The following is a 56,668-nucleotide window of genomic DNA, read 5'->3' as shown; positions in this document are numbered from 1 at the left end:
TTCATTTCGATGGTGCGCATGCCCTGGCCTTCGCAGATCGGGCAGCGGCCGTCGCCGGTGTTGAACGAGAAGCGCGCCGCCGTCCAGCCGCGCATGCGCGCTTCGCGGGTATCGGCGAACTGCTTGCGAACGTCGTCCCAGAAGCCCACATAGGTGGCCGGGCACGAGCGCGGCGTCTTGCCGATGGGCGTCTGGTCCACTTCGAGGACGCGGTCGATGGCTTCCCAGCCCTTGATGCTCTCGCAGCCCGCCCAGCCCGGTGCCTTGCCCTTCGAGACGGCCTGCGTCAGGTTGTCCAGCAGCACTTCGCGCGCCAGCGTCGATTTGCCCGAGCCGGAAACGCCGGTCACCACGCTCAGGCGCCCGACCGGAATCTTCGCGTCCACGCTGCGCAGATTGTGCAGGCGCGCGCCCTTGATCTCGATCATGGGCGTGTCGGCCTCCACCGCCCGGCGGCCCTGCAGCGGATGCGTCAGCGGCTTGGCCAGGTAGCGTCCGGTGACGGATTCGGGCGCCTCGATCAGGTCCTGCGCCGTGCCTTGCGCCACCACGCGGCCGCCGCGGATGCCCGCGCCCGGGCCGATGTCGATGATGTGCGAGGCGCGCCGGATGGTGTCGTCGTCGTGCTCCACCACCACCAGCGTATTGCCGTTGCCTTCCAGGCGCGCCAGCGCGTCCAGCAGGATGCGGTTGTCGCGCGGATGCAGGCCGATGGTGGGCTCGTCCAGCACGTAGCACACGCCCTGGAGGTTGGAGCCCAGTTGCGCGGCCAGGCGGATGCGCTGCGCCTCGCCGCCGGAAAGCGTGGGCGCGGCGCGGTCCAGCGCCAGGTAGTTCAGGCCCACTTCCTGCATGAAGTTCAGGCGGCCGCGGATTTCCGCGAGGATGTCGCGGGCGATCTCGCCTTCGCGCCCGCGCGCCACCAGACCGGTGAAGAAGGTGTGCGCGTCCGACACGGGCAGTGAGGCCAGCTCCGCGATCGACTTGTCGCGCCAGCGCACGGCCCGGGCCACGCGGTTCAGGCGCTCGCCGTCGCAGACGGTGCAGACCTTGGCCTCGCCTTCGTACCAGGCGTTCCAGGCGGTTTCCTCGCCGGTCTGTTCTTCGTCGAAGCCTTGCAGTTGCAGGCCCGTGCCGAAGCAGCCCGTGCACCAGCCGTGCTTGGAGTTGTACGAGAACAGGCGCGGATCGGGTTCGGGGAAGCTGGTGCCGCAGGACGGGCAGGCGCGCTTGACCGAGAAATGCTGTTGCTGCAATTCGCTGTTCAGCGCTTCATGCAGCTTGTTCACGGGCCAGACGATGGACATGACGCCCTGGCCGTTCTCCAGCGCGCTCTTGACCGCCGCGCGCAGGCCGGCTTCGTTGGCCGGGTCCACGACCACGTCGGCCACGGGCAGTTCGATCGTGTGTTCCTTGTAGCGGTCCAGGCGCGGCCAGGGCGCGACCGGGATGAACTCGCCGTCCACGCGCAGGTGCGTGTGGCCCTTGGATCCGGCCCACTTGGCCAGGTCCGTGTAGTAGCCCTTGCGCGCGGTGACCAGCGGCGACAGCAGGCCGATGTGCTCGCCCTTGTGCTCGCGCAGCAGCCGCGCCACGATCTGGTCCGCGTTCTGGGGTTCGACCGCCACGTTGCAGTCGGGGCAGTACTGCGTGCCCAGTTTGACGTACAGCAGCCGCAGGAAATGGTGGATTTCCGTCATCGTAGCCACGGTGGACTTGCGGCCCCCGCGGCTGGTGCGCTGCTCGATGGCCACGGTGGGCGGGATGCCGAAAATGGCGTCCACGTCCGGCTTGCCGGCCGGCTGCACGATGGCGCGCGCGTACGCGTTGAGCGATTCCAGGTAGCGGCGCTGGCCCTCGTTGAACAGAATGTCGAAGGCCAGCGTGGACTTGCCCGAGCCGGACACGCCGGTGATGACGGTGAACTTGTCGCGCGGGATTTCCACGCTGACGTTCTTCAGGTTGTGCTCGCGGGCGTTGCGGATCTCGATCGCCATGTTGTCCTGGCGGCGCGCGCGCACCAGGGATTGCAGCGGCGTGCCCATGCCGGCCCCGTAGGCCGCGCCGGGTTCGGCGATGCGGGCGGTCAGGCCGGCCTGTTCGACTTCCTGCGCGTCGGCGTCGCTGGTGACGACCACGTCCGCGGGCAGGATGCTGACTTCGTAGTCGCGCAGCGCGGCGCCCGTGTGCGATTGCGGGTTGTCCATCAGGTCCTGCGGCGTGCCCACGCCGATGACCTGGCCGCCGGCGTCGCCGCCTTCGGGGCCCAGGTCGATCAGCCAGTCGGCCGCGCGGATGACGTCCAGGTTGTGTTCGATGACCAGCAGCGTGTGGCCGGCGGCCAGCAGCTTGCGGAAGGCGCGCATCAGGCGCGCCACGTCGTCGAAGTGCAGGCCGGTGGTGGGTTCGTCGAAGAGGAACAGGCTGCCCTTCTTGGCGACCTTGGCGGTGGAAATGCCGCTGCGCGCCGCCTCGGCCAGGTGGCCCGCCAGCTTCAGCCGCTGCGCCTCGCCGCCCGACAGGGTCGGCACGGGCTGGCCCAGGCGCACGTATTCCAGGCCCACGTCGGCCAGCGGCGCCAGGCCGGTCTGCACGTCGCGCAGGCCCTTGAAGAAGTCCAGAGCCTCGCTGACGGTCATTTCCAGCACTTCGTCGATGGACGCGCTCTTGCCCAGGTGCTCGACGCGCACTTCCAGCACTTCGGGGCGGAAGCGCTTGCCATCGCAATCGGGGCAGCGCAGGTACACGTCCGACAGGAACTGCATTTCCACGTGTTCGAAGCCGGTGCCGCCGCAGGTCGGGCAGCGGCCGTCGCCGCCGTTGAAGCTGAACGTGCCCGCCGTATAGGCGCGCTCGCGCGCCAGCGGCGCCTGGGAGAACAGTTTGCGGATGGCGTCGAACGCGCCCACGTAGCTGGCCGGGTTGGAGCGGGCCGTCTTGCCGATGGGCGTCTGGTCCACCATGACGACGTCCGCGATCTGCTCCGCGCCCAGCAGGCGCTCGAACGGGCCGGGCGCTTCCGACGGCCGGCCTTTCTGTTTCAGCAGGGCGGGGTACAGCACGTCCTGCACCAGGGTGGACTTGCCCGATCCGGACACGCCGGTCACGCAGACCAGCCGGCCCAGCGGCAGTTCGACGGAAACGCCCTTCAGGTTGTGGGCGGTGACGCCTTCGAGCAGCAGGCGCGGCGTGTTCGCCGCCACGGGCATGGGCCGCGGCGCTTCCACGCGCTGGCGCCCGCCGAGGTAGTCGCCGGTCAGGGTATGCGCCGCCCGCAGTTGCGCGGGCGTGCCGTCGAACACGATGCGGCCGCCGCGTTCGCCGGGGCCGGGGCCGATGTCGATGATGCGGTCCGCGGCCACCATGACTTGCGGATCGTGCTCCACCACCACCAGCGTGTTGCCGGCGTTGCGCAGCCGGTGCATGACTTCGACGACCCGGTGCATGTCGCGCGGGTGCAGGCCGATGGAGGGCTCGTCCAGCACGAACAGCGTGTTCACCAGCGAGGTGCCCAGAGCCGTGGTCAGGTTGATGCGCTGCACTTCGCCGCCCGACAGCGTGCGGCTCTGGCGGTCCAGCGTCAGGTAGCCCAGGCCCACATCGCACAGGAACTTGAGGCGCGCGCGGACCTCGGTCATGAGCAGGTCGGTGGCGGCGTCCAGCGCGCCGGAGAAGGACAGCGTGTCGAAGAACAGCCGCACCCGTTCGATGGGCAGCAGCATCACGTCATGGATGGACAGGCCGCCCAGGCCGTTCAGTTGTTCGCGGGTCCAGTTGGCGCCCACGGGCATGAAGCGCTTGTAGGGGCCGTCTTCCGGCGGCAGCACGGTGTCGGCCTCTTCCTTGGTGCCCAGGCGCCACAGCAGCGCGTCGGGCTTGAGCCGCGCGCCGTTGCAGGTGGGGCAGGGCGTGTAGCTGCGGTACTTCGACAGCAGCACGCGCACGTGCATCTTGTAGGACTTGGTTTCCAGCCAGTCGAAGAAGCGCTGCACGCCGTACCACTGATGCTTCCAGGCATCGCTGCCGCCCTTCCAGTCGGGCGTGCCGTAGAGCACCCAGCGCTTGTGCTCTTCGCTCATCTTCTTCCAGGGCACGCCCAGCGGAACGCCGGCCTTCGGCGCGTACTTCTGCAGTTCGTCCTGGCATTCCTTGTAGGACGGGGTCGTCCACGGCTTGATGGCGCCTTCCAGCAGGGTCTTGTTCTCGTCGGGGATGACCAGCCCGAAGTCGATGCCGATCACGCGGCCGAAGCCGCGGCAGGCTTCGCACGCGCCCAGCGGCGAATTGAACGAGAAGCTGCTGGGCAGCGGGTCGGTGTATTCGATGTCGCAGTCGGCGCAATGCAGGCGGTCGCTGTACTTCCAGACGTGGGCGTTGCCGCCCTCGGCGTCTACCGCGTAGACGGCCAGGTGGCCGGCGCCCATGCGCAGCGCGGTATCCAGCGCTTCCATGATGCGCTCGCGTTCGGTGCCGGCGAAGCGGAAGCGGTCCTGGACCACGTGCAGGATGCGGCGGGATTCGGCGGCGGCCTTCGCGCCCTTGGCTTTCTTGGCGCCCTTGGCCGGCGCTGCGGCGCGGACCGCCGCGTTCTCTTCGGCGTGCACGCGCGTGTAGCCCTGCTGTTCCAGGAAGCCGCGGACTTCTTCTTCGGTGAAGTTGGCGGGCACGGCGATCGGGAACGTCACGACCAGGCGCGGATCGCCGGCGGCCGCGGCGCGTTCGGCCAGCGAATGACAGACCGAGTCCGGCGTATCGCGCCGCACCACCTTGCCGCAGCCGCGGCAGTACAGCTTGGCGCCGCGCGCGAACAGCAGTTTCAGGTGGTCGTTCAGTTCGGTCATCGTGCCGACCGTGCTGCGCGAGCTGCGCACCGGATTGGTCTGGTCGATGGCGATGGCGGGCAGGATGCCTTCGATGCGGTCCACCTGCGGCTTGTCCATGCGGTCCAGGAACTGGCGCGCATAGGGCGAGAAGGTTTCCACGTACCGGCGCTGCCCCTCGGCGTACAGGGTGTCGAAAGCCAGGGAACTCTTGCCGGACCCCGATACGCCGGTCACGACGACCAGTTCGCCGGTGGCGATGGTCAAGTCCAGGTTCTTGAGATTGTTCTGGCGGGCGCCAACGATGCGAATGTGAGAGCTCATGGACGGTATCGTAGCCTGAGGGAAGAGGCCTGCCCGAGCGACGACCCGTCGCTGGTTCCGAGCGCGGCGATATGGAATAATTGCCTATATTGTGAGGCTTGTGTCCATAATATGGACAAAAAGCAGGCTCACTAGCTGTACAAATAAACAGTATCGCAGATTCGTCCGAAATTCGCGCTGTCCGGCTTGCTCTTTCCGCTTGCCGCCGCGCGGCGGGGCGGCATCCGCTGGAGACTCCTTTGCTGGAAACCAAGGTCGCGGGCGCCGCGGCGTTCGCCAAGTTCATGACGGTGCTGCAGGCGGTGGCCGACGCGCCGCAGCCGCCCACCGCCGCGGCGCTGGCGCGAAGCTGCGGCTACCCCCGGCCCACCGTCTACCGGATCGTCGCGGCGCTGGCGGAGCAGGGCATGGTGGCCGAAACGGGCGGCGCCTACCGGCTGGGGCCCAGGCTGATGTCGCTGGCCAGCCGGGCGTGGTCGCAGTTCGACCTGCGCGCCGCGCTGGCGCCCGAATTGCAGGCCCTGCGCGACGAAACCGGCGAAACCGTGCACCTGGCGGTTCCTGCCGGACGCGAGATGACCTACATTGACAAGCTGGAAAGCCCGGGCCCGGTGCGCATGGCATCGCGCGTGGGGGCGTCCGTGGCGCTGCATTCCAGCGCGGTCGGCAAGGCGTACCTGGCGGCGCTGGACGAGGCCTCGCGCGAACGCCTGCTGCGCGGCCTGCCGCTGGCCGCCCGCATGCCCGGCACGGTGACCAGCCTGCCCGCGCTGCGCGCCCAGTTGGAGGAAACCGCGGCGCGCGGATACGCCACGGACAACGAGGAAAACGAAGCCGGCATCGTCTGCTACGGCGTGGCGCTGTGCGACGCGGCCGGTCGGCCCGTCGCGGGCGTCAGCGTCAGCACTTTGCTGTTCCGGCGGCGCGGCGATCCGCAAGCCGCCTATATCGAACCCTTGCTGCGGCTGCGCGATGCCGCCGCGGCCAAACTTGCCGTGCTGCCGGCCTCCCCCGGCGGCGCCTGACAGCCAGCCCCAAGGAATCCCATGACCGCTCCCCTTGCCTCCAAGCTTGCCGCCCTGATGGCCGCCCGGGTCGTTCCCGTGTTGCGGTACACGGACGCGGCCACCGCCGCGTATGCGGCCGAAGTCGCCGTCGCCGCCGGCTGCGCCACGCTGGAACTGACCTGGACCATTCCCGGCGTCACCGACCTGCTGCGGGCCTTGCGCGACAAGCATGGCGGCGCGCTGCTGCTGGGCGTGGGAACGGTGCTGGACGAGCAGCAGGCGCGCGAGGCGCTGGTCGCGGGCGCCGACTTCCTCGTGTCGCCCGCCCTGGCCACCGACATCGTCGACATGGCGCATGCGGCCGACGCGCTGTGCCTGCTGGGCGCCTTCACGCCCACCGAAGTGCTGGCGGCGCGGCGCGCCGGCGCGGACGTCGTGAAGATTTTCCCGGCGGACACGGGCGGCCCCAAGCACCTGGCCGCGCTCAAGTCCGTCTACCCGGACACGCTCTTGTGCCCCACGGGCGGCGTCACCCAGGAAAACATGGGCGCGTACTTCGCCGCCGGCGCGGCGTTGGTGGGCATCGGCAGCAACCTCTACGACAAGGCGGCCTTCGCCGCCCGCGACACCGCCGCGCTGGTGGCCCAGATCGTCCGCACCCGGGAGGCCGCCCATGGCTGATTTCGACATCGTCGCGCTGGGCGAGCCGCTGGTCGAGCTGAACCAGACGCACCAGGAGCAGCGGCAGTACTTGCAGGGCTTCGGCGGCGATACCTCCAACGCCGTCATCGCCGCGGCGCGCCAGGGCGCAAGCTGCGCCTACCTGACGCGGGTGGGCGACGACGCCTTCGGCAGGCAGTTCCTGGATCTCTGGCGGGCGGAGGGCGTGGACGTCTCGGGCGTGGAGGTGGACCGGGAGGCGCACACCGGCCTGTACTTCGTGCAGCACGGCCCGGACGGGCACGCCTTCAGCTACCTGCGCCGCGGCTCCGCCGCCAGCCTGATGACGCCCGCCAGCCTGGAATCCGGCCTGATCGAGCGGGCCCGCTTCCTGCACGTGTCGGGCATCAGCCTGGCGATCAGCACCAGCGCCTGCGACACCGTCTTCGCCGCCATGGAGCGCGCGCGGGGAGCCGGCGCGCAGGTCAGCCTGGATTCGAACCTGCGCCTGCGGCTGTGGCCGGTGGACCGCGCCCGCGCCATCCTGCGCGAAACCATGCGCATGGCCGATCTTTTCCTGCCCAGCATGGACGACATGCAGCACCTGACCGGCAACGACGATCCGGAACGCACGCTGGACTGGATCCGCGACGGCGGCGCTGAGGGCGTGGTGGTGCTCAAGCTGGGCAAGGACGGCTCCATTATCGACGACGGCGGCAAGCGCACTCCGATGCCCGCCCTGCGCGTGCAGGCCGTGGACGCGACCGGCGCGGGCGACTGCTTCGCCGGCAGCCTGCTGGCGCGCCGCTGCCAGGGCGACGCCTGGGAAGACGCGGTGCGCTATGCCAACGCGGCGGCGGCGCTTTCGACGCTGGGCTACGGGGCGGTCGATCCCTTGCCGCGCGCGGAACAGGTCCGGGAGCGTCTGAAGGAACTCTCCGCCTGACCATCCGGGGGCGCGCCAAGGCGGCCGTCTTGACCTGTCCCGTATTTTTTGCGCCCAGGGGCGGCGCCGGATTTTCCAGCCATTGGCGCGCGCCGCGAATTTCAGGCTAAAATGCCAAGTTACCCGAATTTTCCGCCAGCCCAGTATCCGGTTGTGCGGGTCTCGTTTTTCCGCACAATTTACGCATTTCATCAGGAGAATAAACATGGCCGAACGCAAACGCGTGCGTCGCAACACCCTGGAACGCCGTTGCCTGGGCAAGGCTTTCAAGCGCTTGTTCGTCAAGTCGCCCAAGGGCGTGTTCAAGATGCTGGAAAAGATCAAGCGCGTCTAATGGACGCGCCGGGCTGAAAGCAGGTTTCAGCCCAGGTCGGGAAAACCCGCGCGGCGCGAGCCTCGCGGGTTTTTTGTTTTTGGGGCAGCACAGTGCCTGGGCAAGTGTCTGACACCCATCGAGGCCGCGTTGGTATGGAGGGGTGTCTTATGGGGTGTCAGACACCGGATCCGGGACGGCCACCAGATCCGGGACGGTCAGTGTCTGACACCCTTGGCGCGCTCGTCGATACGCATCGGCGCCGCATAGGGGTGTCTGACACCCGTCGAGGCCGCGTTGGTATGGGCGGGCGTCTCATGGGGTGTCAGACACCGAATCCGGGACGGCCACCTGATCCGGATCCGATCTGGGGCACCTGCCAGCGGGGAAATCAGGCGTCCTGCGCCGGGCCGAGCTTGGGCAGGATGAAATCCATGAAGGCCCGGGTCTTGGCCGGCTGGATGGTGGACGGATACACCACATAGAGCGAGATCGGGTCCACGGACCAGCCGGGCAGCACCCGCTTGAGCGAATTGCGCTTGATGATGGGATCCAGGGCCTGGCAGTGCGGCATGCGCGTAATCGCCAGGTCGAGGCCCGCCAGGGTGCCCGCGATGCTCATGTTGTTGGCCGCGAGATGGCCGGCGACCGGCACGCGTTCGCTGACCCCGTCCTGGTGCAGCGTCCAGTACGAGTGCGCTTCGTCGATGGTGGTCCGCAGGCACTGGTGCTGCGCCAGGTCGCCCGGCGTCCTGGGTTCGCCGTGGCGCGCCAGGTAGCGGTCGGACGCATACAGGTAATTGTCCAGGGACACCAGCTCCTGCACCACGCCGCCGCTGTGCGAAACGCCGTTGCCGGCGTCGACGGCGGTGAGCGAGCGGTCCGAATCGCGGCCGAAGCGCAGCACCACGTCGAACGGGGTGCCCTGCGCGTCGGACGCCGTCATCATGCTCAGGTCGAACTCGCACTCCACTTCGGGGTAGCGTTCGGTGAAGTCGTTGATGGTCTCGGGCAGCAGCCACATCGCCAGGCTGTAGGGCATGGACACCCGCAGGTTGCCCGAGGGGCCGCCGGACAGCATCTGTAGCTGTTCGTGCGCCAGGCGGGCCTCGTCGATCAGGCCCTGGCAGCGGCTCATGTAGGCCGCGCCGGCTTCGGTCAGGTCCAGCCGGCGCGTGTTGCGGTTGATCAGCCGCAGGCCGATGGCGCGTTCCAGCTCGTTGATGCGGCGCGACAACGTCGACGTGGGCATGTTCAGCGCGCGCGCCGCCAGGCTGAAGCTCTTGCGCTTGGCAACCTCCACGAACAAGGCGATGTCATTGAGCTGGACAGTCGAAGCTTCCATAGGCATTCCGGATTTGGCCGCCCGAGTTTACGCCACTCGGGTGCGCCGCCCAAAACCCGCGCCGCCCGCGCAGGCCGGGAATGCATCCGGTTCTGTCAGATTTGATTGCAAATTCGAATGCCCCGGCATCGGTTCGCGCAGGCATATCCCCTACACTGCATGCGAATACATAAAGACCAAGACCGCAGCGGTTGCATGAGGAATCGCAAAGGGGCACAGTGGGCATGACCGACACGCCAATTTTCTTTACCGTTCTCACGCCCACCTACAACCGGGCGGGCACGCTGCACCGGGTATACGAATCGCTTTCCCGGCAAACTTTCCGGGGTTTCGAATGGGTGGTGGTGGACGACGGCTCCACCGACAATACCCACGAATCCATCCTGGACTGGCAGGCGCGCGCCGATTTTCCGATCCGCTATTTCTGGCAGAACAACCAGCACAAGAAAACGGCGTTCAACCGCGGCGTGCGCGAAGCGCGCGGCAAGCTGATCGTCGGGCTCGACAGCGACGACGAAATGCCGCCGGACGCGCTGGCCATTTTCAAGGAAGCCTGGGAAAGCATCCCGCCGGCGCGCCGCGAATCGTACGTCGCCGTCACGGGCCTGTGCGCGCGTCCCGACGGCAGCATCGTGGGCGACCGCTATCCGCAGGACGTATTCGACAGCACGGCGGTGGACGTCTACTTCCGCTACCGCATCAAGGGCGAGAAGTTCGGCTGTATGCGCACCGACATCCTCAGGACCTACCCCTTTCCCGAGGACGTGGCGGGCTTCGTGCCCGAAAGCCTGGTGTGGTGGGCGATCGCGCGCGCCGGCTACCTGAGCCGCTTCATCAACCGCGTCGTGCGCACCTACCACGACACGCCGGGCAGCCTGAGCCAGGGCGCGGTGTCCGCCGCCAACAACGCCCAGGGCCTGTACCTGCTGGCCTGGGACATGTTGCAGCACCATTTGGAGTTCTTCCGCTACCGCCCTCGCGAATTCATGATGGCCGCCGCGCGCTACACGCGCTTCCGCCTGCACCTGAAGCATTCCGGCGTGCCGACGGCGGTCCAGGCCTACCGCCTGACCCACCCCATCGCCAAGTTCATGGTCGCCGCGATGTGGCCGCTGGGCTATGCGCTGTATCGTAGGGACCGGAGGCGGGGAGTCGCCTGACCTTCCCCACCCTCTGCGTGTCTGACACCCGTACGAGACAGTCGAACGTACTCAAGACAGTCTTCCCGGGTGTCTGACACCAGCCGTATCTTCTTCTTGGTGTCAGACACCCGGAAACACCCGTTGGCGTTGAAGGGCGTCTCGTACGGGTGTCTGACACCTAACCCGGCGAGGGCGTCTCGTACGGGTGTCAGACACCTGAGCCGAGCCCCCTAAGCCGGCGCCGCACCCGCCTGTCCCGCCCCGTGCCCCAACCCCAGATACACCTCCACCACGCGCGGATCCTCCGCCACTTGCGCGGCGGGGCCTTCCAGCGTGACCGTTCCCGTTTCCAGCACGTAGGCGTAATCGGCCACCTGAAGCGCGGCGCGGGCGTTCTGTTCGATCAGCAGGATGGACACGCCCATTTCCCGCAGGCGCGCCACGATGCGGAACACTTCGCGCACGATGCGCGGCGCCAGGCCCAGGCTGGGTTCGTCCAGCATCAGCAGCCGGGGCTTGGCCATCAGCGCGCGGCCCACCGCCAGCATCTGGCGTTCGCCGCCCGACAGCGTGCCGGCAAGCTGCGCACGGCGCTCCTTCAGGCGGGGGAACAGGTCGTAGACTTCGGCCAGCGTCTGGTCCTGGTCGCGCAGCCCGTTGCGGTAGCGGTGGAACGCGCCCAGCATCAGGTTGTCCTCGACGGTCATCTCGGAGAAAAGCTCGCGCTTCTCGGGCACCAGGTTCATGCCGGCGGCCACCATTTCCTCGATCTCGGCATGCTCCTGCCGCCGGCCTCCGAAGCCGATCTCGCCGGTGGACGGCAGCACGCCCATGATGGCCGACAGCAGCGTCGTCTTGCCCGCGCCGTTGGGGCCGATCACGGTGACGATCTGGCCTTCGCCGACCGCCAGGCTGACGCCAGAGACGGCTTCGACCTTGTCGTAGGCCACGCGCAGGTCGCGCACTTCCAGCAGTTTCGCGCTCATCATTCCACTCCGCCCAGATAGGCTTCAAGCACCGCGGGGTTGTGCTGGATCTCGGCGGGCAGGCCTTCGGCGATCTTTTCGCCGAAGTCCATGACCACGACGCGGTCCACCAGGCCCATCACGAAGTCCATGTCGTGTTCGACCAGCAGGATGGCCATGCCTTCGGCGCGCAGCTTCTTCAGCAGGTCGGCCAGTTCGCGCTTTTCCTGGTAGCGCAGGCCGGCCGCGGGTTCGTCGAGCAGCAGGATGCACGGGTCGGACGCCAGCGCGCGCGCGATCTCCAGGATGCGCTGCTGGCCCAGGGCGAGGGAGCCGGCCTCGTCGTGCAGATGCCTGCCCAGGCCGACGCGCTCGACCTGGCGGGCCGCCTCGGCCAGCAGGCGCGCCTCTTCCGCGCGGTCCAGCCGCCAGGCGGCCGGCATCACGCCGCGGTGGCCGCGCAGGTGCGCGCCGATGGCCACGTTCTCCAGCACGCTCATGCGGCCCAGCAGGCGCACGTGCTGGAAGGTGCGCGACAGGCCGAGCCGCGCGATCCTGCGCGCGCCCGCGCCGGCCACCGACTGGCCCAGCAGCGTGACCTGGCCGGAGGTGGGCGTGTCCACGCCGGATATCTGGTTGAACATGGTGCTCTTGCCCGCGCCGTTGGGGCCGATGAGAGCGAGGATCTCGCCCGCCCGGATCTCCAGGTTCATGGCGTTGTTGGCGACCAGGCCGCCGAACTTGCGCGTCACGTCCACGGCCTTGAGCACCACCTCGCCGCGCGGCGGCATGGGCTTGCGCGGCAGCGGCTCGGCATCCATGTCCAGCTTGCGCACCTGCTTCTTCAGCGGAACGCAGCGGGTCAGCACGGGCCACAGGCCGCTGCGGGCGCGGTGCAGCAGCAGCACCATGCCGAAGCCGAACACGATCACTTCGAAGTTGCCCGTCTGGCCCAGCAGCCTGGGCATCCAGTCCTGCAGCCATTGCTTGAGGACGGTGAACACGCCCGCGCCGACCAGCGCGCCCCAGACCTGTCCCGCTCCGCCGATGACGGTCATGAACAGGTATTCGATGCCCATCTGCAAACCGAAGGGGTTGGGGTTCACGAAGCGCTGCATGTGCGCGTACAGCCAGCCGGAGGCGCAGGCCTGCAGCGCCGCGATGATGAAGATCACCATGCGCGAACGGGCCGTGTCCACGCCCATGGATTCCGCCATGACGCGGCCGCCCTTGAGCGCGCGGATGGCCCGGCCTTCGCGCGAATCCAGCAGATTCTGCGTCGACCACACGGCCGTCAGCAGGAAGGCCCAGATCAGGTAGTAGATGCTGCCGCCCTGGGTCAGCGGCCAGCCGAACAGGTCGATGGGAGGAATGTCCGGAATGCCGGTGTGGCCGCCCAGGCCCTCGACGGAGCCGAAGACGAAGTACAGCGACAGGCCCCAGGCGATGGTGCCCAGCGGCAGGAAGTGGCCGGACAGCTTCAGGGTGATCGCGCCCAGCAGATAGGCGATCGCCAGCGTCAGCGCCAGCCCGGCCAGCAGGGTCAGCCAGGGCGACGCGCCCAGCCACGCCAGCCAGGACGGCAGGCTGTCCGCGCGGGTGGTGAGCAGCGCCGTCGTATAGGCGCCCACGCCCACGAAGGCGGCCTGCCCGAAGCTCGTCAGGCCGCCCACGCCGGTCAGCAGCACCAGGCCCAGCGCCACCATGGCGTACAGGCCGATGTAGTTCAGCAGCGTTACGTAGAAGGGCGGCAAGGCCAGGGGGGCCAGCGCCAGCAGCGCCAGGAATGCGTAGAGGAGGTGGCGCGGATTCATTCGTCTTCTTCCTCGACGTGGTGGCTTTTCAGTGAACGCCAGAGCAGTACGGGGATGATCAGCGTGAACACGATGATTTCTTTATAGGCGCTGGCCCAGAACGAGGAAAAGGCTTCGATCAGGCCGACCAGGACGGCGCCGGCCGCGGCCAGCGGATAGCTCACCAGGCCGCCGATGATGGCGCCCACGAAGCCCTTCAGGCTGACCATGAAGCCGGAGTCGAAGTACATGGTGGTGATGGGCGCGATGAGAATGCCCGACACCGTGCCGATCAGCGCGGCCAGGAAGAACGTGGCCTTGCCGGCGAAGACGGGGGAGATGCCCATCAGCCGGGCGCCCAGGCGGTTGAAGGCGGCGGCGCGCAGCGCCTTGCCGTACATGGAGCGCTCGAAGAACTGGTAGAGCACGATGATGAGCAGCGCGGACACGGCGACCACCCACAGCGCCTGGCTGTTCACGTTGAGCGGACCCAGCGTGAGGCTGGCCTCGCTGAACGGCGCGCTGCGGGCGCCCTCCGCGCCGAAGGCGAGCAGCCCCAGGCCGACCAGCGCCAGGTGCACCGCGATGGACACGATCAGCAGCACCAGGGTCGAGGCGGAGGCGATGGGCTGGTAGAACAGGCGGTACAACTGCGGCCCCATCGGCACGACCAGCAGCAGCGTCAGCAGCGCCTGCGCCGCCATCGGCAACTGGGCCACCGGCAGGCGGTAGAACAGCGCCGCCAGGATCAGCGGATACGCCAGCTTGGCCGCCATGCGCCAGAGGCCGCGGCTGCGGCCGGGCCGCTTGCGGCGCGCCATCAGGTCGGCGGCGGCCTCGGCCACCGCGAAGGCGAACAGCAGCCACACCAGCAGCACCGGCCTGCCGGCCTGGAGCGCGGCCATGGTAAGTGCGCCGAACGCGACGAACTCGCCTTGCGGGATGAACAGCACGCGGGTGACGGTAAAGACCAGCAGGATGGACAAGGCCAGCAGCGCGTAGATGGCGCCGTTGGTGATGCCGTCCTGCCCAAGAATCAGGGCAATCTGAGCATTCATGCAGAATTCCGGATAGAACAGACAAACATGGCAAACACCTCATCTCCGAATGAGCGCCGCCCCATCGGGATGCCGCGGATCCGGCTCTGCCGGTCCGCAGGCATGCCCCCCTGGGGGGGAAGCGCGCAGCGCTTCGGGGGGGGCTTTATTTGACCAGTGTCCAGTTGCCGTCCTTCACCGTGATGAGTTCGCGGCCGCGGTCGTCGAAGCCGCTGTGGTCGGCGGCCGTCATGTTGTAGACGCCCTGCGTGCCCACCAGCTCCTTGGTCTGTTCCAGCGCGTCGCGCAGCGCGTTGCGGAACTCCTTGGTGCCCGGCTTGCCGGCCTTCTCGGCCAGCGGCACGGCCTTCTCCAGCAGCAGCCCGGCGTCGTAGACGTTGGCGCCGAAAGTGGCCGGCTTGGAGCCGTTGAGCTTTTCGTAGGCGGCGATGTAGTCGGACGCGACCTTCTTGGACGGATTGCTGTCCGGCATTTCCGGCAGCACCAGCATCAGGCTGGCGGCCAGCACCGTGCCTTCGACCTTCTTGCCGCCCAGTTTCAGGAAGTCGGGCAGGGCCGCGCCGTGGGTCTGGTAGAACTTGCCCTTGTAGCCCTGGTCGAACAGCGTCGTTTGCGGCAGCACGCTGGCGGCGCCGGGGGCGGCGACCAGCACGGCTTCCGGCTTGGCGGCCAGGATCTTCAGGGCCTGGCCCGTGACCGAGCTGTCGAAGCGCAGATAGCGTTCGTTGGCGGTGATTTTGATGCCCTTCTCGGCGGCCAGGCCGGAGAAGACCTTGTACCAGTTCTCGCCGTAGGGATCGTTCAGGCCGATGAAGCCGACCGTCTTGATGCCGGACTTGGCCATGTGGTCGATCAGCGCGCGGGCGATGATGTCGTCGTTCTGGGTGGTCTTGAACACCCACTTCTTCTGGTCGTTCATGGGCAGCACGACGGCGGCCGTGCCCACCGGCGCCAGCATCGGCACGCCGGCCTCGGCCGCGAACTGGATCACGCCCATGGCGTTGGGCGAACCCGACGGGCCGATCAGCGCGTCCACGTTCTGCTCCGAGATCAGTTTCTTGAAGGCCGTGACCGAGTTGGTGGAATCGCTGGCGTCGTCCAGCGAGATGTATTCCACGGTCAGGTCGCCGATCTTCTTCGGCAGGAGCGGCACGGTGTTCTTCTGCGGGATGCCGACCAGCGCCGTGGGGCCGGTGGACGAGGTGACGACGCCGACTTTGACTTGCGCCAGGGCGGGCAGGGCGAACAGCGCGGCTACCGCGGCGGCGGCCAGGGGGAGTTTCTTCGACAGCATGGCAAAACCTCCGGATAGGGAGCAGGGTGGGGGTGCGGCTGGAACACGGAGAAAACAGGAACTGCTGGAATTACTTGTTGCTTAAACTTTCTCTGGGCAGGCTCAGCACTGTAGACCTGGCGGCAGTGCTTACCTATCCGTCAAAACCCGAAGCGCGGCCTCGGGACGCGGGCTCAGATGGTGATGGAACTGACGCTCGCGCCGCCGCAGACGAACAGCGTCTGTCCGGTGACGAAGCTGTTGGCCGGATCCGAAAAGAACATGACCGCGCGCGCCACGTCGTCCGAACGGCCCAGGCGCTTGACCGGGATGCCCGCGGCCAGTTGCTTCTCGCGTTCGCTGCCGGGCTCGATCACTTCGTAGAACATGTCCGTCTGGATCGGGCCCGGCGCCACCACGTTGACGGTGATGCCGTGCGGCGCAAGTTCCAGCGACCAGGTGCGCGCCATGCCCACCATGCCGGCCTTGGTGGCCGAATAGGCGGTGCGCGTGGGCAGGCCCAGCGCGCCGCGCGACGACATCAGCACGATGCGGCCGAACCGGCGTTCCTGCATGCCCGGCAGGGCGGCCTGCACCAGGCTGATGGCCGCGCCCAGGTGGATCTGCGTCAGGCCGTGCAGTTCTTCCTGCGTGACCTGCGGCAGCAGATTGGGCCAGATGACGCCGGCGTTGTGGATCACGTGGCTGATGGGAAACTCCGCCGCGGCCTCGGCGCCCGCCTGCGCGGTGGCCTCGGCGTCCAGCAGGTCCACCTGGATGTTGTGCAGGCGCGGATGGCTGAAGTCGGCGGCGCGGCGCGCCATCGAGATCACTTCGTAGCCGGCGTCCAGCATGCTGCGGCAGATTTCGGCGCCGATGCCGGCGCTGCCGCCGGTCACGAGGGCGACGTGGGTTTGCGTCATGGTTTCCCCTGTTTGTCGTTGTTCAGGCCTTGGGCGCCAGCGCGAGCACGCGCAGGGGGCTGCCCGAGCCGCTGCGGATCTTGAGCGGCGCCGAGAAGATCACGGCGCCCGTGGGCGGCAACTGGTCCAGATTGGTCAGGCATTGCAGGCCGTAGCGGTTGTTGCCGTGCATGTAGTAATGGCAGGGGTAGGGCGGATCCAGGTGCTGCGCCTGGCCCGCGTCGGTGCCGACCGATTCGGTGCCGAAGCCGTGGACGTCGCGCTCCTTGACCAGCCAGGGCACCACCTCGGCGTCCGGGCCGGGCGAGTGCGCGCCGTCTTCCTGCATGTTCAGGTACTCGGCGGGCTTGGCGCGCTTGGACCAGTCGGTGCGCATCAGCACCCAGGAACGGGCGGGGATGCGGCCGTGGCGCTCTTCCCATTTCCGCACGAAGTCGATGGTCAGCAGGAAGTCCGGGTTGTCGCGCGCTTCGGCCGAGCAGTCGATGACGCAGGCGCCGGCGATGAACGCGTCGATCGGGATGGTGTCGACGGTGTTGTCGGGCTGGTCCTTGCCCGTGATCCAGTGGGCCGGCGCGTCGAAGTGGGTGCCGGTGTGCTCGGAACACGAGAAGTTGTTCCAGTACCAGCCGGGGCCGCGCTCGTCGTAGCGCGAGATTTCCTCGATGCGGAACGGCCAGGCCTGGCCGAACTCCGGCGGCAGCACGATGGTGGGGAATTCCGGCGTCAGCGTCTCGGTCAGGTCCACCAGGCGGATGCGTCCCGACACCAGCTCGGTCATGAATTGGGCAAGAATGTTCTGGCTCATGCTGTCGTTCCTCGTTGTTCGTTAAGGTCGCGTTGGCGTGGTACGGAAGGTGTCTGACACCCTCGGGAGAGGGATGTCCGCCTGCCGCGGCGTATCAAGGGTGTCAGACACCTGGGGCGCGATTCCGCTTGCCGCGGCGTATCAAGGGTGTCAGACACCTGGGAACTAGGGATGTCAAATACCGGCGCCCAGCTCCCGTTCCAGTCCCTTCGGGTTTTCCGCCAGGCGCGCGCGGAATTCCTGCGCCACGTCGCCCACGTAGACATCTTCGGTGCCGTCCTTCAAGGCGCGCACGATGGCGGCGGCGATCGCGGCCGGCGCCACGCGCGGCGGCGGGGTGCGTTGTTCCCATTCATGGTCGACCGGGCCAGGAAACACGTTCACCACCCGCACGCCCGCGCCGCGCAGCTCGGCGCGCAGGCATTGCGCCAGGGACAGCGCGGCCGCCTTCGAGGCCGACCACATGCCGCGCGACGGCAGGTTCATGTGGGCGTAGATGGACAGCACGTTGACCCAGGCCGCGGCGCTGTTCACGCCATCCGCGGCGCGGCCGCACAGCGCCGGCCCGAAGCATTGCGCCAGGCGCATCAGGCCCAGCACGTTCACGTCCATGGCGTCGCGCGCCGTGTTCACGTCCTTGCGGTTCAACAGGCCGCCTTCGCGCTCCTGGTCGGCGGTGTTCACCAGGATCTCGACCTTGCCGCCGATCGAGGCCGCGACCCGCTCGACCGAGTCGGTGTCGGTCACGTCCAGGTTCACCGCCTCTACCCGCGGATCGGCCGCCAGCGCGTCGAACGCGGCGTCGCGCCGCCAGGCCTGGGGATCGCCCAGGAACACCTTGGGGCTGCCCGCGTCGAGCAGGGCGCGCGCCACCGCCAGGCCGACCGCCGACTTGCCGTCGGTGACGAGCGCGCGCCGGAACTTCGGGTCGCAGGAGGTTTCGCGCAAGGTTTTGTCGTCTTCCATGTTCGGGGTATTCCTTTCGGGCAGGGCGATCATCACGGCCTGGCCGCTGCGGTCCAGCTTCAGCGCCAGCCGCACGCGGGCGCCGTCGGCGCAGTCCTGGTGAACGTGGGCCACGACGCTGGGGCCGGCGTCCATGCGCACCGTGCCCACGCGCCACGGCAGGCGTTCGCGGAAGTACAGATCGTTGCTGTGATGCAGGGTGGTGCTGACCAGCAGCACGCCGTTCGGGTCGGCCGGGCGCCAGGGCAGGCGTTCGGACAGGCAGTGGCCGCAGACTTCGCGCGGCGGATACTGCACCGCGCCGCAGTCGGCGCAGGTCTGCAGATCGAAGCGCCCCTCGGCGGCGGCGGCGGTCAGTCCCAGCGCGCCGCGGCTGCGCGAACCGGGCGGCAGGGTGGGCTGGCGGGTGCGGGCGACGGGATTCTTGCGGGGTGGCTTGGCCAGGGGTTCGGTCATGCGTCGCTCCTTGCCAGGATGGCCGCGGCGGTGCACAGCCCGCGGTCGTAATTGATCATGCCGAAGCCGCTGACCATGCCGACGCGGGCATCGGCCACCTGCGTGCCCCCCGCCGTGCCGGTCAATTGGCGCAGCGCCTCGACCAGCCCCAGGTAGCCGCCGGCCGCGCCCGCCTGGCCGACCGACAACTGGCCGCCGTTGGTGTTGAACGGGAAGCTTCCGTCCACGGTGAACGTATTGGCGCGCACGAAATCGGGCGCCGCGCCTTTCGCGCAGAAGCCCAGGTCTTCCATCTGCATCAGGTTGATGACGGGGTAGTCGTCGTAGGCCTGCAGGAAGTCCATGTCGGCGGGCCGGGCGCCGGCCAGGCCGTACAGCTCGTCCACGTCCATGGTCCAGCCGCCGCGCGTCTGGATGGGATCTTCGGTCCAGGCGTTGTGGCGCTCGATGGTGGACAGGATGCGGGCGTAGGGCAGATTCAGCGCGCGCGCGCGGTCTTCGCCCATGACCAGGAAGGCGTCGGCGCCCGCGCAGGGCATCACGCAGTCGAACAGGTGGATCGGGTCGGTGATGACGCGGGCGTCCAGGTACTGGGCCAGTGTCAGCGGCTTTTTCATCAGCGCGTGCGGATACCGCAGGGCGTTGTCGCGCTGCGCCACGCAGAGCTTGCCGAAGTCCTCGCGCGTGGCGCCGGTGGCGCGCATGTAGTTCGCGGTCAGGAGCGCGAAGCTGGCGTTGGGGCCGCCCGCGCCGTACGGATAAACCGCGTCCTGCGCGAAGCGCGAGAACTGGCTGACCGTGTTGCGGAACGAGTCCACGTGGTTGGTGTCGCCCGCGATGCAGGCCACGATGTCCGCGTCCCCGGCCTGCACGGCGCGGGCGGCGCGGCGCAGGGCCGCCACGCCGCTGGCGCCGCCCATGGGGATGTGGTCCAGCCAGCGCGGGCTCATGCCCAGGTGCTGCACCAGGCCGACGGCGGTGTCGGGCGCCAGGGTGAAACTGGACACGCACAGCCCGTCCACCTCGGTCTTGGCGATGCCCGCCTGGCGGATCAGCGCGCCCAGCGCCCGGCCCAGCCACCAGTGTGCGGCGTGCGTGGAATAGCGTTCGTACGGGATGGTGACGGGCAGGGCCGCCACCACGCCGTCATAGCCTCGGCGGCTCATCGCGCGGGCTCCTGGCGTTTCTTCATGTGGCCGGTATCCACGCAGCGGGCGGTGCCGGGCAGCGTGGGCGCCAGCGCCTTCATTTCGCCGCGCTGGATCTTGTTGGTGGTGGTGAGCGGCAGGCTGTCCACGAAGGCCACGTAGCCGGGGGCCTTGTAGTAGGCCAGTTGTTCCAGGCTCCATTGCACGATGCTGCGCGCGGCCTCGGCCATCTCGGCGTCGGTGGCCGGCAGCCGTTCAGGCACCACGCAGGCCAGCACCTCGTCGCCGCGGACGGGGTCGGGCACGGCGGCCACCGCCACCGCCTTCACCCGCGGGTGCTGCATCAGCACGCTTTCCACTTCGACCGCCGAGATGTTCTCGCCGCTTCGGCGGATCACGTTCTTCTTGCGGTCCACGAAGCGCAGCGCGCCGTCGGCTTCGCGGCGCACGATGTCGCCGGTATGGAACCAGCCGCCTTCCCAGGCCTGCGCGGTGGCCTCCTCGTCCTTGAGGTAGCCGGCGAAGAAGCCGTAGCGCGGGTCGTCGCCGGCATGGCGCACCAGCAGTTCGCCCGGCTCGCCGGCGGCGGCCTCCGCGCCCGCGTCGGTGACGATGCGCACCAGCACGTCGTCCTCTTCGCGCCCGAAGCAACTGCTGCCGATGTGGCGGGGTTCCTGGTTGGCGATGACGACGGCGCCCGCGCCGGTCTCGGTCATGGCCCAGGCTTCCAGCAGCGGGAAGCCGAAGCGCGCTTCGAAGGGCTGGTGCAGCTTGCGGTCCACGCCCGCGCCGAAGCCGAAGCGGATGGCGGGCTGGAGGTCCTGCGCCGACGGCTCGGCCTTCATCAGGATGGCGGGCATGACGCCCAGGTAGTGCAGCACCGTGGCGCCGGAGTCGCGCACGCTGTCCCACCAGGTCCTGGGGTGGAAGCGGTCCAGCGGGATCAGGCAGCCGCCCGTCAGCACCATGGCCATGGCCGAGTAGGCCATGGCGTTCATGTGGACCAGCGGCAGCGGCGTCAGCATGCGTTCCTGGCCGGGGCGCAGGGCGGCCAGGCCGCCGATGCGCGCGTACCAGCCGCCCGCGTGCAGGAAATAGCGGTTGGGCAGGATGCAGCCCTTGGGCCGGCCCGTGGTGCCGGACGTATAGAGCAGCGCGCATTCGGTCAGTTCGCCGGGCTCGGTCCCCGCCAGCGGCGCGGCGAAGGGCGCCGGCGGAGGCGCGTCGTCCGGGCCCATCACGCGCAGTTCCCGGCCGGCGCGTCCGGCCGCCGCGAGCAGATCGCCATGGCGTTCGGGCAGGGCCACCGCCAGCGCGATCTCGGAGTGTCCCGTCAGGTATTCGAGTTCAGCCGCCCGCAGGTCGGGATTGATCGGCACCACGGACACGCCCAGCGCGTTCAGCGCGAACCAGTGCAGGAAGAAAGCGGGGCGGTTCTCCAGCAGCAGCCCGGCGCGGTGGCCGTGCCCATAGCCGGCCCGGGCGTAGGCGGCGCGCAGCGTTTCGATGGCGGCGGCGGCCTGGGCGTAGCCCAGTTCGCCGGCGGCGATGCCGTAGGCCTGCGCCGTTTCCCGCAGGATGCAGAGAAACGGCTGGGCGCCGTGGCGGGCCGCGGTGTCGCGGAATGCCTGATGGACCGTGGTGCTCACAAGCCGCTCCTACATGAACAGTTGGATGTTGCCGAAGGCCGCGTCGCAGTTGACGAGGTCGACGCGCTTGAGGCGGATGCGCAACACGCCGTCCTGCTCCACCAGGTGATGCGTGGTCCAGCCGGCGTACAGCGTTTGCGCGTCCAGCCGGGTCTCGACGTAATGGAAGGCGGTGCGCACCACGTGGCGTCCTTCGGCGGGCGCGGCTTCGGGATGATCGCGCTCGACGGAGGGCGCCTGCAGCAGGTGGTGGCAGCGGCTCTTGGGCTGCTGCGAGAACGTGCGCTGGCCGGCCAGCCGCTCCACGCGCACGCGCAGCAGCAGCTTGTCCTCGTACATCAGCGAAGCATGCAGCCTGGGATCGGCCTGGCCATGGGCCAGCGGCATCCAGTAGTGGCCGTCGTCGGTGTACAGGTTGAGCCATTCCTCGAAGCGCAGTTCGTCCAGCATGCGCGCTTCGGCATAGACAAAATCGATCAGGTCGCGGTCGCTTGCGCTCATACCGACTCCGGTCCGGTCATGTAGCGGCCCCATGCGCGGTATTGATTGCGCATCTGCCATTCATTGGTGCCATTGGTGGTGGCGTTCTTCTGGCCGATTTCGTCGGGCGAGTACAGCCGCCCCACGTTCACCCAGTCCCTAGCGCGCGATTGCAGGCCGTCCTGCGCGCGCTCATACATTTCCAGGTCGTCATGGCCGACCACGGAGGTGGGGGCGTTGATGAGGCGGTTGTACATGAGCGTGCGCTCCAGCAGCAGGTCGGGCGCGCCCACCAGGCGGAAGGTCCAGGACTCCACCAGGGTGCGGTCGGCGGCGATAGGCTTGAAGATGCGCAGGGTCTGGATCGGCCCCTTGACCATGATGTTGGGGAAGTACACGGTGTTGTGGCGCACGTCGCCCAGAATCTGCTTGGCGCGTTCCTCGCCGTAGGCCGACACCATGGCGTCCCAGTAGCCGGGCACGCCGGAATAGGAGGCGTGGATGGAGTCGGCCACGCCCGTGTGGCCATGGCCGTTTTCCCACACGCGGATGCCCATGTTCTCGAAGAACTCGTACGGGGAGATGAACGGCGCGAACAGCTCCACGGCCATGGGCTTGGGCGTGCCGTCCGGCGCCTGCTCCCAGACCTTCACGGCCGTGCCCGCCGACGATTCGTGCGCCACCATCGGGTGGCAGGTGTCGGTCTGGTTGTCGACCAGCATCTTCCAGTTGCAGCGGTGCATGTAGCGCAGCACGCCGCCCGCCACTTCCAGCCGGCCCTCGGGCGAGCGGTCCACCATGTTGTCCAGCGTGGACAGCGATTCGCCGAAGAACTCCTCGAAGGACTGGCCTTCCGGGTTCAGCCGGCAGAACACGAAGCCGCGGTGGTTCTTCACGTCCTTCACGGCCGCCATGCCCTGGCTGGCTTCGCAGTTCTCCAGGCCGGTGTTCTCGTAGCCTTTTTTCAGCGGGATCGACAGCAGGCTGCCGTCGGTCTTGAAGGTCCAGGCGTGGTAGGGGCAGCGGAAGAACTTGCCGGTGTTGCCGCAGGCGTCGCCCGCCACCATCGTGCCCTTGTGCGGGCAGCGGTTGTGCAGCACGCGCACGCTCTTGTCGCTGTGGCGCACCATCACCACCGGCTGGTTGCCGACGGTGGTGGTGATGTAGTCGCCCGGATTGGGCACCTGGCTGTCGTGGCCGACGTAGACCCAGGTGTTGGCGTACAGGCGTTCCATTTCCAGGTCGAACAGCTCCTGGTCGATGAACAGGTCCTTGTGCACCTCGGTCTCGCGCAACAGGGCGCGGATGGCGTCGGGATTGTCGCGGTATTTGCTCATGGTTGCGCTTCCTTGCGGGCTACAGGTCCAGCACCAGGCGCGGCGATTTCGCGCGCGAGATGCAGATCTGGATGATCTTGCCGCTGGCTTTCTCGGTGTCCGAGAGGTAGTAGTCGCGGTGGTCGGGCTCGCCTTCCAGCACCGTGGCCTGGCAGACGCCGCATTCGCCGCGCTTGCAGTCGTACATCGGATCGCAGCCTTCCTCTTCCATGACGTCGATGATGGTCTTGTCGGCGGGGATGGTCAGCACGCGGCCGGACTGGCGCAGTTCGACCTCGAAGGGCTGGTCGCCGGCCTGCGGCGCGGCGCTGGCGAAGAGTTCGAAATGGATGTGGGCGTCGGGCCAATGGCGCGCATGGGCGCCCTGGATGACCGCGTCGATCAGGCCCTTGGGGCCGCACACGTACAGGTGCTGGCGCGGCGACGCCGATTCCAGCAGCGCCTGCAGGTCGAAGCGGCAGGCGGGATCGTCGTCGGCGTGCAGGCTCAGGTCGCCGCCGGCCAGGGCTTCGAGTTCGGGCAGGAAGGCCAACTGGTCCTTGCTGCGGCCGCAATAGTGCAGGCGGAAGGCGCGTCCGGCGGACTTCAGCGCGGCGGCCATGGAGGCGATCGGCGTGATGCCGATGCCGCCCGCGATCAGCACCACCGGTTCGTCGCCGGCCGGCGATTCGTGCAGCGGAAAGTCGTTTTTGGGGCCTTCGGCCGCGAGGGCGTCGCCCTCGGCCAGCGCGTGCATGTGGCGCGAACCGCCCTGGCTGGTTTCCTCCAGGCGCACGCCCAGGCGGTATTCCGAGGGTTCGGCGAAGCGCCCGGCCTCGGGCGCCAGTTGCACCAGCGAATAGCAGCGCGGTTCGCGCAGGCCCGGCACCGACACCTTCAGATGCGCGCCCGGCCCGAAGGCGGGCAGCGGGCCGCCGTCCTCGCGGGCCAGCCGGAACGAGCGGATCAGCGGCGATTCCTGCCGGACTTCCCGAACGATGAGTTTCAATGTCTGCACAGCGTTTGTCCCTATCTGTGTGCGGCTCAGGCCGCCAGCTTTTCGGCCAGTTGGCGTTCCATGGGGCCGCATTTTTCGTCGGCCAGGGCGGTGTCGCGCAACGCGCGCAGCGTCGCGGCGGCATCGGGCCGGCCCGCCAGCCGCTCCGCCGCGGCGATCAACTGGCGGTACTTGCCGCCGCCGCGTATGTGCGTGTCGCTATAGCCCTTGACCAGGCGGCGGCAGTTGACGGTTTCGACGGCCAGCGCGTAATCGCGCGGCGCCAGCTTCGCGATCAGGTCCAGCCACTGCCGCAGGCCGGCGGCCTCGGTCTGGTGGCGCAGCGTGCCGCGGCGAAAGCGCCGCATGCCGGCCAGCGCGTACAGCATCAGGAAGCCGCCCAGTGTGCCGCTCTGCATGCGGCGGCCGCGGCCCAGGCGGCGCGCGACGAAACCGCCGAAGGCCTTGGACCCTTCCAGCCAGCGGCCCAGCCCGGCGGGCAGCGTGCCGCAGATCTCTTCCAGCCGCGGATGCATGAATTCCGTGGTGTAGACCAGTTGGTCCGGGCGCGCGCCCACTTCCTGGCGCACGCGGTCGAAGCGCGTGCCGCGGGTCTTCAGGTCGGCGACGCGGATCACGTCGTCGTAGGCCATGGCCGTGGCCACGTAGCGCGCCGCGGCACAGGTCAGCGCCCATTGCCGGGCTTCTCCGCCGTGCGCGGCGTCCAGGTCGCGGACCGCCTTCATGTGGCGCAGGTAGTCGGCGGCGTAGGCCAGGTCCTGGAACTCGATCTGGCGGCGCACGCCCGCGGCCAGCATGGGCTGGGCACAGGCGGGAAAGTCGCGCTTGATCGTGTCCAGCAGGGCCTGCGTCCGGGGGCTGGCCGCGACGTCGGGCAGGGCCGGCACCGGCCGCTCCAGGTCGATGGGGGCGGGCTGCCCGGGTGCCTGGTCGGCCGCTTCGAAGCCCAGGGCGAAGGCGCGCAGGCTGGCGTCCACGCCCAGGCCGGCGCGTCGCACGGTGGCCTCGTAATCTTCCCGCGCGAAGGGCAGGGCGCCGCTGCCGGCCACCGCGCCGAACAGGCTGGCGCTGATGACGCTGCCCGCGCGGTCGGCGAGGGCCTGCAGGTCGAAGCAGAGAAAGCGCCTGGCCGCCGCGCGGCCCGCTTCCAGCACCTTGTTCGGATCGGCGATGCCGTTGCCGGGCGCGGATTTCTCGCTGACCGCGTAGCTGCGGTGCGAAGAGGCCAGCAGCACCGTGCGCTCCGGCGTGACCAGGCCGCGCTGGATGGCGCGGCCGCCTTCCATCAGTTCCGCCGCCACCACCAGGTCCACGTCGCCCGGCGTGGGCATCAGCGCCAGCGCCGGTTGGCGGCCGGCGCGCTTCACGTCGGATTCGGGCAACAGTTCCAGGTAGTAGATCGTCGCGCCCGTGCGCTGGGCCACGCCGGGCACCGACGTGGTCTGCGCCCACCAGCCCGCGTGCTCGGCCATGTCGACGATCCAGTCGGCCAGCACGCCGCCGCCCTGGCCGCCCATGGCCAGGATGGCGATCTTGATGGGGTTGCCTTGCTGCATGGGCACCGGTTTCATGGGGCGGGTGTCCTTAAAGTGCGTGATTGGCCAGGCGCGCCGCGCGGCGCCGTTGCAGGAAGCCGATGACGGCGCCGCGCATGCGCGCCAGGTAGCGGTCGCGCCTGGTGGGGTTGTGGACGATGTCGGCGCGGTAGAACGACGGGCACAGCACGGCGGCATGGGCGACCTCGCCGCAGTTTCCGCAGCCGACGCAACTGCTTTCCACGTGCGCCACCGGGTCTTCCTTCAGGGGATCGCCGCTGTCCTTGACCGTCAGGGACGGGCAGCCCGACAGCCGGATACAGGCGTGGTCGCCGGTGCAGACGTCGGGATCCACGCCGAAGCGCTCCTTCACGGCGCGCTTGCCTTCCTTCACGGCCTTGTTGAACAGCGGCTTGATGCGGCGCTGCTTGTTCAGCATGCATTCCGACTGCGCGATGATGACCTTGGGGCCCTTGACGTCGGTGGTCAGCGCTTCCTCGATGGTGGCGCGCACCTTCGCCACGTCGTAGGTCCGGTCCAGCGTGCGCACCCATTTCACGCCCACGCCGCGCACGGCCTGGTCGATGGGGTTGTTGGTCGAGCGGTCCGGGTTTTCCGCCCGCGAGGACAGGATGTCCTGCCCGCCGGTGGCCGAGGCGTAGAAGTTGTCGACGATGACGATGACGCCGTCGTACTTGTTGAATACCGCGTTGCCGATGCCCGAGGACAGCCCGTTGTGCCAGAAGCCGCCGTCGCCCATGATGGAAATGGGGCGCTTGGCGGCGGGCACGTTGAAGGCCGCCGCGCTGGAGGCGCCCAGGCCGTAGCCCATGGTGGTGGCGCCCAGGTTGAAGGGCGGCAGGATGGAGAACAGGTGGCAGCCGATGTCGCAGGAGATGTGGTGCTGGCCCAGCGTTTCCTGCGCCAAGGTCAGCGCGGAGAAGATCGGCCTTTCGGGGCAGCCGGTACAGAAGCCCGCGGGCCGGGGCGGCACCACGGCGGCCAGGCCTTCGACGTGCCTGTGGAAGGCGATGGGCTGCTCGGCCGGCCGGGCGGGCTTGGGCCGCGCCAGTTCGGTGATTTCGAGCTGGCGTTCGGCCGCCTGGGTATCGGCCGGCGCGGCGGGATGCGTCTGCAGGGATTCCGGACGGTTCCGCTTGAGGAATTCGCGCAGGCCGTCGCGCATGACCTGGGTGGTGTATTCGCCCGCCATGGGCAGCACGTCCTTGCCGGACAGGCGCGTGTCCACGCCCGCGCGGCGCAGCACGGCATGCAGGTTCTGCTCGATGTAGTCGGGCTGGCCTTCCTCCAGCAGCAGCACGGCGCGCTTGCCGCGGCAGAAGTCGATGACCTCGTCCTCGATGACGGGATAGGTCACGTTCATGACGTACAGCGGGATGCGGCTGTTGCCGAAATTGTCGGCCAGGCCCAGCAGTTGCAGCGCCCGGATGACGCCGTTGTAGAGGCCGCCTTGCAGGATCAGGCCGATGTCGTCCTGGTCGCCGTCGAAATGCTCGTTGAGCTTGTGCTCTTTGATGTAGCGGATGGCCGCGGGCCAGCGTTCCTTGATCTTTTCCTGCTCGTGCAGGAAGGACGCGGGCGGCAGCACGATGCGGCTGGTGTCGCGCGCGGGGCTTTCCAGCGCCTGGGCCAGCGAAAACGCGGGGCGCTTGTTTTCCTTGGCGACGAAACGGCCGTGCACGTGACAGCCGCGAATGCGCAGTTGCAGCATGACGGGCGTCTTGCTGGCCTCGGACAGCTCAAAGCCGTCCTCCACCGCCTTGACCATGCTTTCGAGGTTGGGGCGCGGATCCAGCAGCCATATCTGGGACTTCATGGCGAACGCGTGCGAGCGTTCCTGCATGATGGACGAGCCTTCGCCGTAGTCTTCGCCCACGATGACCAGCGCGCCGCCGGTGACGCCGCCCGAGGCCAGGTTGGCCAGGGCGTCGGAGGCGACGTTGGTGCCCACCGTGGATTTCCAGGTGACCGCGCCGCGGATCGGGTACATGACAGACGCGGCCAGGGTGGCGGCCGCGGTGGCTTCGGAGGCGCTGGCCTCGAAGTGCACGCCCAGTTCCTGGAGGATGTCGTTGGCGTCGGCCAGCACGTCCATCAGGTGCGAGATTGGCGAGCCCTGGTAGCCCGCGACGTAGCCCACGCCGGATTGCAGCAAGGCCTTGGTGACCGCAAGAATGCCTTCTCCGCGGAATTCTTCGCCCGCGCCGATGCGCAATTGCTGGACTTCTTTTTTGAAAGACCTTTCAGCCATCTGGCACTCCTTCGCGGCCCGGCCTGCGGGTCCTCAAGCGTTGCTGCTGCGCAGCATCGTCACGTCAGGAAAATCTCGTCTTAAAAATACTTTAGGAGTCAACGTTTTAGCTGTCAACAAAAAAGATGAAATTTCATGGAAAACAAAAAATATCACGCTAAAACAAGGGCGTATATACTCGTTGATCTCTAGCTTCGCAGTGCCTTTCCGGCCCTGAGATGGTGCAAAAACGGATTGCGATTCGGGGTATACCCTGTGCTGCGCAACAGCATTGCGGCGCATCATGGCGCGCGTTGGCGTCACCGTGGTGCAATGCAGTCTTTCGTCGGGCCGCCATTTGGCGTTCCGGCATTCTTGGATTCCGGTGCGTGGGAGCAAAGCAACATGCGGTTGGACAAGCAGCGGGACACGGGCGCGGCGGCGCAAGGCGGCCGTTTCGTCGACGGCTACCTGGCCTACCTGCTGGCGCAAGCCAGCCAGCGCATTTCGGCGGAGTTCCATTTGCAGGTGAAGGCAGCCGGCCTGTCGGTCACCCAGTGGCGCGTGCTGGCCAGCCTGCAAGGCAGCGCCGGCGAGACCATCGGCACGCTGGCCGTGCTCGCCATCACCAAGCAGCCCACCCTGAGCAAGGTGGTGCAGCGCATGGAAGCCGAAGGGCTGGTGGCCCGCAACGGCGTGCGGGCCGACCGGCGGCAGACCCGGGTCTGCATCACCGCCAAGGGCTCCAACCTGATCGCCGCCCTGTGCGAACAGGCGCTGCAGCACCAGAAGGCGGTGCTCGCGCCGTTCGGCGAGGAAAAGGCCCTGCTGCTGATCGAGATGCTGGACGTGCTGATGACCGAGCACGTGCCGCTTGAATTGTCGGTCCCGGAAGACGAATAGGCGGCCGCCGTACCCAACGCCGTTTACTTCGATTATTTTGTTACGAGCGTATGCGTCCCCAATATGTTTTCCCTCTGTGGAAACCTGTCCCGGTACGCATAAACCCTTAATTGACGAGGGTCTTGCGGGTAGGCAATATCGCGCCGGTATTCAGACTACAGTCAGGAGTTGAACCTATGCGCCGCACTTTGATTGCTATCGCGATCGCCGCCGCCGTGGCCGCGCCCTCGATCGGGCACGCCAAAACCTTCCGCTGGGCCGCCCAGGGCGACATCCTCACCTTCGACCCGCACTCCCAGAACGAAGGCATGACGATCGCCGCCAACAGCTACGTCTACGAGCCGCTGGTGGACTACGACAAGGACTTCAAGGTCGTGCCGCGCCTGGCGACGGAATGGGAGCAGGTTTCGCCCACGCTGTACCGCTTCAAGCTGCGTCCCGGCGTGAAATTCCATGACGGCGCCGCCTTCACCGCCGACGACGTGGTGTTCTCGGTGCACCGCGCCATGGCGCCCACCTCCAACTACAAGGCCTACACCACGGGCATCAAGGAAGCGCGCAAGATCGACGACCTGACGGTCGAGATCGAGACCTCGGCGCCCAACCCGGTGCTGCTGCGCCAGTTGCCCAACGTGTTCATCATGAACAAGGCCTGGTCGGAGAAGAACAACATCGCCAAGCCGCAGGACTTCGTCAACAAGGAAGAGACCTACGGCGCGCGCAACACCAACGGCACCGGCCCCTACAAGCTGAAGTCGCGCGAAGTCGACGTGCGCACCGTCTTCGAGGAAAACAAGGACTGGTGGAACAAGGCCGGCAAGATCGGCAACGTCACCGAAGTGGTGTTCACGCCGATCAAGCAGAACGCCACCCGCACCGCGGCGCTGCTGTCCGGCGAGATCGACTTCGTGCTCGATCCGGCCGCCCAGGACCTGGACCGCCTGCGCCAGTCGGCCAAGGTGGTCGAGGGCAACGAATACCGCACCATCTACCTGGGCCTGGACCAGAAGCGCCCTGAGCTTCAGTATTCCAGCGTCAAGGGCAAGAACCCGTTCCAGGACATCCGCGTGCGCGAGGCGCTGTACCGCGCCATCGACGTGGACGCGATCAAGCGCGCCGTGATGCGCGGCCTGTCCGCGCCCACCGGCACCATGATCGCGCCGCAGGTGCACGGCTGGGCCGAATCGCTGCACAAGCGCGTGCCGTACGATCCCGAGAAGTCGCGCGCCCTGCTGAAGGAAGCCGGCTACGACGGCACCCTGAACTTCACGCTGGACTGTCCGAACAACCGCTACATCAACGACGAGGCCATCTGCCAGGCCGTGGTCGGCATGTGGGCCAAGGTGGGCGTGAAGGCGACCATGAACGCCATGCCGCGTTCGACCTACTTCCCCAAGGTGCAGAACTCCGACACCAGCGCCTACCTGTTCGGCTGGGGCGTGCCCACGTTCGACGCCATGTACACGCTGCAGAACCTGATCCGCACCAAGGGCGAGGGCGCGGACGGCATGTACAACCTGGGCAACTACAGCAACAAGGAACTGGACGCGATCATCGACCGCATCAAGACGGAAACCGACGTGGCCAAGCGCGATGCCGACATCCGCACCGTGCTGGAAATCCACGCCAAGGAATTTGGCCACATTCCGCTGCACGACCAGGTCATTCCCTGGGCGATGCGCAAGAACGTCACCGCCATCCACCGAGCCGACAACCGTCTCGTCGCCGATTGGGTCAAGGTTGACTGATCCCGGCTAATCGAACGGCGGGGCCTGCCCGGCTCCCGCCGTTTTGCCTTTTCCGCCTATGTTCGCTTTCATACTGCGTCGCCTGTTGCAGGCCGTGGCGGTGATGCTCACCGTCTCGCTATTGGCCTTCGTGCTGTTCCAATACGTCGGCGACCCCGTCACCATCATGCTGGGCCAGGACGCCACCGATGCCGAGCGCGTCGAGTTGCGTGAACGCCTGGGGCTGAACCAGCCCGCCATCGTCCAATTCGGCCATTTCGTGGCCAACGCCGCGCAGGGCAATTTCGGCATCTCCCTGCGCCAGAGCGAACCCGTTTCCGCCTTGCTGAAATCCCGCCTGCCGGCCACGCTGGAACTGTCCATGGCGGCCGCCGTGCTGGCGCTGCTGGTGGGCGTGCCGCTGGGGGTCTATACCGCCCTCAAGCGCCACAGTCTGGTGTCCCAGTTGCTGCTGGCCGGTTCGCTGCTGGGCGTCTCGCTGCCGACGTTCCTGATCGGGATCCTGCTGATCCTGGTGTTCTCCGTGCAACTGGGCTGGCTGCCCAGCTACGGGCGGGGCGATACCGTCAGCTTCGGCTGGTGGACGTCCGGGCTCTTCACCGCCACGGGCTGGAAGCACCTGATCCTGCCGTCCATCACCTTGTCGCTGTTCCAGATGACGCTGGTGCTGCGGCTGGTGCGTTCCGAGATGCTGGAGGTGCTGCGTTCCGACTACATCAAGTTCGCGCGCGCCCGCGGCCTGAAGCGCCGCGCCATCCACTTCGGCCACGCGCTGAAGAACACGATGGTGCCCGTCATCACCATCACCGGCCTGCAACTGGGCGGCATCATCGCGTTCGCTATCGTGACGGAAACCGTGTTCCAGTGGCCGGGCATGGGCCTGCTGTTCATCCAGGCGGTGCAATTCGCCGACGTGCCGGTCATGGCCGCGTACCTGTGCCTGATCGCGCTGGTGTTCGTGGTCATCAACCTGATCGTCGATCTTCTGTATTTCGTCGTGGACCCGCGCCTGCGTTCCGGGTTGACCCGCGGCGGGGGGGCTCACTGATGCGCGCCGTACTCAAACGCTGGTGGGACAGCGACATCGCCTGGGCCTGGCGCCGGGCGCCCGTGGCCATCGCGGCGACCGTGCTGCTGGCGCTCCTGCTCATCGGCTCCTTCGGCGCCGGCTGGGTGGCGCCGCACAACCCCTTCGACCTCACCAAGGTGGAATTGCTGGACGCGCTGCTGCCGCCCGTCTGGGAGGCCGACGGCCAGGCGACCTATCTGCTGGGCACGGACAGCCAGGGGCGCGACCTGTACTCGGCCATCCTGTACGGCACCCGCGTATCGCTCCTGATCGGCCTGGCCTCGGTGGTGCTGTCCATGCTGATCGGCATCGTGCTCGGGCTGGTGTCGGGATACGCCGGCGGCCGGATCGACGCATTCATCATGCGCATCGCGGACGTGCAGCTATCGTTCCCCGCCATCCTGATCGCGCTGCTGATCGACGGGGTGGCGCGCGCCGCCGTGCCGCGCGAGATGCACGAACTGATCGCCTTTCCCGTGCTGATCGGCGCGATCGCGCTGGCGGGCTGGCCGCAGTACGCGCGCACGGTGCGCGGCTCCACCCTGGTGGAGAAGAACCGCGAATACGTGCAGGCGGCAAGGGTGATCGGCGTGGCGTCGCCCGTCATCATGTTCCGCCACGTGCTGCCCAACGTGCTGGGGCCGGTGCTGGTGCTGGCCACGGTGCACCTGGCCACCGCCATCATCACCGAGGCGACGCTGTCGTTTCTGGGCGTGGGGGTGCCGCCGACGGCGCCTTCGCTGGGCACGCTGATCCGCATCGGCAACGACTTCCTGTTTTCCGGAGAGTGGTGGATCACCATCTTCCCGGGCACGGCGCTGGTGCTCCTGGTGTTGTCCGTCAATCTGCTGGGCGACTGGCTGCGCGACGCGCTCAACCCGAGATTGGGGTGACGTTCCCCCTCCGAGGCGGCAGCCGTGTGCAACAAGCAACTGAATTGAGGTATCGCGCATGAGCGCATTATTGGAAGTCCGCAATCTGCGCGTGGAGTTTCCCACGCGCCGCGGCACGCTGCTCGCGCTGGACGACGTATCGTTTTCCATCCAGGCGGGCGAAGTCCTGGGCGTAGTGGGCGAGTCCGGCGCCGGCAAGTCGCTGACCGGCGCATCCATCATCGGCCTGCTGGAGCCGCCCGGGCGCATCGCCGCGGGCGAGATCCTGCTGGCGGGCCGCCGCATCGACAATCTGCCCGATGAACAGATGCGCCGCGTGCGCGGCCGCGAAATCGGCGCCGTGTTCCAGGATCCGCTGACGTCGCTGAATCCGCTGTACACGGTGGGCCGGCAATTGGCCGAAACCATCGTGACGCACCTGGACATGAGCTGGTCGCAGGCGCGCAACCGCGCCGTGGAACTGCTGGCGTCCACCGGCATCCCGGCGGCGCGCGAGCGCATCGATCACTACCCGCACCAGTTTTCCGGCGGAATGCGCCAGCGCGTGGTGATCGCGCTGGCCCTGGCAGCCGAACCCAAACTGGTGGTGGCCGACGAGCCGACCACCGCGCTGGACGTGTCCATCCAGGCGCAGATCATCGAACTGCTCAAGCGCCTGTGCCGCGAGAACGGCACCGCGGTGATGCTGATCACGCACGACATGGGCGTGATCGCCGAGACCGCGGACCGCGTGGCGGTGATGTACGCGGGCCGGGTGGCCGAGATCGGCCCGGTGGCGGACGTGATCCACAATCCGCGCCATCCCTATACGTCGGGGCTGATGGGATCGATCCCGTCGCTGGACGGGCATGCCGAGAGGCTGGTGCAGATCGACGGCAGCATGCCGCGTCTGAACGCCATTCCGCCGGGCTGTGCATTCAATCCGCGCTGCGGCCGGCGCCTGCCGCGCTGCGCGCGGGACAGGCCGGAATTGATGCCGGCGGGCACGTCCCTGGCGGCCTGTTGGCTGCATGAAGGGGAGGCCCCCGCGCCGCGCTCCGCCGGCGGCAAAAGCGCAGAGGAGTCCGTATGAGCACGCCCTTGGTGGAAGTAAAGGACGCGGCCCGCTGGTTCGACGTGTCGCCGTCGTGGCTGGAGCGCAAGCTGGCCGGCAAGCCGCAGGTCATGCTGCGCGCCGTGGACGGCGTGTCGTTCGAGATCGCGCGCGGCGAGACGCTGGCGCTGGTGGGCGAGTCGGGTTGCGGCAAGTCGACGGTGGCGCGCATGCTGGTCGGGCTGTATGGGCTGACCCGCGGCGACATCCGTTTCGACGGGCAGCCCCTGTCGCGCATGTCGGAGCCGGGCGGACGCGCGCTGCGCAAGCGCTTGCAGATGATTTTCCAGGACCCCTATGCGAGCCTGAATCCGCGCTGGCGCGTGGGCCGCATCATCGCGGAGCCCATGCTGACGCATACGCGGATGACGCCGGCCGAGCGCAGCGCCCGAGTGGGCGAACTGCTCGGGCAGGTGGGCCTGGATCCGGCGGACCAGGCGCGCTATCCGCACCAGTTCTCGGGCGGCCAGCGCCAGCGCATCTCGATCGCGCGGGCGTTGGCGGTGAACCCCGAGTTCCTGGTGTGCGACGAGCCGACCTCGGCGCTCGACGTGTCGGTGCAGGCGCAGGTGCTGAACCTGATGAAGGACCTGCAGCGCAAGCTGGGGCTGACCTATCTGTTCATTTCCCACAACCTGGCGGTCGTGCACCACGTGGCCGACAGGGTGGGGGTGATGTACCTGGGCCGCATGGTGGAAGTGGCGCCGCGCGACGAGCTGTTCCAGCGGCCCCGGCATCCGTATACGCGGATGCTGCTGGAGGCCATTCCGGACATCAACGGCGCGGGCAAGCCGCGCACGGCCGTGGCGGGCGAAGTGCCGAACCCCTTGAACCCGCCGTCGGGCTGCACCTTCCATCCGCGCTGCCCGCACGCGAACGAGCGGTGCAAGCGGGAAGCGCCCGCCGCGATGGCGGCAGGCGTGTCGGTGGTGGCCTGCCACGCAGTGCAGGAGGGGCGGATCGCGGCATGATCCGCCTTGCGGCGGGCTCGCCCGCCGCCGGGCTCGGCCCGTTCAGTGGCGAGGGCCGTGGTCGTGGGGATGATCGCGGCGGTCGCGGTCATCCTCCTCGTCGTCCTCATCCTCTTCTTCGTCCTCGTCGTCCTCATCCTCGTCCGGATCTTCCGGCACGGGCTCTTCGGTGAGCGCGAACGGCAGCACGTCTTCCAGACTGTCGGACCAGGCGGATTCCTCGCCGTCATGGTCGAGCTTGATGAAGCGCTCGCCCTCGTTCAGCGAAATCTCGATGGCCCAGAGGTAGAGGCAGTCGTAGGTGTCGTCGTCGGACTGGGGCAGCCCGCCGCGGTTGCCCAGCAGCCGGGCGCCGGGGCCGCCCAGTTGGACGTGGGTCTGTTCCTCGTCGGGCTTGGCGTTTTCGTCCACGGGCACCCCATAGGTCACCCATTCGGTGCCCTCGTCGCCCAGCACGACTTCGGCCAGCACGGGTTTGCCCAGGTAGGCGCTCAGGGCGTCGGCCGTCTTGGCCAGCATGTCCAGTTCGGATGCACTGAAATGGGTCAGGGAGGCTGGGGGAGTGGCGGAGGCGGACATGGGGGATTCCTGGGCGCGATGAAGCCGCGACGGCACGGCAATACGAAAGTCAGGCGTATTGTCGCTCTATCGGCCCTGCCTTGCATCCGACGCTTGGGAGGTATCCAGATGGCGTACTGCGGGGCGGACAGCTAGGTCATGCCGCCTATGCTGTATACATCGTATCAGACTGTCCTACACTTCCGGCTCCGTTCCGTTTCGCCCCTCCCGCCATGCCGCCCGCCCACGCTACGCACCCGCCCGCCCGCTATCTGCTGTTTCCGCTGCTGGCGGCCCTCATCTGGTCGGTCAACATGATCGTCACCAAGATGGCCGCCGGGGTGATCGCGCCCGCCGCCATCGGGTTCTACCGCTGGGCGATGGCCGGCGCGCTGCTGACCCCCTTCGCGCTCCCGGGCGTCTGGGCGCAGCGCCGCCAGATCCTGCCCAACCTGCCCAGGCTGGCGGTGCTGGGCGGACTGGGCATGGCGCTGTACCAGGGGCTGGCCTACGTGGCGGCCGCCAGCACCACGGCGACCAATATGGGCATCATCACGGCGATGATTCCGTTGATGACCATCGGCATCGTGGCCGTGCTGCTGCGCGAGCGGCCCTCGGCCATGGCGATGCTGGGAGGCCTGCTGTCCCTGGCGGGCCTGGCGCTGCTGATCGGCGAGGGCGATCCCGCCCGCCTGCTGTCGGTGGGCGCCAACCATGGCGACGTGCTGATGGGCATCGGCGCGCTGGCCTACGCGCTGTATGGCGTGCTGCTGCGCCGCTGGGCCTTGCCCGTGGGGCCGTGGCAGTCGCTGTACGTGCAGGTGGGCTTCGGCGTGCTGTTCCAGTTGCCGGCCTTCCTGATGGCGCCGGCTTCGCCGCTCAATGGCGACAACCTGCCGCTGGTGCTGTACGCGGCGGTGTTCCCGTCGCTGTTCGCGCCCTTCCTGTGGATGCAGGGCGTGAAGCACCTGGGGCCGAACCGCGCCAGCATCTTCCTGAACGTCATGCCGGTCGCCACGGTGGCGATCGCGGCGGCGTTCCTGGGCGAAAAGCCCCACCTGTTCCACATCGCCGGCGGGGCGATGGCGCTGGCCGGCGTCATGCTGGCGCAGATGCGGGCCGGCCGCCCGGCGGCGCGGCCCAAGGCCGTCTGAAAGACCCCTTCCTGGGCGGCGGGCCGGCCATTTCGCCGCTGACGCACGCCGGTCAGGGTTCCGGCCTACAATCAGCGGTTTCTCAGCTATATCTCCTATACGAGCCCATGGCCCAATACGTCTACACCATGAACCGCGTCGGCAAGATCGTGCCGCCCAAGCGGCAGATCCTGCGCGACATCTCGCTTTCGTTTTTTCCTGGCGCCAAGATCGGCGTGCTGGGCCTGAACGGCTCGGGCAAGTCGACGCTGCTGAAGATCATGGCTGGCGTCGATAAAGAGATCGAAGGCGAAGCCATCCCCATGCCGGGCCTGAACATCGGCTATCTGCCGCAGGAACCGCAACTGAATCCCGAGCACACGGTGCGCCAGTCGGTCGAAGAGGGCCTGGGCGCCGTCGTCACCGCCAAGAAGCGCCTGGACGAGGTCTACGCCGCCTACGCCGAGCCGGACGCCGACTTCGACGCGCTGGCCGCCGAGCAGGCCGAGCTTGAGGCCATCATCGCCGCCGCCGCGTCCAGCGGCGCCGACGACATCGAGCACCAGATGGAAATCGCCGCCGACGCGCTGCGCCTGCCGCCCTGGGACGCCATCGTGGGCAAGCTGTCCGGCGGCGAAAAGCGCCGCGTGGCGCTGTGCCGCCTGCTGCTGTCCAAACCCGACATGCTGCTGCTGGACGAACCCACCAACCACTTGGACGCCGAAAGCGTGGAATGGCTGGAACAGTTTCTGCACAAGTTCCCCGGCACCGTGGTGGGCGTGACCCACGACCGCTACTTCCTGGACAACGCGGCCGAATGGATCCTCGAACTGGACCGCGGCTACGGCATCCCCTGGAAGGGCAACTACAGCTCGTGGCTGGAGCAGAAAGAAGACCGCCTGAAGCAGGAGGAATCCTCGGAATCCGCCCGCCAGAAGACCATCAAGAAGGAACTGGAGTGGGTGCGCCAGAACCCGAAGGGCCGCCAGGCCAAGGCCAAGGCGCGCCTGGCCCGCTTCGAGGAACTGTCTTCCTACGAATACCAGAAGCGCAACGAGACCCAGGAAATCTTCATCCCGGTGGGCGAGCGCCTGGGCAACGAGGTCATCGAATTCAATAACGTCAGCAAGGCCTACGGCGACCGCCTGCTGATCGACAACCTCAGCTTCAAGGTGCCGCCGGGCGCCATCGTCGGCATCATCGGCGCCAACGGCGCCGGTAAATCCACGCTGTTCCGCATGATCGCGGGCCGCGAGCAGCCGGATTCGGGCGAGGTCAAGATCGGCCAGACCGTGAAGCTGGCCTACGTGGACCAGTCGCGCGACGCGCTGGAAGACAAGAAGACCGTGTTCGACGCCGTGGCCGACGGCGCCGATATCCTGACGGTGGGCAAGTTCGAGATGTCGTCGCGCGCCTACCTGGGCCGCTTCAACTTCAAGGGCGGCGACCAGAACAAGGTCGTGGGCCAGTTGTCGGGCGGCGAACGCGGCCGCCTGCACATGGCCAAGACGCTGATCGCCGGCGGCAACGTGCTGCTGCTGGACGAACCGTCCAACGACCTGGACGTCGAAACCCTGCGCGCCCTGGAAGACGCGCTGCTGGAGTTCCCCGGCAGCGTCATGGTGATCAGCCACGATCGTTGGTTCCTGGACCGCATCGCCACGCACATCCTGGCCTTCGAAGGCGATTCGCAGGTGGTGTTCTTCGACGGCAACTACCAAGAGTACGAAGCCGACAAGAAGCGCCGCCTGGGCGAAGAGGGCGCCAAGCCCAAGCGCCTGCGCTACAAGGCTTTGAAGTAAAGGGGCTGGCTTTTTTGTTGGGTGTCTGACACCCGCGCAAGACGGTCTCGGGCTTGCCGCGGCGTGTCAGGGGTGTCAGACACCTGGCCGGGAAGTAATGGAGGCGCGACTCAGGTGTCTGACACCCGCGTAAGACAGTCTCGGGCTTGCCGCGGCGTGTGAGGGGTGTCAGACACCTGACCGGGAAGTAACGGAGGCGCGCTCAGGTGTCTGACACCCGTACGAGACGTTCATACGGGTTCAGGCGGCTCTTGCCGGGTGTCAGACACCTTGCCGCGGGCGTTCCTTGTCCGGGGCCGCAAACGGAAGGCGCGGCGGAACGGGGTTATCCTAAAGCATCCCTTCCAGGAGCCCCCGCGATGCTGCTTTGCGCTTCCGATTCCACTTTGCTGATCGTCGATATGCAGGGCCGGCTGATGCCGGTCATCCATGACGGCGACGCCGTGCTCGACGCGGCTCACAAGCTTGCGCAGGCCGCGCGCCTGCTCGACGTGCCGGTGGCGGCCACCGAGCATCACGGCAAGATGCTGGGCCCCACCGTAGAACCGCTGCGCGCGCAGGTGCAGGCCACTTTCCAGAAAATGCATTTTTCATCGGCGCTCGAACCGGGCTTCGAGGCCTGGCTGCCGGCGGCGCGCAAGACCGTCCTGGTGGCCGGCTGCGAAGCGCACATCTGCGTGCTCCAGACCGTGATCGGCCTGATCGACCTGGGCTATCGCGCGGTGCTGGTCGCCGACGCCGCGGGCTCCCGCAAGCCTTCCGACCACCACGCGGCGCTGCGCCGTGCGCGCGCGCATGGCGCCGATATCGTCACGTCCGAGATGGCGATCTTCGAATGGATGCGGACCTGCGAACACCCGCGTTTCCGCGAGGTGTTACGTCTGGTCAAATAGCGCCCGGCGGTTGCAACACTGTCCCGGGGAGGTGCAAAGATTCTCTCGCCCTTTGACACAATTCATGGGCAAACCTAACAGCCAGGGCAGGGATATTTTGCGATCCTGAAGGTTCCAAGCCCGCACGGGGATCCGCGTGCTCGCGTTCAGTTCATCGGCGTGGTCCCGGGCATGAGAATAGGAACCAAACTATGAAAATCGCATCTCTCTCCAAAATCTGTGTCGCGCTGGCGATGACCGCCGCCATGGCTGGCTGCTCCTCCTGGGACGGCATGAGCCACCGCCAGAAGAGCGCCGTCGGCGGCGCCGCGCTGGGCGGCGTCGCGGGCGCCGTGATCACCAACGGCGGCATTCTCGGTACGGTGGGCGGAGCGGCGATCGGCGGCGTCGTCGGCGACCAGGTCGGCAAGCACTGAGCATCCTCGTGCCCCCAATGCAAAACGCCCGGCATCGCCGGGCGTTTTGCATGGTGCGCCGAGCGCCCAGGCGCATCAATTTTCGCTTTGCGGCATTTCGATCTTCACTTCCAACACTTCCAGCGTGTCCTGGCGTTCCAGGTGCACCTTGATGTCTTCGGGGTTGATCTTCACGTATTTCGAGATGACGGCGATCAACTCCTGCTGCAGTTGCGGCAGGTAGTCGGGCGAGTCGTCGCGGCCCCGCTCGTGGGCCAGGATGATCTGCAACCGTTCCTTGGCGACGGAGGCGGAAGTCTTCTTTTGACCGAGCAGAAACGACAGGAAGGACATTGCTTACTTGCCTCCGAACAGGCGTTTCAGGAAACCGGGCTTTTCATAATCGGTAAAGCGCAGGGCCTTGTCTTCGCCAAGGTAACGGGCCACGACGTCCTTGTAGGCCTCGGAAACGTCGGTGTCTTTCAGGTGGATGGCCGGCAGGCCTTGGTTCGACGCCTGCAGCACGGCTTCGGATTCGGGGATGACGCCGATCAGCTTGATGCGCAGGATGTCTTCGATGTCGCCCAGCGACAGCATTTCGCCGTCGACGACGCGCTTGGGGCTGTAGCGCGTGAGCAGCAGGTATTCCTTGACGGGTTCGTCGCCCTCGACCGCGCGCTTGGACTTGGCGGCCAGGATGCCCAGGATGCGGTCGGAGTCGCGCACCGACGAGACTTCCGGGTTGGTCACGACCAGCGCGTCGTCGGCGAAGTAGGCGGCCATCAGCGCGCCCGTCTCGATGCCGGCGGGGGAGTCGCAGATGATGTATTCGAAGCCCATGCCCTTAAGGTCGTTGATGACCTTTTCCACGCCTTCCTGCGTCAGCGCGTCTTTGTCGCGCGTTTGCGAGGCCGGCAGGATGAACAGGTTTTCGAGCTGCTTGTCCTTGATGAGCGCCTGGTTGAGCGTGGCTTCGCCCTGGATCACATTGACGAAGTCGTACACGACGCGCCGCTCGCAGCCCATGATCAGGTCGAGGTTGCGCAGGCCGACGTCGAAGTCGATGACCGCGGTTTTGTGGCCCCGCATCGCGAGTCCCGCAGAAAAACTGGCGCTGGTCGTGGTTTTGCCCACGCCGCCTTTGCCGGAAGTCACCACAACAATGCGTGTCATGACGATCAAACCCTTATGTTCGAATAAATCGCGTTATCGTAAAGCAAAAAGCCTTTGTAAGGCTTCTTACAGGATGTGTTGAAATTTGCGCGGACGTCTTGCCGGGTGCGGCCTGGGGGCGGGGGGCTGCAAAGCTTTTCAGGGCTTGAGCGCTTCGATGCGCAGCGTATCGCCATCCAGCCGGACCAGCGCGGGCTGGTTGTGCAGCGTGCGGTCCAGTTTGTCTTCGACAACGCGGTAGACGCCGGCCACGGCCAGCAGTTCGGCGTCCAGGTGCGTCGTGAAGATGCGGGCCGAGGTGTCGCCGCGCGCGCCGGCCATCGCCTTGCCGCGCAAGGGGCCGTAGACGTGGACGTTGCCGTCGGCGATGACTTCGGCGCCCTGGCTCACCATGCCGATCACCACCAGGTCCGTATGCCTCGCGTAGACGCGCTGGCCGGACCGCAGGGGCTTGGTGATGACCAGCGCCGAAGACGAGTGCGGGGCCGCGGGCGTGGGGCTGGGGGCCGATGTGGCGCCGCTGGCCTCGCGCGCGGGCAGGGGATCGGCGTCGGCCTTGCCGGCGGCGGGTTCCGTTTCGGCGGCGGCTTCGGTGGGCGCGGCCGCGGTTTCGACCGCCGCGGCCGGCACGGAAGGCACCGGCGTGGCGACGTCGTTGGGCAGCGCCGTATCGACCACGGGAGCGGGCCGGGCCGCGGGCGTGGACAGTTCCACCGGCGTCAGGCCGGCCGCGCGGGCGGCCTCCAGGTTGGCGCCTTCGGCCACGACGCCGATGGGGGGCAGGTTATGGCCCCGCAGCGCCGCCACCAGGGCGGTCCAATCGATCTTTTCCTCGACGCGGCTGGCGTCGATGACCACGGGTTCGTTCTCGAAGAAGCTGCCGGCGTCGGCCATGCGCTTGGCGAGCGCGGCCTCCAGGTGTTCAGGGTCGGCGCTGTGCAGAACCACCCGGATCGCATACAGGGTGGCGCTTTTGAAGTCCAGGGCTAGGGATTCAGTGTTCATCTTGGTTGTGGCTGGCGGTCCGGACGCCCGAAACAGGGGCGCGCAACCGGCTGCGGGATGTCGGGCATGATAACCCGCCCCGGGACGGCCCAGCGATGAAAAAGGCGCCAAAAGGCGCCTTTTCCCCAGCAATGCCGACGCGGCGCGTCAGCCTTGGGCCCAGGAGTCCCGCAAGGTCACGATGCGGTTCAGCACCGGCGCCTCGGGCGTGGAGTCCTTCAGGTCGGCCGTGAAGTAGCCCAGGCGCTCGAACTGCCAGGTGGCGCCCGGCGAGGCCACGGTGCCCGGTTCCAGCCAGGCCGTGACGGTCTGCTTGGAATTCGGGTTCAGGCAGGCCAGGAAGTCCTTGTCGCCGGCGTCGGGGCGGGCGTCGGCGAACAGGCGGTCGTACAGATGGATCTGGGCGGGAATCGCATGGGCCGCGCTGACCCAGGTGATGTTGCCCTTGACCTTGACGCTGTCGGCGCCCGGCGTGCCGCTCTTGGTGTCCGGCAGGTATTCGGCATGGACTTCGACGACGTCGCCGGCCTCGTTCTTGACGAAGCCGGTGCAGCGCACGACGTAGCCGTACTTCAGGCGCACGGTGTTGCCCGGGAACAGGCGGAAGTACTTCTTGGGCGCTTCTTCGCGGAAGTCGTCGCGTTCGATCCAGAGTTCGCGCGACAGCGGGAACTCGCGCACGCCGGCTTCCGGGTCGTGCGGGTTGCGCGGGGCGGTGCAGATCTCGGTCTGGCCTTCCGGGTAGTTGGTGATGACCAGCTTGACCGGGTCCAGCACGGCCACGGAGCGGGCGGCGATGGGATCCAGGTCGTCGCGCACGGCCTGCTCCAGCAGGCTGTAGTCGATGCGGGAGTCGGACTTGGACACCGCCGTGCGTTCGCAGAACAGGCGGATCGACGCCGGCGTGTAGCCGCGGCGGCGCAGGCCGAAGAGCGTGGGCATGCGGGGGTCGTCCCAGCCGTCCACGTGGCCTTCGCGCACCAGTTGCAGCAGCTTGCGCTTGCTGGTGACGACGTAGCTCAGGTTCAGGCGCGCGAATTCGTACTGGTGCGGCAGCGGCTGGGCCAGCCTGCCCAGTTCGGCCAGGCGCGCCAGGATCCAGTCGTAGAACGGGCGCTGGTCTTCGAATTCCAGCGTGCAGACGCTGTGCGTGATGCCTTCCAGGGCGTCTTCGACCGGGTGCGCCCAGCTATACATCGGGTAGATGCACCATTGGTCGCCCGTGCGGTGGTGGGTGGCGTGGCGCACGCGGTACATGACCGGGTCGCGCAGGTTGATGTTGGGCGAAGCCATGTTGATCTTCGCGCGCAGCACCAGGCTGCCGTCGGGATGCTTGCCGTCGCGCATTTCGCGCAGCAGCGCGAGCGATTCCGCGGCGGGGCGGTCGCGCCACGGCGAATTGACGCCGGGTTCGGTCAGCGTGCCGCGGTTGGCGCGGATCTCGTCGGCGCTCTGTTCGTCCACATAGGCGTGGCCGGCCTCGATCAGCGCCTCGGCGAACTCGTACATGTAGCCGAAGTAGTCGCTGGCGAAGTACAGGTTGTCGTTGCCGTCGGCCTTCCAGTCGAAGCCCAGCCAGTGCACGGCCTCGATGATGGCGTCGACGTACTCCTGGTCTTCCTTTTCGGGGTTGGTGTCGTCGAAGCGCAGGTGGCAGACGCCGCCGAAATCGCGCGCCAGCCCGAAGTTCACGCAGATGCTCTTGGCGTGGCCGATGTGCAGGTAGCCGTTGGGCTCCGGCGGAAAGCGCGTGCGGATGCGGGCCGGATCCAGTCCGCCCTGTTGTTGCAAGGCCGCCGGGCCAGGCTTGCCCGCCCAACGCTTGCCTGCGAAGCGCTGGGCTTCGAGGTCGTCTTGGACGATGTTCAGCAGGAAATTCGATGCAGCAGGGGTCGGCGTCGTGGCGGAGGTCATTCTTGAAAGAATAGGAAAAAGCAGCGACAAAGCGTCAATTTTGCCACGTTCCGCAGTCAGCCTCTTTTCGGGGGGGGGGGCAACCGGTTTCAAACTGGCCCCACAGTCTTGTAACTGGCTCTACACTACGGGCCATTATGGACATATCCACGCTATCCCTGGCCCGCGCGCAGTTCGTGGCCAGCCTGAGCTTCCTGGCGCTGTTCCTGGCCGTCTCCCTGGCTCTCGCCTGGGTGCTGCTGTTCTTCAAGATACGGGCCCGCTGGTCCGGCCATGGCGGGTGGACGGCCGCCTACCGCTTCTGGGTGCGGATATTCGCGCTGGCCTTCGTGCTGACCCTGGCGGCCAGCGTGCCGGTGCTGATCCAGATCGGCAGCCTGTGGGCGGGGCTGATGGACAAGATCGGCAATGTGGCCGGCCCCTTGCTGGGCTACGGCATCCTGTCGGTGTTCATCCTGAAGTCGTGCTTCCTCGGGGTCATGCTGTTCGGCCAGCGGCGCGTTTCCGACGGCGCCCATACGCTGGCGGTGCTGATGGTGGCGGTGGGGCAACTGGTGGCGGTGTTCTGGGTGCTGGCCCTGCAATCCTGGATGCAGACGCCGGACGGCGCCCTGCTGGTCGACGGCCGCTACCAGGTCTACGACTGGACGGCCGTGGTGCTGAATCCGTCGGTGGGCTGGCGCATGGCCACGGTGGCGGTGGGCGCCGCGCTGGCCGCCTCCTTCCTGATGATGGGCGTGACCGCGTTGCAGGCGTTGCGGCGGCCGCTGGGCGACGGCGAACGCAGCGCGTTCAGGACGGCGCTGGTGATCGCGGTGGTGGCCGCGCTCATGCAGTTGCCGGTCGCCACCGGCGCCGGGCAGATGGTCGCGAAGCTGCAGCCGGCCAAGGCGGCCGCGGCGGCCGGTTTCTGGGAAAGCGGCGCCGAGCCGAGCCTGGTGCTGTTCGGCTGGCCGGACGCCCGCAACCATACGAACGTGGCCGACCTGACCCTGCGCAATATGGGCGGGATGTGGCTGCATCGCAACCCGGACGGCACTTACCAGGGCCTGGACAAGTATTCGGGCATGCTGCCGCCGGTCGCGCTGACCTTCTGGTCGCTGCGCGTGGCGGCCGCGCTGGGCCTGCTGATGCTGGCCGTGGCCTGCGTGACCTTCCTGTGGACCTTCCGGCGCGGGCTGGATCCGTCGACGCTGCCGCGCTGGTGGCAGCGGGTCATGTGCGGCATGATGTTCTCGGGCGGCATCGCGGTCGTGGCCGGATGGTGGGTGTCCATCATCGGCCTGCAGCCGTTCGCGGTGAACGGCACCATCACGCAATCCGAGGTCCTGGGCTCGGTGTCTTCCAGCACCGTCCTCTATGGCCTGGCCGGCTACGGGGTGCTGTACGCCCTGTTGCTGGCCGCGTTCGCCGGCATGCTGTTCCACGCGGCGCGCTACGGCGTCGTGCCCGTGCGCAAACTGGGCGGGGGGACGCCATGATCGCCATGCTGGCCGCCTCCCAGGGGCTGAACCCCGAAGATCCCTCGTTCTGGATGCCGCTGGCCTTCATGGCGCTGCTGTTCGTGGTGATCGCCGCGGGCATGGTGCTGGACGGCTTCGACCTGGGCGTGGGCATCCTGCTGCAACTGGCGCCGGAGCACGAGCGCGGCCGCATGATGAGTCTCTTGAGCCCATGGCGGGACGCCAACGAGTTCTGGCTGCTGCTGGGCATGGGGCTGTTCGCCGCGGCGTTCCCGTTCGCGTGGGGCGCGGTGCTGGGCAAGCTCTACGGGCCGCTCACTTGCATGGTGCTGGGCGCGGTGCTGCGCAGCGTCGCGTTCGAATTCCGCATCCGCGCGCGCAACGAAATGAAGCCGCGCTGGATCTTCGCGTTCTGGGCGGGGTCCCTGATCACCGCGTTCGGCCAGGGCATGATGCTGGGCCGGATCGCGACCGGCTACCAGTCCGACGCCGGCTACGGCTGGTTCGCCATGTTCGTGGGCCTGTGCGCGGTGGCGGCCTACGTCCTGCTGGGCGCGTCCTGGCTGGTCATGCGGGTGGACGGCGACCTGCAGCGGCGCGCCGCCAACTGGGCCCGCCACGCGATCCGCTGGACGGCGGTGGGCATGGTCGCGATCGCGGTGACGCTGGGGCTGGCCAATGCCGGCATCTTCTACAAGTGGAGCAACATCGCCCACCTGAGCCTGGCCGCCACGGTCTGGGTGCTGATGCTGGCCGGCTTCGTGGCCGCCGAAATGCTGCTGGCCCGGCTGCCGGGCCGGGCCGAGCGCTTCAGTTGGCTGCCCTTCGTGCTGTGCGTGGCCCTGTTCCTGCTGATGCTCAGCGGCCTGGCCTACAGCCTCTTCCCCTACCTGATCCTGGACGACATGACGCTGTGGGACGGCGCGGGCGCGCTGGGGTCGATGCGCCTCGTGTTGGCGGGCGCCGTCGTGGGGATCCCGGTGGTGCTGGTGTTCAACATCCTGGCCTACCGCTCGGTATTCGGCAAGGAGCGCGCGCCGGTGCCGCTGCTGCCGCCGCCGGGCTGAGCGGCGGGGTTGGGTGGCGGGGCTGGGCGGCGGGACTGGGCGGCGGGACTGGGCGGCGGGGCTGGGCGTAGGATTGGTGGAGCGCGGCAGTTCCTAGGTAAGAAGCTAGGTGCTGAACGCGCGCAACCCATGCGGCCATGGGCAGACAGTGCCCGGCATCGGCCCCAAAAAACAGTCTGCCCACGGCCGCATGGGTTGCGCGCGCTGGATACCTGAGTTCTTGCTTAAGAACTCTCGCGCTCCACCCATCCTACAGAACCGGTCTGGCGACGCGCTGGAGGATTTCCTCGCCGTAGGCTTCCAGCTTGCGGGCGCCCACGCCGCTGATGTGGCTCAGCGCATCCATGGACTCCGGCTGGGCCAGCGCGATCTCGCGCAGCGTGGCGTCGTGGAAGATGACGTAGGCCGGCACGCCGTGGCTCTTGGCGACTTCGCCGCGCCAGGCGCGCAGCGCTTCGAAGACGGGTTGTAGTTCGGCCGGCAGGTCGATGGCGGCCGCCTTGGGGCGCCCGCTGCCGGTCTTGCCCGAGCGCGTCTTTTTTTCCGATTCCCGGCGCAGCATCAGTTGCCGCTCGCCCTTGAGCACGGCCCGGCTGCCCTCGGTCAGGGCCAGGGTGCCGAAGCCTTCGTTGTCCACCGTCAGCAGGCCCTGCGCCAGCAACTGGCGCAGCACGCCGCGCCAGGCGGTGTCGCTGAGGTCTTCGCCCACGCCGAACACGCTGAGCGTTTCATGGCCGTGCTGCTTGGTGCGTTCGGTGACCTTGCCGCGCAGGATGTCGATGATGTGGCCCGCGCCGTAGCGCTGGCCGCGTTCCTTCCACAAGCGGTAGACGGCGGACAGCACCTTCTGCGCCGCGACCGTCCCGTCCCAGGCCTGCGGGGGATCCAGGCAGACGTCGCAGTTGCCGCAGGCCGTGATCTGCTGGCCGAAGTAGGCCAGCAGGCGCACGCGCCGACATTCCACCGTTTCGCACAGCCCCAGCATGGCGTCGAGCTGCTGGCCGAGCCGCCTGCGGTAGGACTCCTCGCCGGGCGATTCGTCGATCATGCGGCGCTGCTGCACCACGTCCTGCAAGCCATAGGCCAGCCAGGCGGTGGCGGGCAGGCCGTCGCGGCCGGCGCGGCCGGTCTCCTGGTAATAGCCTTCCACGGACTTGGGCAGGTCGATGTGGGCCACGAAGCGGACGTCGGGCTTGTCGATGCCCATGCCGAACGCAATGGTGGCCACCATGACCACGCCGTCCTCGCGCAGGAAGCGCGCCTGGTTGGCGGCGCGCACCTGGGGGCTGAGCCCGGCGTGGTACGGCATGGCGTCGATGCCCTGGTTGCACAGGAATTCCGCGGTTTCTTCCACGCGGGCCCGCGACAGGCCGTAGACCACGCCGGATTCGCCTTCGTGTTCGGTGCGGATCATTTCCAGCAACTGCTTGCGCACCTCGTTCTTTTCGATGATGCGGTAGCGGATATTGGGGCGGTCGAAGCTGGAAACGAAGTGGCGGGCGTCGTCCAGCGAAAGGCGCTGGGCGATTTCGCGGCGGGTGTCCGCGGTGGCGGTCGCCGTGAGCGCGATGCGCGGCACGTCGGGCCAGCGCTCGTGCAGCATCGACAGGCCCAGGTATTCCGGCCGGAAGTCATGGCCCCACTGGGACACGCAGTGGGCTTCGTCGATGGCGAACAGCGCGATGCGGCCGCGTTCCAGCAATTGCAGGCAGCGGTCGGTCAGCAGGCGTTCGGGGGCCACGTAGAGCAGGTCCAGCTCGCCGGCCAGGAAGGCCTGTTCGACGTCGCGGGCCACCCGCCACTCCTGCGTGGAATTCAGGAAGGCCGCGCGCACGCCCAGTTCGGTCAGGGCGTCGACCTGGTCCTGCATCAGCGCGATCAGGGGCGACACGACGATGCCGGTGCCTTCGCGGACCAGCGACGGGATCTGGTAACAGAGCGACTTGCCGCCGCCGGTGGGCATGAGGACCAGCGCGTCGCCGCCGTCGATCACCTGTTCGACAATGGCTTGCTGGTCGCCGCGGAAGGATTCGTAACCGAAGACGCGCTGCAACACGCCGAGGGCGCGCGCGTCAGACATGGGGGTAGGCCGGAAGCATCATGGCAGGGATTTTAAGCCCCAATTCCGGCGGCCCTCTTCCGAAGGGAGATTTCCGTCCTTGAGGCGGCCGGACTACCAGCTCAGCCAGGTGCCCCGCATGAAGGTGTCGACCGGCATGCTGAGGTTGGCGCGCCACTCGTAATCGCCCGACAGGATGTCGCGGTCGGCGCCGACCGCCAGCTTCACCTTGGGCGCCACGAACATGCTGTGGGACAGCCCCACGCGCTGTTCGGCCAGGGCGGAGCCTTCCCGCAGCCCGGAGTAGGTGCCGCTGAGGGTGCCCCAGCCCGTGATGGGAACGCCCGCCGACAGCGTGTTGCGGGTTTGCGCCGCCGAGGCCGCGCCGCCGGAGTACATGGACAGGTCGCCGAAGCCCGCGCCGGTCTGCTCGGCGGTGTAGCCCAGGTTGAGGGTGTCGGCCACGTCCACGCTGTAGCCGAAGCGGTAGCGCCAGGCGTTGACGGTGTCGAACGAGCTTTGCGTGGCTCCCGCCTGGAACGTGCCGTATTCGCCGGCGGCATAGGTGGTGCCCATGCCGCGCGTGGTGAGCGAGGGCGCGCTCTGCATCTGGCCTTCCAGGGTCAGGGCGGGCGTGAGGCCGTAGCGCACGCTGCCGCTGCCTACCGACGCCCCATAGTCGACGGCGCCCGAACTGGCGGCGGGATCCATGTTGTTGAGGCGGCCCAGCGATGAGGAATAGCCGAAGCTGCCTTCGGGAACCGTGGCGCCGGAGCCGGCCCAGTTCGAGATCTGCAGGCCGCCCACCGGGGCGCCGCTGCCCCAGGCCGGCGCGTTGGCGGTGATGTTGCCCACCGCGATGGAGGGGCCCGACGCGTTGCCGTAGACCCAGTTGCGGCTGCCGCCGTAGCGCAGGCCGTCCTGGCTGCCGGCGGAGGCGAACCAGGGACGCGACGGGCGCGATACGCCGGAAATCACGACGACCGGCACGCGCGGCACGTCCCCGTCCTCCAGGGCGAAAGAGTAATCGGGCGCGGGGGCCTCGGGGGCGGCGAGCGCCCCGCAGTCCGCCGGCAGCGGCTGGACATCGCCCGACAGCGCCGCCCCGGTGCCGGGTATCCCCAGGTCCAGGCCGTCGCTCTCGCCCGTGCCGTGCACCGTGGTGTCCAGGGCGGGTTCCATTGTTTGCAGGTCGCAGGGGGACGGATCGAGCGGCACCGCGCGCGATTCCAGGGACGGGGCGGGATGCACGGGGAGCGGCTGGACCGGCGCCAAGGCGCCGATACCGCGCGCCCAGCCGGTCGGGGCGCCCGGCGGCGGCAAGCGCGCGTCGGCCGGGCCGCCGAACGCGGGCGCCAGCGGCAAGACGGCGCCGGCCGCCAGCGCGGCGCGCGACAGCCATTTCCGCCGGATGATTGCAGGGGCGATCATAGGAACAGTGTAGAGAGGGGGCGCCGCGAATGCTGTAAACGTTCTTTAGCGGGCAGCGGCTGGCCGGCGCCTATTTTATCGCCGCGGCCGCGCTTTCACGAAAAGCGCGGGTAACGGCGCCCAACATCGTGCAACAGGTATATTTCAGTTGATTTCCTGCCTCTTGCGGCGGGACGCGGCGCACCGCACTATGGCATCCATGGACAATCCCCACACCAAGCTGTTGGTCGTCGACGACGATCCAGCCCTGCGGCAGTTGCTTGCCGACTACCTGAACCGGCACGGCTACGACACGCTGCTGGCGCCGGACGCCACCGACCTGTCTGCCCGCATCACCCGCTACGCCCCCGATCTGCTGGTGCTCGACCGCATGCTGCCCGGCGGCGACGGCGCGGACGCCTGTCGCCGCCTGCGCGAGCAGGGCGAGGACATCCCCGTCATCCTGCTGACCGCCCGCGACGAAGCGGTGGACCGCATCATCGGCCTGGAAGCGGGTGCCGACGACTACGTCGGAAAGCCCTTCGATCCGCGCGAGCTGCTGGCCCGCATCGAGGCCGTGCTGCGCCGCAAGCGGGGCCCGTCCGCCCTGACCAAGGATGCGCCGGTTTCGTTCGGCCCCTTCGTGTTCGACCCTTCCACGCGCCAGTTGTCGCGCGACGGCACCGTGGTCAAGCTCACCGGAGGCGAGATCAACCTGCTGGAGGCGCTGGTGCGCAACGCCGGCAAGCCGCTGTCGCGCGAACGCCTGCTGGCCCTGGCGCGCGACGACGACGCCGGCGAACGCAACGACCGGGCCATCGACATCGCCATCCTGCGCCTGCGGCGCGTCATCGAAGACGATCCCAAGCAGCCGCGCTGGATCCAGACGGTCTGGGGCATCGGCTACCGGTTTTCGCCCTGATGCGCTTCTCTCCCGGTTTTCTGGTGCCTCGGTCGCTGCGGGCGCGGCTGATCCTGCTGATCCTGGGGGCGGTCCTGCTGACGCAGGCGGCCACGCTGGTGACGGTGTCCTACTTCCGCCACAAGTTCATGGAAGACGTGGCCATCGGCTACATCGTCACCACGATCCGCACGCTGCGCGCCGCCGTGTCCCAGGTGCCGGCCGAGGACCGCGCCGATTTCGTGCGCACCGCCTCGCAGAACCAGTGGCGCCTGTGGTCGCGGGTGCTGCCGGCCGAAGCCAGGCTGCAGCGCTTCAACGGCCGCCGTCCGCCCCCTCCGCCCAAGGCCGCCCCGCGGCCTCCGCCCGCGGCGGCGGACTCGCAACTGCATGGGCCGCCGGCTTCGCCGCCGCCCGAAGAGCGCGACGACGACCGCGCCGACGAGCGGCACGAGGCCGACCGCGAACGCGAGCGCGAGCACGAAGAGCGCATGCGGCGCTACCAGCCCGAACCGGACGACATCCGCCGCGACCTCCGCGTGCTGGTGCAGCAGCTCAACGAACGCCTGAACGACGGCACCCGTGTCGCGCTGTCGCGCGGCCCCACGCCGGAAATCTTCATTTCGCTGGCCCCCAACTCGGCCAGCGAGGACGTGCCGCGCCTGCGCGAATGGCTGGTCATTCCGCTGGACCGCCTGGATCCGCCGGTGGCCACGCCCTTCATCGCCGCCTGGCTGGGCGGGCTGGGCCTGCTGCTGTTGCTGGCCGTGGGCTTCTCGTGGCACATCACGCGCCCGATCACCCGGCTGGCCGACGCCGCCGACCGCCTGGCCGCCGGGCAGCCGCAGCGCGTCGAACCCTCGGGCCCGCATGAAACCCGGGTGCTGGGCGAGCGCTTCAACGCCATGCTGGACGCGCTGTCCGAGTCCGATTCGGTGCGCCGGACCCTGCTGTCCGGCCTGCCGCACGACCTGAAAGGGCCGCTGTCGCGGATGTGGCTGCGCATTGAACTGGCCGACGACTCCAAGCTGAAAGAGGGCCTGCGGGCCGACCTGCAGGACATGCAGCACATGGTCGACCAGTTCATCGGCTTCGTGCGCGGGACCGACCCGGCCGCCTACCGCTACGCCTCCATGGCCCTGGGCGACTGGCTGACCGAGCGCGTGGGCGCCTGGCAGGGCGCGGGCACCGACATCCGCCTGCGGACCGCCGACGAGGACGCCGCGCTGATGGTGCAGGCGGACGCCGTGGCGCTGGGACGGCTGCTGGACAACCTGATCGGCAACGCCCTGAACCACGGCGCGCCGCCGGTCGACGTCGCGCTGCGCCGGGAAGGGCGCTACGCGGTCCTGGACGTGGCCGACCATGGCCCCGGCATCGTGCCGGAGCGCCGCCAGGAGGCCCTGCGCCCGTTCAGCCGGCTTGACGACGCGCGCACGCGCACCGGCAGCGTCGGCCTGGGCCTGGCCCTGGCCGAGGCCATCGCGCGCGCGCACGGCGGGTCGCTGGAACTGCGCGAAGCCGAATCCGGCGGCCTGGGCGTGCGGGTCAAGCTGCCTTTGTCGGAAGCCGCATAGGGCCGGGCCGTCCCAGGGCGGCCCGTCCTTACGGTACGATGCATCCTGCTTCGTCCTTTGCCGTTCCCGCACCATGGCCATCCAGTCCGATTCGCTTTCCTCCCGCCCCGACGCCCCCCGTATCGTGGCGCCGCAGCCGGTGTCTCCCAACGAGGAGTCGATCGAACGCGCCCTGCGGCCCAAGGCGCTGGACGAATACGTGGGGCAGCAGCGCGCCCGCGAACAGCTCGAGATCTTCATCGCCGCCGCCAGGAAGCGCGGCGAGGCACTGGACCACGTGCTGCTGTTCGGCCCGCCGGGCCTGGGCAAGACCACGCTGGCCCACATCATCGCGCGCGAAATGGGCGTGCAGTTGCGCCAGACATCCGGCCCGGTGCTGGAACGCCCCGGCGACCTGGCCGCGCTGCTGACCAACCTCGAAAAGAACGACGTCCTGTTCATCGACGAAATCCACCGCCTGTCGCCCGTGGTCGAGGAAATCCTCTATCCGGCGCTGGAGGACTTCCAGATCGACATCCTGATCGGCGAAGGCCCCGCCGCGCGCAGCGTGAAGCTGGACCTGCAGCCTTTCACCCTGGTGGGCGCCACCACGCGGGCCGGCATGCTGACCAACCCGCTGCGCGACCGCTTCGGCATCGTGTCGCGGCTGGAGTTCTACAACGCCGCCGACCTGGGCCGCATCGTGACGCGCAGCGCGGGCCTGCTGAACGCCGGCATCACGCCCGACGGCGCGGCCGAAGTGGCGCGCCGCGCCCGCGGCACGCCGCGCATCGCCAACCGGCTGCTGCGCCGCGTGCGCGACTACGCCGAGGTCAAGGCCAGCGGCACCATCGACGCCGACGTCGCCGGCCGCGCGCTGGCCATGCTCGAGGTCGACCCCCAGGGGCTGGACCTGATGGACCGCAAGCTGCTCGAGGCCATCGTCCACAAGTTCGATGGGGGCCCCGTCGGCGTGGACAGCCTGGCGGCGGCCATCGGCGAAGAGCGCGACACGATCGAGGACGTCATCGAACCCTATCTGATCCAGCACGGCTACCTGCAGCGCACGCCGCGCGGCCGCACCGCGACGCTCACGACGTGGCGCCACCTGGGGCTGACCCCGCCCGCCGGCACCGCCAGCGGGTCCGGCGATCTCTTCGGCAAATAGGCCGCCGCCTGCCGGCGGCGCGGCGGGTTTATCATCCGGGAGTACCGTTACCCTTTCGCGATCCAAGGACCGAATTCCCATGCAGCCCGAATTGCCCACTTACGATGATGTCGCGCGCGCCAGCGAGCGCCTGGCCGGCAACGCGCACCGCACGCCCGTCTTGACCTCAGCCACCGCCGACGCGCTCAGCGGCGCCTCGCTGTTCTTCAAGTGCGAGAACTTCCAGCGCATGGGCGCCTTCAAGTTCCGCGGCGGGTACAACGCCATCGCGCGCCTGACGCCCGAACAGCGGGCCGCGGGCGTCGTGACGTTTTCCTCGGGCAACCACGCGCAGGCCATCGCCCTGGCGTCCCGGCTGCAAGGCGTGCAGGCCACCATCATCATGCCGCTGGACGCGCCCGCGGCCAAGCGTGCCGCCACCGAAGGCTATGGCGGCAAGATCGTCACCTACGACCGCTACACCGAGGACCGCGAGGCCATCGCGCGCCGCATCCAGGCGGAAACGGGCGCCACGCTGATCCCGCCCTACGACCACGAGGACGTGATCGCCGGCCAGGGCACCGCCGCCAAGGAGCTGTTCGAGGAAGTGGGCGAACTGGACTACCTGTTCGTCTGCCTGGGCGGCGGCGGGCTGCTGGCCGGTTCGGCCCTGTCCGCCTTCGCGCTGAGCCCGCGCTGCCTGGTCTACGGGGTCGAGCCCGAGGCCGGCAACGATGGCCAGCAGTCCCTGCGCAAAGGTGAAATCGTCCGAATTCCAGCCCCCAAGACCCTGGCCGACGGCGCCGCCACGACGCACCTCGGCAATCTGACCTTCCCGCTGATCCAGAAGTACGTCCGCGACATCGTCACGGTGACGGACGAGCAACTGGTCGCCACCATGAAGTTCTTCGCCGAACGCATGAAGATGGTGGTGGAGCCCACCGGTTGCCTGGCCGCGTCCGCCGTCATGCAGAACGTGGTGCCGGTGCGCGGCGCCCGGGTCGGGGTCATCATCAGCGGCGGCAACGTCGATCTTCCGGCCTACGCCAAGTTGCTGGCGGCCTGACGCGCCTGGCGGCGGCCCGCAAGCGGGCCGCCGATGCGCGCTTGCGGTTGTCGCCCGTGCAAGGCAGAATCGGGGCTGAATCCTGACGAACAGGGGCTGCGACATGCGTATCCTTGTCATCGGCGGCACCGGTTTCATCGGCCGTCACCTGGTAGCGCGGCTGTCCGCGGACCAGCATCAGATCATCGTGCCCACCCGTCTTTACGGCCGCGGGCGCGATCTGCAGATCCTCCCCACCACCACCCTGCTCGAATGCGACGTGCACGACGACGCCACGCTGGACGGCCTGGCGCAAGGCTGCGACGCGGTCGTGAACCTGGTGGGCATCCTGCACGGCAAGGCCGGCCGGCCCTACGGATCGGATTTCGCGCGGGCGCACGTCCTGCTGCCGCAGCGCATCGCGCAGGCGTGCCGCCGCCAGCGCGTGCCCCGCATGCTGCACGTCAGCGCGCTGGGCGCGGACTCCGGCGGCAACAGCATGTACCAGCGCTCCAAGGGCGACGGCGAAGCCGCCATCAAGAAGGAATTCGCGGATTGGCGCGAAGGCGGCTGGACGATCTTCCGCCCTTCCGTCGTCTTCGGCCCCGACGACCAGTTCACCAATATGTTCGCCCGGCTCGCCCGCTGGCTGCCCGTGCTGCCGCTGGCGGGCGCGCACGTGCGCATGCAGCCGGTGTACGTGGGCGACGTGGTGGCGGCCCTGGTGTCGGCGCTGGGCAACACGCACACCTGCGGCAAGACCTACGAACTGGGCGGCCCGCAGGTCTACACGCTGGGCGAGATCGCGCGCCTGTGCGCCGCCTGGAGCGGCCATCCGCGGCCGGTGATCGGCATGCCGATGGGCGTGGGCCGCCTGCAGGCCATGCTGTTCGAATGCCTGCCGGGCAGGCCGCTGATGTCGCGCGACAACCTGGATTCCCTGCGCCGCGACAACGTCTGCACGGGGCCGATCGCTCCCGAACTGCACGTGGTGCCGACCGGCCTGGAGGCCGTCGCGCCCCGCTATCTGTAATCAGCGCACCAGGGCCTTCAGCGCCTGCTTGATGCCGTCGGACACGCCCACGCCTTCGGGCAGCGTCTTCAGGGCCGACAGCGATTCCTTTTCGGAGTAGCCGAGCGCCAGCAGCGCGTTCAGGATGTCGGACTGGTTGTCGGGCGTGGCGTGCGCGGTGGCGCCGATGTCCGCGCCCAGCTTGCCGCGCATTTCCAGCAGCAGGCGTTCCGCGGTTTTCTTGCCGATGCCGGGCACGCGGGTCAGGCGGCCCGATTCCTGCAAGGTGATGGCCTGGGCCAGGTCCGCCACCGACAGCCCCGATAGCACCGACAGCGCGGTGCGCGCGCCGATGCCGCTGACCTTGATCAGTTCGCGGAAGGCGCTGCGTTCGGCCGCCGTGGCGAAGCCGTAGAGAATGTGGGCGTCCTCGCGCACCGTCAGGTGCGTGTAGAGCGTGACGCGCGCGCCGGTGTCCGGCAGGGAGTACAGCGTGCTCATGGGCACGTCGATGTCATAGCCCAGACCGCCCACGTCCACGCAGATCGTGGGCGGGAGTTTCTCGATCAGGGTTCCGGTGATGCGTCCGATCATGGTGATTGAAGGCCTGGCAATGGTGAGGCCGCCGAATGCGCGGCGAATGCGGGGATTCTATACGCGCGGGCGCGCGCGGGGGAAAAGCGGGGGAAAACGCTCAGCCGATCAGGCGGCCATTGCGGATGCGGGTCTTGCCGCCCATGCGCAGGGTGGCGCCCAGGCGCTCGAGCTTTTCCTGCATGGGCCCGGCGTGGGCGTGGCAGATCGCGCAGGCCAGCGCGTCGGCCGAGTCGGGCGAGGGCGCGCCGTCCAGCGCCAGCAGGTGCTGCACCATCATCTGCACCTGCTCCTTGGCGGCGCGGCCGGTGCCGACCACGGCTTTCTTGATCTGCAGCGCGGTGTACTCGTGCACGGCCAGCGAACTGTCGGCCAGGGCGCACAGCGCCGCGCCGCGCGCCTGGCCCAGGAGCAGCGTGGAGGCGGGGTTGGTGTTCAGGAAGATGATTTCGAGCGCGGCGACGTCAGGTTGCGTGTCGCGCGCCACCTGGCGCAGGTTGTCCAGGATGACTTTCAGCCGTTCGGACAGGGTCAGCGCCGGCGGGACCACGATGGTCCCGCTGGAGACGTAGCGCAGCCGCGGCCCGTCGGCATCGATCACACCGAAGCCGGTGCGGCGCAGGCCGGGATCGATGCCGAGGACGCGCATCAGTGGCGGAAGTGGCGGG

Annotated in this window: 48 protein-coding genes (2 of these 48 only partly in view); 22 read left to right on the top strand and 26 right to left on the bottom strand. The window is 68.1% G+C overall.

Annotation, left to right across the window (positions count from 1 at the left end; all coding sequences use genetic code 11):
- On the bottom strand, positions 1–5,144 hold the 5' portion of the coding sequence (gene uvrA, locus AVE30378_RS02190) for an excinuclease ABC subunit UvrA (protein ID WP_129239134.1). 619 nt of this gene lie to the left of the window's left edge; the window shows 5,144 of its 5,763 coding nt (coding positions 1–5,144); it begins with the start codon at positions 5,142–5,144; the stop codon falls past the left edge of the window.
- Positions 5,145–5,383: 239 nt separating this feature from the next.
- Between uvrA and AVE30378_RS02185 the strand changes: the two genes are divergently transcribed.
- From AVE30378_RS02185 to AVE30378_RS32990, 4 genes are all read left to right on the top strand, one after another.
- Positions 5,384–6,169 carry an IclR family transcriptional regulator gene (locus AVE30378_RS02185; RefSeq protein WP_129239133.1) on the top strand — a complete coding sequence of 262 codons (786 nt, stop codon included), beginning with the start codon at positions 5,384–5,386 and terminating at the stop codon, positions 6,167–6,169.
- Between the two features lie 21 nt (positions 6,170–6,190).
- Positions 6,191–6,832 (top strand): bifunctional 4-hydroxy-2-oxoglutarate aldolase/2-dehydro-3-deoxy-phosphogluconate aldolase, encoded by a 642-nt coding sequence (locus AVE30378_RS02180; protein WP_129239132.1) that lies wholly within the window; start codon positions 6,191–6,193, stop codon positions 6,830–6,832.
- Positions 6,825–7,757: a sugar kinase gene (locus AVE30378_RS02175; RefSeq protein ID WP_129239131.1), complete on the top strand. Its 933-nt coding sequence runs from the start codon at positions 6,825–6,827 to the stop codon at positions 7,755–7,757. Before AVE30378_RS02180 ends, AVE30378_RS02175 begins: the two co-directional genes overlap by 8 nt.
- A gap of 205 nt (positions 7,758–7,962) precedes the next feature.
- On the top strand, positions 7,963–8,091 hold the full coding sequence (locus tag AVE30378_RS32990) for a hypothetical protein (RefSeq protein WP_006226408.1): 129 nt from the start codon (positions 7,963–7,965) through the stop codon (positions 8,089–8,091).
- A gap of 370 nt (positions 8,092–8,461) precedes the next feature.
- Here the strand turns inward: AVE30378_RS32990 and AVE30378_RS02170 are convergent, their stop codons facing one another.
- Positions 8,462–9,415: a LysR family transcriptional regulator gene (locus AVE30378_RS02170; RefSeq protein ID WP_129239130.1), complete on the bottom strand. Its 954-nt coding sequence runs from the start codon at positions 9,413–9,415 to the stop codon at positions 8,462–8,464.
- Between the two features lie 224 nt (positions 9,416–9,639).
- Here AVE30378_RS02170 and AVE30378_RS02165 point away from each other — a divergent pair, with 224 nt between their 5' ends.
- Positions 9,640–10,575 (top strand): glycosyltransferase family 2 protein, encoded by a 936-nt coding sequence (locus AVE30378_RS02165; protein WP_129239129.1) that lies wholly within the window; start codon positions 9,640–9,642, stop codon positions 10,573–10,575.
- Positions 10,576–10,787: 212 nt separating this feature from the next.
- On the opposite strand, the gene AVE30378_RS02160 is transcribed toward AVE30378_RS02165, so the two are convergent.
- From AVE30378_RS02160 to AVE30378_RS02095, 14 genes are all read right to left on the bottom strand, one after another.
- Positions 10,788–11,543: an ABC transporter ATP-binding protein gene (locus tag AVE30378_RS02160; protein ID WP_129239128.1), complete on the bottom strand. Its 756-nt coding sequence runs from the start codon at positions 11,541–11,543 to the stop codon at positions 10,788–10,790.
- A complete protein-coding gene (locus AVE30378_RS02155) occupies positions 11,543–13,336 on the bottom strand; it encodes a branched-chain amino acid ABC transporter ATP-binding protein/permease (protein ID WP_129239127.1) in 1,794 nt (597 codons plus the stop codon). Before AVE30378_RS02155 ends, AVE30378_RS02160 begins: the two co-directional genes overlap by 1 nt.
- On the bottom strand, positions 13,333–14,373 hold the full coding sequence (locus AVE30378_RS02150) for a branched-chain amino acid ABC transporter permease (RefSeq protein WP_129239126.1): 1,041 nt from the start codon (positions 14,371–14,373) through the stop codon (positions 13,333–13,335). Before AVE30378_RS02150 ends, AVE30378_RS02155 begins: the two co-directional genes overlap by 4 nt.
- Before the next feature lie 145 nt (positions 14,374–14,518).
- Positions 14,519–15,667, bottom strand: a complete 1,149-nt coding sequence (locus tag AVE30378_RS02145; RefSeq protein ID WP_129239125.1) for an ABC transporter substrate-binding protein — start codon at positions 15,665–15,667, stop codon at positions 14,519–14,521.
- Between the two features lie 173 nt (positions 15,668–15,840).
- Positions 15,841–16,569, bottom strand: a complete 729-nt coding sequence (locus AVE30378_RS02140) for an SDR family NAD(P)-dependent oxidoreductase (RefSeq protein ID WP_129239124.1) — start codon at positions 16,567–16,569, stop codon at positions 15,841–15,843.
- Between the two features lie 22 nt (positions 16,570–16,591).
- Positions 16,592–17,377 carry a cyclase family protein gene (locus AVE30378_RS02135; protein WP_129239123.1) on the bottom strand — a complete coding sequence of 262 codons (786 nt, stop codon included), beginning with the start codon at positions 17,375–17,377 and terminating at the stop codon, positions 16,592–16,594.
- A gap of 174 nt (positions 17,378–17,551) precedes the next feature.
- A complete protein-coding gene (locus AVE30378_RS02130; protein ID WP_129239122.1) occupies positions 17,552–18,799 on the bottom strand; it encodes an SDR family NAD(P)-dependent oxidoreductase in 1,248 nt (415 codons plus the stop codon).
- The gene (locus AVE30378_RS02125; RefSeq protein ID WP_129239121.1) at positions 18,796–19,965 is read right to left on the bottom strand and encodes a thiolase family protein; all 1,170 of its coding nucleotides are present in this window, start codon (positions 19,963–19,965) and stop codon (positions 18,796–18,798) included. Before AVE30378_RS02125 ends, AVE30378_RS02130 begins: the two co-directional genes overlap by 4 nt.
- Positions 19,962–21,596: an AMP-binding protein gene (locus tag AVE30378_RS02120; RefSeq protein WP_129239120.1), complete on the bottom strand. Its 1,635-nt coding sequence runs from the start codon at positions 21,594–21,596 to the stop codon at positions 19,962–19,964. The genes AVE30378_RS02125 and AVE30378_RS02120 overlap by 4 nt, the downstream gene beginning before the upstream one ends.
- Before the next feature lie 9 nt (positions 21,597–21,605).
- On the bottom strand, positions 21,606–22,097 hold the full coding sequence (locus tag AVE30378_RS02115) for an aromatic-ring-hydroxylating dioxygenase subunit beta (RefSeq protein WP_129239119.1): 492 nt from the start codon (positions 22,095–22,097) through the stop codon (positions 21,606–21,608).
- Positions 22,094–23,413 (bottom strand): aromatic ring-hydroxylating dioxygenase subunit alpha, encoded by a 1,320-nt coding sequence (locus AVE30378_RS02110; protein WP_129239118.1) that lies wholly within the window; start codon positions 23,411–23,413, stop codon positions 22,094–22,096. The genes AVE30378_RS02115 and AVE30378_RS02110 overlap by 4 nt, the downstream gene beginning before the upstream one ends.
- Before the next feature lie 19 nt (positions 23,414–23,432).
- Positions 23,433–24,410 carry a PDR/VanB family oxidoreductase gene (locus tag AVE30378_RS02105; RefSeq protein WP_129239117.1) on the bottom strand — a complete coding sequence of 326 codons (978 nt, stop codon included), beginning with the start codon at positions 24,408–24,410 and terminating at the stop codon, positions 23,433–23,435.
- A gap of 26 nt (positions 24,411–24,436) precedes the next feature.
- The gene (locus AVE30378_RS02100; protein ID WP_129239116.1) at positions 24,437–25,981 is read right to left on the bottom strand and encodes an indolepyruvate oxidoreductase subunit beta family protein; all 1,545 of its coding nucleotides are present in this window, start codon (positions 25,979–25,981) and stop codon (positions 24,437–24,439) included.
- A 13-nt stretch (positions 25,982–25,994) separates the two neighbouring features.
- Positions 25,995–28,217, bottom strand: coding sequence for an indolepyruvate ferredoxin oxidoreductase subunit alpha (locus AVE30378_RS02095; RefSeq protein ID WP_129239115.1), 2,223 nt, complete (start codon positions 28,215–28,217; stop codon positions 25,995–25,997).
- Between the two features lie 384 nt (positions 28,218–28,601).
- On the opposite strand from AVE30378_RS02095, the gene AVE30378_RS02090 reads away from it, so the two are divergent.
- The 6 genes from AVE30378_RS02090 (at position 28,602) to AVE30378_RS02065 (ending at position 34,873) form a co-directional block, all read left to right on the top strand.
- On the top strand, positions 28,602–29,099 hold the full coding sequence (locus AVE30378_RS02090; RefSeq protein ID WP_129239114.1) for a MarR family winged helix-turn-helix transcriptional regulator: 498 nt from the start codon (positions 28,602–28,604) through the stop codon (positions 29,097–29,099).
- A 176-nt stretch (positions 29,100–29,275) separates the two neighbouring features.
- Complete coding sequence (locus AVE30378_RS02085) at positions 29,276–30,847, top strand: ABC transporter substrate-binding protein (protein ID WP_129239113.1); 1,572 nt, start codon at positions 29,276–29,278, stop codon at positions 30,845–30,847.
- A 58-nt stretch (positions 30,848–30,905) separates the two neighbouring features.
- Positions 30,906–31,895, top strand: coding sequence for an ABC transporter permease (locus AVE30378_RS02080; RefSeq protein ID WP_129239112.1), 990 nt, complete (start codon positions 30,906–30,908; stop codon positions 31,893–31,895).
- Positions 31,895–32,809: an ABC transporter permease gene (locus tag AVE30378_RS02075; protein WP_129239111.1), complete on the top strand. Its 915-nt coding sequence runs from the start codon at positions 31,895–31,897 to the stop codon at positions 32,807–32,809. Before AVE30378_RS02080 ends, AVE30378_RS02075 begins: the two co-directional genes overlap by 1 nt.
- Before the next feature lie 58 nt (positions 32,810–32,867).
- Positions 32,868–33,881: an ABC transporter ATP-binding protein gene (locus AVE30378_RS02070; RefSeq protein ID WP_129239110.1), complete on the top strand. Its 1,014-nt coding sequence runs from the start codon at positions 32,868–32,870 to the stop codon at positions 33,879–33,881.
- Positions 33,878–34,873, top strand: a complete 996-nt coding sequence (locus AVE30378_RS02065; RefSeq protein ID WP_129239109.1) for an ABC transporter ATP-binding protein — start codon at positions 33,878–33,880, stop codon at positions 34,871–34,873. Before AVE30378_RS02070 ends, AVE30378_RS02065 begins: the two co-directional genes overlap by 4 nt.
- Positions 34,874–34,915: 42 nt before the next feature.
- Here AVE30378_RS02065 and AVE30378_RS02060 read toward each other — a convergent pair whose 3' ends face one another.
- Positions 34,916–35,452: a hypothetical protein gene (locus tag AVE30378_RS02060; protein WP_129239108.1), complete on the bottom strand. Its 537-nt coding sequence runs from the start codon at positions 35,450–35,452 to the stop codon at positions 34,916–34,918.
- A 212-nt stretch (positions 35,453–35,664) separates the two neighbouring features.
- On the opposite strand from AVE30378_RS02060, the gene AVE30378_RS02055 reads away from it, so the two are divergent.
- From AVE30378_RS02055 to AVE30378_RS02040, 4 genes are all read left to right on the top strand, one after another.
- On the top strand, positions 35,665–36,585 hold the full coding sequence (locus tag AVE30378_RS02055; protein ID WP_129239107.1) for a DMT family transporter: 921 nt from the start codon (positions 35,665–35,667) through the stop codon (positions 36,583–36,585).
- A 107-nt stretch (positions 36,586–36,692) separates the two neighbouring features.
- The gene (gene ettA / locus AVE30378_RS02050) at positions 36,693–38,366 is read left to right on the top strand and encodes an energy-dependent translational throttle protein EttA (protein WP_129239106.1); all 1,674 of its coding nucleotides are present in this window, start codon (positions 36,693–36,695) and stop codon (positions 38,364–38,366) included.
- A gap of 359 nt (positions 38,367–38,725) precedes the next feature.
- Positions 38,726–39,259, top strand: a complete 534-nt coding sequence (locus tag AVE30378_RS02045) for an isochorismatase family protein (RefSeq protein ID WP_129239105.1) — start codon at positions 38,726–38,728, stop codon at positions 39,257–39,259.
- A gap of 191 nt (positions 39,260–39,450) precedes the next feature.
- On the top strand, positions 39,451–39,675 hold the full coding sequence (locus tag AVE30378_RS02040; protein ID WP_129239104.1) for a glycine zipper 2TM domain-containing protein: 225 nt from the start codon (positions 39,451–39,453) through the stop codon (positions 39,673–39,675).
- A 75-nt stretch (positions 39,676–39,750) separates the two neighbouring features.
- Here AVE30378_RS02040 and minE read toward each other — a convergent pair whose 3' ends face one another.
- The 4 genes from minE to AVE30378_RS02020 all read right to left on the bottom strand — a co-directional run bounded on the left by minE (position 39,751) and on the right by AVE30378_RS02020 (position 43,746).
- On the bottom strand, positions 39,751–40,008 hold the full coding sequence (gene minE / locus AVE30378_RS02035; RefSeq protein ID WP_129239103.1) for a cell division topological specificity factor MinE: 258 nt from the start codon (positions 40,006–40,008) through the stop codon (positions 39,751–39,753).
- A gap of 3 nt (positions 40,009–40,011) precedes the next feature.
- A complete protein-coding gene (minD, locus tag AVE30378_RS02030) occupies positions 40,012–40,827 on the bottom strand; it encodes a septum site-determining protein MinD (RefSeq protein WP_129239102.1) in 816 nt (271 codons plus the stop codon).
- A gap of 138 nt (positions 40,828–40,965) precedes the next feature.
- Complete coding sequence (gene minC / locus AVE30378_RS02025) at positions 40,966–41,832, bottom strand: septum site-determining protein MinC (protein WP_129239101.1); 867 nt, start codon at positions 41,830–41,832, stop codon at positions 40,966–40,968.
- A gap of 147 nt (positions 41,833–41,979) precedes the next feature.
- Positions 41,980–43,746: a glutamine--tRNA ligase/YqeY domain fusion protein gene (locus tag AVE30378_RS02020; RefSeq protein WP_129239100.1), complete on the bottom strand. Its 1,767-nt coding sequence runs from the start codon at positions 43,744–43,746 to the stop codon at positions 41,980–41,982.
- 137 nt (positions 43,747–43,883) lie between these two features.
- Between AVE30378_RS02020 and AVE30378_RS02015 the strand changes: the two genes are divergently transcribed.
- Positions 43,884–45,227: a cytochrome ubiquinol oxidase subunit I gene (locus tag AVE30378_RS02015; protein ID WP_129239099.1), complete on the top strand. Its 1,344-nt coding sequence runs from the start codon at positions 43,884–43,886 to the stop codon at positions 45,225–45,227.
- Entirely contained in the window at positions 45,224–46,276 is a 1,053-nt protein-coding gene (locus AVE30378_RS02010) for a cytochrome d ubiquinol oxidase subunit II (protein ID WP_129239098.1), read from the top strand. The genes AVE30378_RS02015 and AVE30378_RS02010 overlap by 4 nt, the downstream gene beginning before the upstream one ends.
- Positions 46,277–46,526: 250 nt before the next feature.
- Here the strand turns inward: AVE30378_RS02010 and recQ are convergent, their stop codons facing one another.
- Both recQ and AVE30378_RS02000 read right to left on the bottom strand, forming a co-directional pair.
- Positions 46,527–48,356 (bottom strand): DNA helicase RecQ, encoded by a 1,830-nt coding sequence (gene recQ, locus AVE30378_RS02005; protein ID WP_129239097.1) that lies wholly within the window; start codon positions 48,354–48,356, stop codon positions 46,527–46,529.
- A gap of 93 nt (positions 48,357–48,449) precedes the next feature.
- Entirely contained in the window at positions 48,450–49,766 is a 1,317-nt protein-coding gene (locus tag AVE30378_RS02000; protein ID WP_129239096.1) for a fimbria/pilus outer membrane usher protein, read from the bottom strand.
- 199 nt (positions 49,767–49,965) lie between these two features.
- Between AVE30378_RS02000 and AVE30378_RS01995 the strand changes: the two genes are divergently transcribed.
- The 5 genes from AVE30378_RS01995 (at position 49,966) to AVE30378_RS01975 (ending at position 55,427) form a co-directional block, all read left to right on the top strand.
- Complete coding sequence (locus AVE30378_RS01995; protein ID WP_129239287.1) at positions 49,966–50,667, top strand: response regulator; 702 nt, start codon at positions 49,966–49,968, stop codon at positions 50,665–50,667.
- The gene (locus AVE30378_RS01990; RefSeq protein WP_129239095.1) at positions 50,667–52,223 is read left to right on the top strand and encodes a sensor histidine kinase; all 1,557 of its coding nucleotides are present in this window, start codon (positions 50,667–50,669) and stop codon (positions 52,221–52,223) included. Before AVE30378_RS01995 ends, AVE30378_RS01990 begins: the two co-directional genes overlap by 1 nt.
- A gap of 73 nt (positions 52,224–52,296) precedes the next feature.
- On the top strand, positions 52,297–53,370 hold the full coding sequence (ruvB, locus tag AVE30378_RS01985; RefSeq protein ID WP_129239094.1) for a Holliday junction branch migration DNA helicase RuvB: 1,074 nt from the start codon (positions 52,297–52,299) through the stop codon (positions 53,368–53,370).
- Positions 53,371–53,449: 79 nt separating this feature from the next.
- Positions 53,450–54,415 (top strand): threo-3-hydroxy-L-aspartate ammonia-lyase, encoded by a 966-nt coding sequence (locus tag AVE30378_RS01980; protein ID WP_129239093.1) that lies wholly within the window; start codon positions 53,450–53,452, stop codon positions 54,413–54,415.
- Positions 54,416–54,518: 103 nt separating this feature from the next.
- Complete coding sequence (locus AVE30378_RS01975) at positions 54,519–55,427, top strand: complex I NDUFA9 subunit family protein (protein WP_129239092.1); 909 nt, start codon at positions 54,519–54,521, stop codon at positions 55,425–55,427.
- On the opposite strand, the gene ruvA is transcribed toward AVE30378_RS01975, so the two are convergent.
- The 3 genes from ruvA to purH form a co-directional block, all read right to left on the bottom strand.
- Complete coding sequence (ruvA, locus tag AVE30378_RS01970; protein ID WP_129239091.1) at positions 55,428–56,000, bottom strand: Holliday junction branch migration protein RuvA; 573 nt, start codon at positions 55,998–56,000, stop codon at positions 55,428–55,430.
- A gap of 100 nt (positions 56,001–56,100) precedes the next feature.
- Entirely contained in the window at positions 56,101–56,649 is a 549-nt protein-coding gene (gene ruvC, locus AVE30378_RS01965; RefSeq protein ID WP_129239090.1) for a crossover junction endodeoxyribonuclease RuvC, read from the bottom strand.
- Positions 56,649–56,668, bottom strand: partial view of a bifunctional phosphoribosylaminoimidazolecarboxamide formyltransferase/IMP cyclohydrolase gene (gene purH / locus AVE30378_RS01960; RefSeq protein WP_129239089.1) — the end only. 1,570 nt of this gene lie beyond the right edge of the window; the window shows 20 of its 1,590 coding nt (coding positions 1,571–1,590); its start codon lies off the right edge, out of view — the gene reads right to left on this strand; the stop codon is at positions 56,649–56,651. The genes ruvC and purH overlap by 1 nt, the downstream gene beginning before the upstream one ends.

Origin of the sequence: Achromobacter veterisilvae (genome assembly GCF_900496975.1) — a bacterium.
Taxonomy (GTDB): Bacteria; Pseudomonadota; Gammaproteobacteria; order Burkholderiales; family Burkholderiaceae_B; genus Achromobacter; species Achromobacter veterisilvae.
Note: the sequence above shows the minus strand (reverse complement) of the source record. Positions and strands in the feature narration are given on the sequence as shown.

Coding starts and splice junctions, on each gene's coding strand:
- AVE30378_RS02095 (WP_129239115.1), bottom strand. CDS start 28,217: ATGGCTGAAAGGTCTTTCAAAAAAGAAGTCCAGCAATTGCGCATCGGC.
- ruvB (WP_129239094.1), top strand. CDS start 52,297: ATGGCCATCCAGTCCGATTCGCTTTCCTCCCGCCCCGACGCCCCCCGT.
- AVE30378_RS02015 (WP_129239099.1), top strand. CDS start 43,884: ATGGACATATCCACGCTATCCCTGGCCCGCGCGCAGTTCGTGGCCAGC.
- AVE30378_RS02175 (WP_129239131.1), top strand. CDS start 6,825: ATGGCTGATTTCGACATCGTCGCGCTGGGCGAGCCGCTGGTCGAGCTG.
- AVE30378_RS02045 (WP_129239105.1), top strand. CDS start 38,726: ATGCTGCTTTGCGCTTCCGATTCCACTTTGCTGATCGTCGATATGCAG.
- ettA (WP_129239106.1), top strand. CDS start 36,693: ATGGCCCAATACGTCTACACCATGAACCGCGTCGGCAAGATCGTGCCG.
- AVE30378_RS02115 (WP_129239119.1), bottom strand. CDS start 22,097: ATGAGCGCAAGCGACCGCGACCTGATCGATTTTGTCTATGCCGAAGCG.
- AVE30378_RS02060 (WP_129239108.1), bottom strand. CDS start 35,452: ATGTCCGCCTCCGCCACTCCCCCAGCCTCCCTGACCCATTTCAGTGCA.
- AVE30378_RS02040 (WP_129239104.1), top strand. CDS start 39,451: ATGAAAATCGCATCTCTCTCCAAAATCTGTGTCGCGCTGGCGATGACC.
- AVE30378_RS01980 (WP_129239093.1), top strand. CDS start 53,450: ATGCAGCCCGAATTGCCCACTTACGATGATGTCGCGCGCGCCAGCGAG.
- minE (WP_129239103.1), bottom strand. CDS start 40,008: ATGTCCTTCCTGTCGTTTCTGCTCGGTCAAAAGAAGACTTCCGCCTCC.
- AVE30378_RS02180 (WP_129239132.1), top strand. CDS start 6,191: ATGACCGCTCCCCTTGCCTCCAAGCTTGCCGCCCTGATGGCCGCCCGG.
- minC (WP_129239101.1), bottom strand. CDS start 41,832: ATGAACACTGAATCCCTAGCCCTGGACTTCAAAAGCGCCACCCTGTAT.
- AVE30378_RS01990 (WP_129239095.1), top strand. CDS start 50,667: ATGCGCTTCTCTCCCGGTTTTCTGGTGCCTCGGTCGCTGCGGGCGCGG.
- AVE30378_RS02130 (WP_129239122.1), bottom strand. CDS start 18,799: ATGACCGAACCCCTGGCCAAGCCACCCCGCAAGAATCCCGTCGCCCGC.
- AVE30378_RS02170 (WP_129239130.1), bottom strand. CDS start 9,415: ATGGAAGCTTCGACTGTCCAGCTCAATGACATCGCCTTGTTCGTGGAG.
- AVE30378_RS02160 (WP_129239128.1), bottom strand. CDS start 11,543: ATGAGCGCGAAACTGCTGGAAGTGCGCGACCTGCGCGTGGCCTACGAC.
- AVE30378_RS02125 (WP_129239121.1), bottom strand. CDS start 19,965: ATGAGCCGCCGAGGCTATGACGGCGTGGTGGCGGCCCTGCCCGTCACC.
- AVE30378_RS02070 (WP_129239110.1), top strand. CDS start 32,868: ATGAGCGCATTATTGGAAGTCCGCAATCTGCGCGTGGAGTTTCCCACG.
- AVE30378_RS02065 (WP_129239109.1), top strand. CDS start 33,878: ATGAGCACGCCCTTGGTGGAAGTAAAGGACGCGGCCCGCTGGTTCGAC.
- ruvA (WP_129239091.1), bottom strand. CDS start 56,000: ATGATCGGACGCATCACCGGAACCCTGATCGAGAAACTCCCGCCCACG.
- minD (WP_129239102.1), bottom strand. CDS start 40,827: ATGACACGCATTGTTGTGGTGACTTCCGGCAAAGGCGGCGTGGGCAAA.
- AVE30378_RS02135 (WP_129239123.1), bottom strand. CDS start 17,377: ATGAGCCAGAACATTCTTGCCCAATTCATGACCGAGCTGGTGTCGGGA.
- AVE30378_RS01995 (WP_129239287.1), top strand. CDS start 49,966: ATGGACAATCCCCACACCAAGCTGTTGGTCGTCGACGACGATCCAGCC.
- AVE30378_RS02085 (WP_129239113.1), top strand. CDS start 29,276: ATGCGCCGCACTTTGATTGCTATCGCGATCGCCGCCGCCGTGGCCGCG.
- AVE30378_RS02145 (WP_129239125.1), bottom strand. CDS start 15,667: ATGCTGTCGAAGAAACTCCCCCTGGCCGCCGCCGCGGTAGCCGCGCTG.
- AVE30378_RS32990 (WP_006226408.1), top strand. CDS start 7,963: ATGGCCGAACGCAAACGCGTGCGTCGCAACACCCTGGAACGCCGTTGC.
- AVE30378_RS01975 (WP_129239092.1), top strand. CDS start 54,519: ATGCGTATCCTTGTCATCGGCGGCACCGGTTTCATCGGCCGTCACCTG.
- AVE30378_RS02165 (WP_129239129.1), top strand. CDS start 9,640: ATGACCGACACGCCAATTTTCTTTACCGTTCTCACGCCCACCTACAAC.
- AVE30378_RS02000 (WP_129239096.1), bottom strand. CDS start 49,766: ATGATCGCCCCTGCAATCATCCGGCGGAAATGGCTGTCGCGCGCCGCG.
- ruvC (WP_129239090.1), bottom strand. CDS start 56,649: ATGCGCGTCCTCGGCATCGATCCCGGCCTGCGCCGCACCGGCTTCGGT.
- AVE30378_RS02020 (WP_129239100.1), bottom strand. CDS start 43,746: ATGACCTCCGCCACGACGCCGACCCCTGCTGCATCGAATTTCCTGCTG.
- AVE30378_RS02080 (WP_129239112.1), top strand. CDS start 30,906: ATGTTCGCTTTCATACTGCGTCGCCTGTTGCAGGCCGTGGCGGTGATG.
- AVE30378_RS02140 (WP_129239124.1), bottom strand. CDS start 16,569: ATGACGCAAACCCACGTCGCCCTCGTGACCGGCGGCAGCGCCGGCATC.
- AVE30378_RS02010 (WP_129239098.1), top strand. CDS start 45,224: ATGATCGCCATGCTGGCCGCCTCCCAGGGGCTGAACCCCGAAGATCCC.
- AVE30378_RS02055 (WP_129239107.1), top strand. CDS start 35,665: ATGCCGCCCGCCCACGCTACGCACCCGCCCGCCCGCTATCTGCTGTTT.
- AVE30378_RS02075 (WP_129239111.1), top strand. CDS start 31,895: ATGCGCGCCGTACTCAAACGCTGGTGGGACAGCGACATCGCCTGGGCC.
- AVE30378_RS02150 (WP_129239126.1), bottom strand. CDS start 14,373: ATGAATGCTCAGATTGCCCTGATTCTTGGGCAGGACGGCATCACCAAC.
- AVE30378_RS02155 (WP_129239127.1), bottom strand. CDS start 13,336: ATGAATCCGCGCCACCTCCTCTACGCATTCCTGGCGCTGCTGGCGCTG.
- AVE30378_RS02110 (WP_129239118.1), bottom strand. CDS start 23,413: ATGAGCAAATACCGCGACAATCCCGACGCCATCCGCGCCCTGTTGCGC.
- recQ (WP_129239097.1), bottom strand. CDS start 48,356: ATGTCTGACGCGCGCGCCCTCGGCGTGTTGCAGCGCGTCTTCGGTTAC.
- AVE30378_RS02090 (WP_129239114.1), top strand. CDS start 28,602: ATGCGGTTGGACAAGCAGCGGGACACGGGCGCGGCGGCGCAAGGCGGC.
- AVE30378_RS02100 (WP_129239116.1), bottom strand. CDS start 25,981: ATGAAACCGGTGCCCATGCAGCAAGGCAACCCCATCAAGATCGCCATC.